This is a genomic window from Microbulbifer maximicatervae (SeqCode), assembly GCF_052467695.1.
The window spans coordinates 1,697,430-1,755,100 of record NZ_CP174320.1; the positions used below are offsets into that span (position 1 = coordinate 1,697,430).

The following is a 57,671-nucleotide window of genomic DNA, read 5'->3' on the forward strand; positions in this document are numbered from 1 at the left end:
CCAAGTAATGCAGGTGGATAAGAAGGTGCTGGACGGAAAATTGCGTTTGGTGCTGCTAAAGGCACTGGGAGAAGCAATTATTGTTGATGATACCCCCAGAAAAATGATTATAAATGCACTGAAAAACTGTGGTGCTGAGTGATAACCCTGCTCTTATTGTCTTAAAAATAGGACTGAGTACCAGAAAGGGTAGCTGCTAGAAGATAAGTTTGGTTTTGTTTGATTTGACAGACTAATACACTGCTAAAAGTTGAAAATGTAGTGTTGGGCAAGTAATATTGCGCCCCCCCGAAAGGAAAGGCGGGGCAAAAAACCGCCAATAACAACAAAAAAAGCCCCAGCAGAGGGCTTTTTTTATCTCGGGATCTTTTTCCAAGGGACCGCAGGAGAGCGTAGCGCGAAGCTTAAAGTGACATTCGCCCATAACAGGCACTTATTTTTTTAAGCGCCAGTGGTCCCCCAATCGATAGCGACGAGGAATTCTATGGGTAGCAGTCTGTATCAGTTGGATGAGTTTAAGGACAACTGCGGTTTTGGTCTGATCGCTCATTTGCACGGTGTGGCAAGTCACAAGTTAGTGCAGACGGCCATTGAATCCCTCACTTGCATGACCCACCGGGGTGGTATTGCCGCCGATGGTAAAACCGGTGATGGTTGCGGTCTTTTGCTGCAAAAGCCGGATGCTTTCCTCCGCGCAGAAGCCAAGACCCTGTTTGGTGCTGAGCTGACAGCATCCTACGCAGTGGGATCAATCATGCTCCCACTGGATCAAGCCGAAGCCGATAAAGCCCGCAAAATTCTCGAAACTGAGTTGCAAGCTCAGGGCCTAAAGACCGTCGGCTGGCGCACCGTACCGACTAACCCGGAATGCCTGGGCCCTATTGCCCGGGATTGCCTGCCACACTTTGAGCAGTTGCTGATCAACAATGCAGACGAGCCCCTCGGCGAGGCGAAATTCAATGCCCGTCTCTATGTGGCCCGTCGCAAAGCCGAGTTGCGCTTAAGTAGCGAAGTCTATATTGCCAGCCTTTCAACCAGTGTCCTCTCCTACAAAGGCCTGATGATTCCGGCTGATCTGCCCAAGTTTTTCCCAGAACTGGCCGACCCGCGCCTGGAAACCGCGATCTGTGTTTTCCACCAGCGCTTCTCTACCAACACCATGCCCCGCTGGCCCCTGGCTCAGCCATTCCGCTTGCTGGCGCACAATGGTGAGATCAACACTATTACCGGCAACCGTAACTGGTCTGTTGCTCGCACCAGTAAATTTGCCACTGACCTGATTCCAGAGCTGAATGAGCTGGTGCCCCTGGTTAACCGTGAGGGTTCCGACTCCTCCAGCCTGGACAACATGCTGGAGATGCTGTTGGCGGGCGGCATGGAGCTGCACCGGGCCGTGCGCATGCTAGTGCCGCCGGCCTGGCAAAATGTTGAAGGAATGGATGCAGACCTGCGAGCCTTTTACGAATATATCTCCATGCATATGGAGCCCTGGGATGGGCCGGCTGGATTGGTGATGACGGATGGCCGCTATGCGGTATGTACCCTGGACCGCAACGGCTTGCGCCCCTCGCGCTGGGTGATTACCAAGGATGACCTGATCACTGTGGCCTCCGAAGTGGGCGTGTATGATTACGCCCCTGAAGATGTTGTGGCTAAGGGCCGCCTCGGACCGGGGCAGATGCTGTCGGTGGACACCCAGGAGGGTAAGCTCTACCACACCGCTGACATCGATAATATGCTCAAGCGGGCACAGCCCTATAAGCGTTGGCTCAAGGATAAAGCGCGCCGTATCCGCTCTACTCTGGTCACTGCACCGGTGGATAACAACTTCTCCCACCAGCAATTCAAGGTTTACCAAAAACTGTTCAGCTCCTCCCTGGAAGAGCGCGATAAAGTCGTCCGGCCTATGGCTGAGGCGGGCCAGGAAGCGGTCGGTTCAATGGGCGATGATACGCCGATGGCGGTTTTGTCCCGCTACAATCGCTCGCTCTACGACTACTTCCGCCAGCAGTTTGCCCAGGTAACCAACCCGCCAATTGACCCCCTGCGGGAAACCGTGGTGATGTCTCTGGAGACCTGCCTGGGTCGAGAGAAATCCGTGTTTGAGGAAACCCCCGAGCACGCGGATCGGGTGATCCTGTCTTCGCCAGTACTTTCCCATATGAAGTACACGGCACTCTTATCACTTGATCGCCCGGGCTTCGAAGCGGAGATCTTCGACCTGAACTACGATCCCGCTGAACAGGATCTCAAGTCGGCGATTGAACAGCTCTGCGTCAAAGTTGAGGCCTCAGTGAGGGCGGGGGCTGTGATTGTAGTGCTGTCCGATCGCGATATTCGCGAGGGGCACCTGCCCATCGATGCTTTGCTGGCGACAGGCGCGGTGCACCACCACCTGGTACATGCGGGCTTGCGCTGTGATTCCAATGTTGTGGTGGATACCGCCAGCGCCCGCGATGCACATCAGTTGGCCTGTTTGGTCGGCGTCGGTGCCACTGCAGTACACCCGTATTTCTCCTACAGCATTATCAATCACCTGATCGATACCGGTGAATTGCTGCTGGATGCCGCTGAGGCGCAGAAAAATTACCGTAACGGCATTATCAAGGGCCTGTTAAAGATCCTGTCCAAGATGGGCATTTCCACCGTTGCCTCTTATCGCGGCGCACTGCTATTCGAGCTGGTGGGTATTTCCAAGGATGTGGTGGACCTGTGTTTCCCCGGAGCGCCCACTCGCATTGAAGGTGCCGGCTTCCCTGAGCTGCAAGCCGATATGGCGGCCCGCTCTGAAATTGCCTGGAAAGCCCGCAAACCGGTTTCCCCCGGCGGTCTGCACAAGTTTGTTTACGGCCAGGAGTATCACGCTTTTAACCCGGATGTGGTGACTACCCTGCGGCGCGCTGCCAGCACCGGTGATTATGCCGCGTGGCGGGACTATGCGGAGCTGGTTAACCAGCGCCCCGTGGCGACATTGCGGGATATGCTGGACTTCAAGGAGAACATCGAACCGGTAGCTCTGGAAGATGTGGAGCCGGCAGAGCAGATTTTGCGTCGCTTTGATACGGCGGCCATGTCACTGGGGGCCCTGTCCCCCGAAGCCCATGAGTCTTTGGCCCAAGCGATGAATCGCCTGGGTGGGCGTTCAAACAGTGGGGAGGGCGGTGAAGATCCAGCCCGTTTTGGCACTGATAAAGTCTCCAAGATTAAGCAAATTGCCTCCGGTCGTTTTGGCGTAACACCGCACTACCTGGTAAATGCCGAGGTATTGCAAATTAAGGTAGCCCAGGGCGCCAAGCCCGGTGAAGGCGGTCAGCTGCCCGGTGGCAAGGTCAACGAACTGATCGCGCGGCTGCGCTATTCGGTGCCCGGTGTGACCCTGATTTCCCCGCCGCCGCATCACGATATCTATTCCATCGAAGACTTGGCGCAGCTGATCTACGACCTCAAACAGGTCAATCCCGATGCCTTGGTCTCGGTAAAACTGGTATCGCGGCCCGGGGTTGGCACCATTGCTGCGGGTGTTGCCAAAGCCTATGCGGATTTGATCACCATCTCCGGCTACGACGGCGGCACAGCAGCCAGCCCAATTACCTCGATTCGCTATGCCGGGTCGCCCTGGGAGCTGGGATTGGCGGAAACCCACCAGACCCTGCGTGCCAATGATCTGCGCGGCAAGGTTCGGGTACAAACCGATGGGGGGCTGAAAACCGGCCTCGATGTGATCAAGGCGGCAATTCTCGGTGCAGAGAGCTTCGGCTTTGGAACTGCACCCATGGTGGCGATCGGCTGTAAGTATCTGCGCATCTGTCATCTGAATAACTGTGCCACCGGTATCGCCACCCAGAAGAAGGACCTGCGTGACGAGCACTATATCGGCACCGCAGAAATGGCGATGAACTTCTTCCGTTTTGTCGCCGAGGAGACCCGCGAGTGGATGGCCAAGCTCGGGGTGCGCAGCCTGGAAGAGTTGGTGGGGCGTGTGGACTTGCTGCGCGTACTGGATGGCGAAACTGACAAACAGAAAAAGCTGGATCTCGCGCCTCTATTACATACGGATGAGCTGTTGGACAGCAAGCCGCAAACCTGTCAGTCCGCGACGAATGATCCCTGGGATAAGGGTGAACTGGCGGAGCGGATGGTGGCGGATATCCTGCCTACCATCGAAGGCTTTAAAGGTGGTGAGTTCAGCTACGACGTGACCAACTGTGACCGATCCCTGGGCGCACGCCTGTCCGGTGAGATCGCCAAGCGCTACGGTAACCAGGGTATGGTTGAAGCTCCGGTGAAACTGCGCCTCAAAGGGGTTGCCGGCCAGTCATTCGGTGTGTGGAATGCCGGTGGTTTGGATATGTATCTGGATGGCGATGCCAACGACTATGTGGGCAAAGGTATGGCTGGCGGCAAGCTGGTTATACGACCGCCGCAAGGCAGCTCATTCGCCTCCCAGGAAACCAGTATTGTCGGCAATACCTGTCTCTACGGTGCCACTGGCGGCAAGTTATTTGCGGCGGGTTGTGCCGGTGAGCGCTTCGCCGTGCGTAACTCCGGTGCCTTTGCGGTAGTTGAAGGGGCTGGAGATCACTGCTGTGAATATATGACCGGGGGTATGGTCGCGGTTCTCGGGCGCACCGGATTTAACTTCGGCGCCGGTATGACCGGTGGTTTCGCCTATGTCCTGGATATGGAGCGGGATTTCTTCGATCGCTGCAACCATGAGTTGATCGAGCTGCGCCGAATCAGCAGCGAAATTCTCGAGCCACACCAGAGTCACCTGCGCGAAGTTATCGAAGAGTATGCGGCGGAGACCCAGAGCGCCTGGGGCGCCGAGTTATTGGATAACTTCGATGATTACTTGAGCCGTTTCTGGCTGGTTAAACCAAAGGCGGCGAGCCTTGCAGATCTTCTTTCCGACGTGCGCAAGCGCGGCGAATAAAGGCGGGGTGGAGAAACAGTATGAAAGACAGACTGAACAACGACTTCCAGTTTATCGACGTAAGTCGCATCGATCCGCCGAAGAAGGACATCATCACCCGCACCGGCGAGTTTGTTGAAATTTATGAGCCTTTCAGTGAGCGGCAGGTGGCCAGCCAGGCGCACCGCTGCTTGGATTGTGGCAACCCCTATTGCGAATGGAAGTGCCCAGTACACAACTACATCCCAAACTGGTTGAAGCTGATCAGTGAGGGCAATGTTATTGAGGCAGCTGAACTCTGCCACGAAACCAATACTCTGCCGGAAGTCTGTGGCCGGGTGTGTCCCCAGGATCGCCTCTGTGAGGGCGCATGTACCCTCAATGATGGCTTTGGTGCGGTCACCATAGGCAATGCGGAAAAGTATATTACTGATACAGCCTTCGCCCTGGGTTGGCGCCCGGACTTAAGTCATGTTGAGAAAACGGGCAAGCGAGTAGCGGTGATTGGTGCCGGCCCGGCGGGTCTGGGCTGCGCTGATATTTTGGTGCGCAACGGCGTGCAGCCGGTGGTGTTCGACAAGCACCCGGAAATTGGCGGCCTGATTACCTTTGGTATTCCCGAGTTCAAGCTGGAGAAGTCGGTAATGCAGCAGCGCCGGGAAGTGTTTACTGAGATGGGCGTTGAGTTCTGTCTCAATACTGAGGTGGGTAAGGACATCAGTTTTGAGCAGCTGCTCAATGACTACGATGCTGTCTTTATGGGGATGGGCACTTACAACTACATGAGAGGTGGCTTCCCCGGTGAAGATTTGCCCGGTGTTCACGATGCTTTGCCATTCCTGATTGCCAACGTAAATCGCAATATGGGCTGGGAGCGCGATGCTTCCGAATTTGTTTCGGTTGAGGGCAAGCGCGTGGTGGTTCTCGGTGGTGGTGATACCGCCATGGACTGTAACCGCAGCTCGATTCGATTGGGCGCTAAGAGCGTAACCTGTGCCTACCGCCGCGATGAGGAAAATATGCCCGGCTCACGTCGGGAAGTGGCCAATGCCAAGGAAGAGGGCGTACAGTTCCTGTTCAATCGCCAGCCGGTTGAGATCGTTGGAGATGGCAAGGTGGCCGGGGTTAAAGTGGTCACTACGGAGCTCGGTGAGCCCGATGAAAACGGCCGCCGTCGCCCTCAGGTGGTGCCCGGTTCTGAAGAAATTATCCCGGCGGATATTGTTCTGGTGGCCTTTGGCTTCCGTCCCAGCCCGGCAGAGTGGTTTCCGCAGCACAATATTGAAGTTGCCGACTGGGGTGGCGTCGTCGCTCCAGAAAAACAAAAATACAAATTCCAGACCTCCAATGAGAAGGTGTTTGCCGGCGGTGATATGGTGCGCGGCTCCGACCTGGTAGTGACCGCTATCTGGGAAGGGCGCCAGGCCGGTGAAGGTATCCTCGATTACCTGGATATTTAATCGTTTCTGATTTGCAGTGGGGGCACGGTCCCTCACTGCCCAATTATTCCGTGCACATTTGTGCCAGTCCCAATAGGCACCTCGCAATATCTTTGCCACCCTGTGTATAGCGGCCAAGCCCCTGTACAATGCCCGTTTTTTTAGCCCGCTCGGTGTGCCTATGTCTGATACCAAACCGTCCGAATTGAAAAACGACCGCTTTCTTCGCGCCCTTCTGCGCCAGCCAGTGGATCGAACGCCTGTATGGATGATGCGACAGGCGGGGCGCTACCTGCCGGAATATCGAGCCAGCCGCGCCGAAGCTGGCAGCTTTATGGATTTGTGCCGCAATACTGAGCTGGCCTGTGAGGTAACGCTGCAACCCCTGGAGCGCTACCCGCTGGACGCCGCCATTCTGTTTTCCGATATCCTGACTATTCCCGATGCCATGGGCCTGGGCCTCTACTTCTCTGAAGGCGAGGGCCCCAAGTTCCACAAGCCCCTGCGCACGGCGGCCGATATCGAAGCCCTGGAAGTGGTGAACAGCGAAAAGGATTTGGACTATGTGATGAATGCCGTGTCCACCATCCGCCGCGAGTTGAATGGTCGCGTGCCGCTTATCGGCTTCTCCGGCAGCCCCTGGACGCTGGCGACTTATATGGTTGAAGGTGGCTCCAGCAAGGATTTTGCCCGCTGTAAGGAAATGCTCTACAACCGCCCTGAGCTGATGCACCAGTTACTCACGGTGCTGGCCGACTCTGTTACCGATTACCTGAACGCCCAGATTCGCGCTGGTGCCCAGGCCGTACAAATCTTTGATACCTGGGGCGGGGCACTCAGCCACAGTGCTTATCGTGAATTCTCCCTGAAATATATGCAGAGAATTCTCCAGGGGCTGATTAAAGAAGTCGACGGTCGTCGAGTGCCGGCCATCCTGTTCACTAAGGGAGGCGGTCAGTGGTTGGAAGCAATGGCTGATACTGGCGCTGACGCCCTGGGCTTGGATTGGACTACAGACATTGGCAGCGCCCGCGCCCGAGTGGGAGACAAGGTGGCCCTGCAAGGCAACTTGGATCCAGCTGTTCTCTACGCGAGCCCCGAACGAATTCGCACAGAAGTGGCGGCTGTTTTGAAGTCTTTTGGTCAGGGTAGTGGCCACGTTTTCAATTTAGGTCACGGAATTACCCCGAAGGTAGATCCCAAACATGCCGGAGCCATGATTGAAGCTGTGGTAGAGCTGTCAGCCCAATATCACGCCTAAACTAGCCACTGATCTCTGAGTCTGTGAATACAGTCTCACTTTGGGCGGGTGAACCTTAATATCTCTCCATGATATAAAGGTGAGCTTGCCCAGAGGACCGAGGATCTTACGCCACGGGGTCTTTCAGGGCAGCGTTTTAGCGTTAACTACAGTTGTCGGCATCTTCCCCAGTGGCAATCGAACAAGCAAAAATTTCTGTCGGTGATTTACAGCGCGGCATGTTTGTCTCCAAGCTTGACCGGCCTTGGACGCGAACCCCATTTGCGCTGCAGGGTTTTTATATCCGCGATTTGGAAGAAATCCGCCAACTACAGAAATACTGCCGGTTTGTTTATGTCGATGTCCACAAAACTGTCGGTAGTGCCGGTGTTACCCTGCGCCGATTGCTCGGAGGCAGCGACACTTCCGCAAGAGGTCGTTCTTCTGGCCGCACAGCGGTCACTATCCCTTGTAAGCTTGTCACTGTTTCCCATAAAAAATACCCCCCTCCGCAGCCGGCGCAACGGGAAGCCAGTAATGCGCGCAAGCTTCACGGCCAGATCCTCTATGGTATGAGTGAAGTGATGGGGCTTGTCGCTAACAACAGGCCCATACCGGTACAGCAGGTCAACCAAGTCGTTGAGGATTTAGTAGAAAGTGTGCTGCGCAGTCCCGATGCGTTTGCCTGGCTGGCTCGTGTACGAGATAAGGATGAGCACACTTATAGTCACTCGGTACGTGCCAGTATTTGGGCGGTGCTATTCGGCCGCCATATCGGTCTTTCACGCAGTGATTTACTAAAGCTCGGGGTGGCTACTCTGCTGAAGGATGTAGGCAAGCTGGCTATCGACGGGGAAGTGCTGCAGATGAAGCAGCGCGATCCGCGCAGTGAATTGGAGTATCGAAAGTTTGTGCAGCACAGCGTCAAGATGCTGTCGGCAGACCCACAAATAGATCCGAAGGTTATCGAAGTCATTAGTGCCCACTGCGAGCGCCACGATGGTAGTGGTTACCCTGAGGGCTTGCGCGGTGACAGGATTTCAGTGTTGGCGCGCATGTGCGGAATAGTGACTTTCTATGATGAAGCCACTAACCCAAGAGGTTCCAGTGAGCCGGTAGCGCCATCCCGGGCAGTTGCCAAGTTATATGACCTGCGGGGTATTGCCTACCAGGAACAGTTGGTAGTGGAGTTCATTCAGGCTATTGGTCTCTACCCCACTGGTACCCAGGTAGAGCTGTCCACTGGAGAGGTTGGCGTGGTGGTGGAACAGACCTACGACCGGCGCTTGCGACCAAAGGTGATGATCGTTCTCGATGGGCAAAAACAGACGCTCAGTAGGCCTCGCCTGTGTGACTTGGCTGAAGTTGAGGATCGAGAACAGAAGCTTATCGAGCGTGGCAAGATGAGTGTCGAGGAAAAGATCAGTATCCTCAGGGATATAGAACCCGGAGCTTACCCCCAGGTGGATGCGGCGAATATTCGCGACAATTATTTATTCTGCGGTGGCCGACTGGGGCAGCTGCTGACGCGCCTGACAAAATAAGCTCCCTTTTTCAAAGGTGGCAGTTAAAACTGCCGCCTCTCCTTATTAATATCAGTCCTTGCTGGATAGTAAATTACCGAAATGCTCACCCATGCGCACGGGCGACTCAGCTTCAAGCTGGTCGAGCCAGCTCACCTGGTCTGCGCCAAATAGCATAATGACGGTAGAGCCCAGCTTAAAACGTCCCATCTCCTCACCTTTCTCCAGGTGGACAGGTGCCTTTTCCAGATAATCTGTGTTGATGACTTTGCGCTGGATAGGAGCGACTTGTCCGGCCCAAACGGTTTCGATACCGGCGACAATCATCGCACCCACCAGGATCATTGCCATAGGGCCGGCTTCTGTATCGAATACGCAGACCAGACGCTCATTGCGCGCGAACAGGCGCGGAACGTTTTCTGCCGTTACCGTATTTACAGAGAAAAGCTGCCCAGGCACATAGGTCATGCTGCGCAGGGTGCCGGCCATGGGCATATGCACCCGGTGATAATCCTTCGGTGACAGATACACAGTGGCGAAATGTCCGTCATTAAATTGCGCCGCTACCTTGGGATCACCGCCCACCAGTTCAACCAGGCTGTAGTCGTGACCTTTAGCCTGGAAAATACGGCCGTTATGGATCTGGCCCAGCTGGCTGATGGCGCCGTCGGCAGGACTGGCGAGGGTGTGTTGCCCTTCGATAATGGGTCGGGCTCCGTCTTCCAGCTCGCGGGTGAAGAATTCATTGAAGGTGCGGTAGGCAGTGCAGTCGCTCTCTTTAGCCTCCTGCATATCCACGCCGTACTTCTCAACAAACCAGCGGGTGAAAGGATCTTTGATCCACTTGAGCTCGGTATTCGCCAACCAGCCGGCAGCGCGGGAGAGTGCATGTTGCGGCGTTAGGTATTGCAGGGCGGCAAAAAGTTTAGGGTTCATAAATCTACGTCTTTTCTCAATGTATCTACTGCTGTACCGGAGTATTGGGCAAATTGCCCCACTCACTCCAGGAGCCTGGATAAGCGCGAATATCAAATCCCAGGGACTTGCCCACTAACCAGGTAAAAGCGGAGCGGTGATGGCTCTGGCAGTGGGTGACAATCTTGTGTGAGCTATCAATTCCCAGTGCAGCGAGGAATTCGCGGGCATCCGCACGAATACGTAAGTCTTTTTGCGGGTCCATCAATTGGGTCCACTCGCAATTGATTGCTCCCGGGATATGACCGCCCTTCATGGCCAGGACCCGCTCACCGCGATATTCCTGGGGGGAGCGAGCATCCCAAACTAGGAATTCATCATTGCCCAGTTGATCCTGGATTTGCTGGGCGTCCATCGCAGCTGTGCTGTTGACGGTGATTTGAATATCACTCGGCTCAATATCCGGTGCCTCGGTAGTCAGAGGAAGGCCGGCGCCTCGCCAGGCCAACATGCCACCATTCAAGTAGCTGTAATTGCGGTGGCCTATCATTTCCAAGGTCCACAAAAAGCGCCCAGCCCAACCGCCACCTTCGTCGTCACAGGCGACCACATGTTGTTCCGGCTTCAAGCCGATAGCTTGAAAAATCTGGGTCAGCTGTTCGATACCGGGAAGTTTGCCTGGTGCGGGCGCGGTGCCAGCCATCAGCGCCTGGAACGGCAGGTGAACGGCCCCTGGGATATGGCCGTTGAGGTAATTGTGGGGTGAGCTGAGGTCTACAATCAGCAGTTCTTCGCGCTCAAGCTGAGTCGCGAGCTCATCCGCTTCGATGATCAGTTTCAAAACTTGTTCTCCGATTCCAGGCTGTTGCGCAAATGCAGAAAACTATTCATGCGACGCTCGCTAATTTTTCCATCGGTCAGTGCCTTCTGGATAGCGCAACCGGGTTCGCCCTGGTGGCGGCAGTCGCGAAAGCGGCAGTGCCCTATAAACGGTCGGAATTCGACAAAACCTTCCAATAGGGCGGACTCCTCCATATGCCAGAGTCCAAACTCCCGAATCCCGGGGGAGTCTATCAGATCACCCCCACTGGGCAGGTGAAACAGTTCCGCCGCAGTGGTGGTGTGAGTCCCCTTTTGGGTGGCCTCTGACAGAGCACCGGTGCGGGCGCCCGCACTGGGAAGCAGTGCGTTGACCAGGGATGACTTGCCCACCCCGGACTGCCCTACAAAAACGCTACATCCCTGCGCAAGGGTTTCCAGCAGTTCCGGCAGGCCCTCGCCAGTTTTGGTGGATAACCGTAAAACCGGGTAGCCGAGCTCCGGGTAGGGGGCGAGTAGCTCCTCCAGTGAATCGCGATTGCGTTCATCGATCAGGTCGGTTTTATTGAGCAGCAGCATGGGTGCTATGCCGGTGGTCTCTGCGGCTACCAGGTAGCGGTCTATGGCATTGGCAAAAGGTTCGGGGTAAGGGGCGATAACGATCAATATGCGATCGATATTGGCTGCAACAGTTTTCAGGTCGCCGTAGCGATCGGGTCTTTGCAGCTCGGAATTGCGCGGCAGGCGCGCGCCGATAACACCAATGCCCCCATCGCTGTCTTCGCTGGCAGGGTGCCAGGCAACGCGATCGCCGGTCACCAGGGTTTCGATATTGGCGCGCAAATGGCAGCGCTGGCGCAGGCTCGGATCACTCTCGCTCTCCACTAAAACCTGTGTGCCATAGTTGGCGATAACCAGGCCGATCTGTTCCTGCTCCAGTTGCCCCTCTTCCAGGGCCTCTTCGGCAGATTGCTCACGCTTGCGGGCGCGGGCTTCACGTTCCTGCTGGATTTTGTTGATACGCCACTGTTGGCGGCGATTTAATTTGCGTTTACTCATGCACTAGCACCTGGAGACTAGCGGCGGATTATAGCTATTGCAGGGTAGTTGCGGTAACTTGCGCGGAAAGTTTGAGGAGACCCGTTGTGGATCAGAACAACCTGATCTGGATTGACCTGGAGATGACAGGCCTAAATCCGGACAAAGAGCGCATTATTGAAATTGCCACAATCGTGACGGATTCACGCCTGGAGATTCTCGCCGAGGGTCCCTCAATGGTCATCCACCAAAGCGATGCCTTGCTAGATGCAATGGATGAATGGAATACGGAACAGCACGGTGGTTCCGGGCTGGTAACGCGGGTTAAAGAGTCCAGTATTTCCGAACGAGACGCGGAGAGGGAGACCCTGGAGTTCTTGCGACAGTGGGTCCCTGAGGGAGCATCTCCCATGTGTGGCAACTCTATCGGCCAGGATCGCCGCTTCCTGGTGAAATATATGCCGGAGTTGGAATCCTATTTCCACTATCGCAACCTGGATGTCAGCTCGGTGAAGGAATTGGCTCGTCGCTGGCGCCCAGAGGTTTTGGATGGAGTTAAAAAACACAGCAGCCATTTGGCGCTCGACGATATCCGCGATTCTATTGAGGAATTGCGCCACTACCGCGAGACTTTTTTCCGCCTCTGACCCCCACTCCCGATTAGCCAGCGGGCTTGCGTTTGATTTTACGCTTGCGCCTGCGCCCGCTGCGCAACCGCTCCAGCGCCCAATCGATATGCTCCAGCACCAGGGGCGTGGCGTCGGCGCGCGCACTCTCCAGGGTGTTGATGACTTCGGGCGTGGCCTCCCCATTGCCCAGGGCTACAGCCAGGTTGCGCAGCCAGCGCTCGTGGCCGATTCGGCGAATCGCCGAACCCTCAGTCTTGCGCAGGAACTCCTCTTCGCTCCAGGTAAACAACTTCAGTAGCTCACCATTGTCCAGTCCGTGTCGGGGATGAAAATCTTTTTCCTTGGTGGGCTTGGCGAATTTATTCCAGGGGCACACTATCTGGCAGTCGTCACAGCCGTATATTCGGTTGCCGATGGGCTCGCGAAATTCCTCAGGGATTGGGCCTTTGTTTTCAATAGTGAGGTAGGAGATGCAGCGCCGCGCATCCAGGGTGCGGTCATCGATGAAGGCATCGGTAGGGCAAACCCTGAGGCAGGCGACACAGTCGCCACACTGATCATGCTCCTCGCTGATATCTATGGGGAGTGGCAAGTTGGTGTAGATTTCGCCGAGGAAAAAGTAAGAGCCGGCGGTCGAATTCAGTACCAGCGTATTTTTACCAATCCAGCCCAGGCCGGCCTTGGCTGCCAGGGCCTTCTCCATTACTGGGGCGCTGTCGGTAAAAGCCCGACCTTTCGATTCAATGCCCCGCTCGGCGCAATAGGTATCAATTTGCTTTGATAGATTGGCCAGGCGTTTGCGGATCAACTTATGGTAATCGCGGCCATTCGCATAGCGGGATACATAGGCCTTACTCGAATCCTTCAACACTTTAATCGGCTGGGTGTCCGGCGGCAGGTAGTCCAGACGCACGCTGATTACCCGCAGTGTTCCCGGCTCCAATAATTCGGGGCGCCAGCGTTTCTCACCGTGAGCGCCCATCCAGTCCATATCAGCGTGATAGCCCGCATCAATCCAGGCGCGCAGGCGTTCCCCTTCCTCCTCCAGCTGGCAATCGGTAATACCCACTTGTTGGAAGCCCAGTTCTCTGCCCCAAATTTTGATCTGTTGGGCTAAGTCGGCGAGCAGTGATTCGGTCATAGATAAAGCGGCTCGATATTCCCTGCAAGCACAATGCCTGGCCGGGGCGGTATACTTTGCGGTTGGCGCAAACGATGGCGATGTAATTGCCTATTTTGCCACAGATGAATTCTTGACCACATCGCGGGAGCTGCATGGACACGCCTCAACCTCTATACAGTGCCGAGTCGGTACGTGAGCTGGATCGACAGACGATTGCTGCACTGGAAATCCCCTCCATTCAACTGATGAAGCGCGCCGGTCGCGCGGCTTTTTCACATCTACGCAGGCACTGGCCGGAGATCGGCCGCCTCCAGGTTTTCTGCGGTGGTGGGAACAACGGTGGGGATGGCTATGTGATTGCCGCCCTCGCCGCGCAAAAGAAAATCCCGGTCACCGTCTATGCGTGTACCGATCCTCAGCACCTGAGCGGCGATGCCCGGGAGGCCTATGAGTACGCCTGCCGGGAAGGTGTCCAGGTGGTGAACTCGCTCGCAGAGTTGGATACGGCGGACGCCAATACACTGATTGTGGATGCATTGCTGGGAACGGGCTTTAGCGGTGAGCTGCGCTCCGGCGTGGCGCATGCGGTTGAGCGAATCCGCAAAAGCCCCGGCCCGGTGTTGGCTGTGGATATCCCCTCCGGTCTGAGTGCCGATACCGGCAGTGCCGGCGAGGCGGTCAGTGCCGATATAACGGTGACTTTTATCGGCCGCAAAATGGGGCTCTACTGCGGTCGCGGCCCGGCGCTCTGCGGAGAGGTAATTTTCGAAGGCTTGGGGGCACCTGAGGCTGCCTACCGAGCAGTTGAGCCTTTGGCTATGCGTTACGAGGCTGATGCCATCCGTCGCCTGCCAGCGCGTGCCGCCGATAGCTTTAAAAACCAGTTTGGCCATATTTTGGTTGTCGGCGGTGATACCGGATTTGGCGGTGCCGCATTGATGGCTGCGCAATCCTCAGCGCGCTGTGGAGCCGGGTTGATTTCCCTGGCGACCCGCCCTGAGCATTTGTCCGCAGCGTTAACTCGCAGTCCGGAAGTGATGGCCCATCCGGTGATTTCCGGGCAGGAGCTGGAACCGCTGCTCGAAGCCCCTAGCGTGATTGCAGTGGGCCCCGGTTTGGGACGCTCCCCTTGGAGTGAGCAGCTTCTGGCGCGAGCCGGCCGAGCTGAAGCGCCCTTGGTCGTAGATGCCGATGCATTGAATATTCTCGCCGAGGGCCGGGTTCTGGCCGGGGTTCGGCGGAATGACTGGGTGTTGACCCCACATGTGGGGGAGGCCGCCCGCCTCCTGGGTTGTGATACCGCCGAGGTGCTCGCCGATCCGCGCGCCGCTGCCATTGCAGTTCAGCAAAAATTCAGTGGCGTGGTGATATTAAAAGGCGCCGGCACCCTGATTGCACATGATGGTGGTGTTGACCTGATCAACAGCGGTAACCCGGGCATGGCTTCTGGTGGTATGGGAGACCTCCTCACCGGTATTGTTGCAGCATTGATTGGCCAGCACTTGTCGCTGGTGGAGGCTGCCCGACTGGCGGTGTGGTTACACGGAGAGGCGGGTAATCGCGCTGCAGAAGAGGGTATGCGGGGATTACTCGCTACGGATTTATTGCCCTGGATTAGACGTTTGGTAGATTGATGGCGAGTGAATTGAAATTACATTTGGCCGATGAAGCAGCCACCGTATCCGGCGGCAACTCGCTCGGGCAGGCCTGTCTCGCGGCGGGCCTGCAACAGGGGCTGACGCTGTACTTAAATGGCCAGCTGGGTGCGGGAAAGACAACTTTTTGTCGGGGGGTACTGAGGGCCTTTGGGCACGAGGGTGCGGTAAAGAGCCCCACCTACACTCTGGTGGAACCTTACGAACTTGAGGCTCACCGGGTTTACCACTTCGACCTCTATCGTCTGGGTGACCCGGAAGAGTTGGAGTTTATGGGGGTGCGGGATTATTTCTCTGCGCAGAGTTTGAGCCTAGTAGAGTGGCCCGAGCGGGGCGAGGGCATATTGCCGGCTCCAGACTTGGAAGTTGAGTTGGAAGTACCGGAAAGTGGTCGCCAGCTCAGGTTAATTGCGCACTCGCCCCAGGGTGAGCGCGTAATAGACCTGCTGCAAAAGCTGCTGTGAGCATCCTGAAAGACCTGAACACAGGGAAATACTGATACCAATAAGCAAAGGGGCTGGGAAGTAATGAGTTTTATGTGGCGGTCTCTGTTCGTTGTCGCGCTGTGGCTGGCAGCTTTCCTGCCGGCTTCTGCGACGCAAGTGGAAGGTGTGCGCGTTTGGCGAGCACCCGACCACACGCGTCTGGTTTTTGATTTAAGCGGCCCGGCAGAGCACAAGTTATTCACCCTCAAGAGTCCCCACCGGGTGGTTGTCGACCTCTCTGATACCGATTTGAAGGCTGAGCTGGACAAGTTGGACCTGGACAAGACGCCGATCGCCCGGGTGCGCCACGCCCGTCAGAATAAAAAAGATCTACGGGTTGTATTGGACCTTAAGCAGCAGGCCAATCCGCGCAGCTTTGCTTTGCGGCGCCATGAAAACCTGCCGGATCGATTGGTGATCGATCTTTACGACGAGGTTAAAGGCAGCGAGAAGACGCTGGAGCAGGTCAGTAGTGAACGCAATATCATTGTCGCTATTGATGCAGGGCACGGCGGGGAAGACCCCGGGGCTTCCGGTCCCGGTCGCTTGCGGGAAAAGGATGTGGTGCTGGCGATTGCCAAACAGCTGCACAAAAAGATAAACGGTGAGAAGGGCTTTACCGCCAAACTGGTGCGCACCGGGGATTACTATATTCCTCTGCGGGAACGGGTAAAAATTGGGCGCAATATGCGTGCGGACCTTTTTGTGTCGATCCACGCCGATGCCTTTACCCGTAAAGATGCCCGTGGCGCTGGGGTCTATGCGGTCTCTTCCCGAGGCGCAACCAGTGAAACCGCCCGCTTTTTGGCCGCGCGGGAAAACGAATCCGATCTTATCGGTGGTGCCGGCAGTTTGAGCCTGGGCGATAAGGATGACACCCTTGCCGGCGTATTGCTCGACCTCTCCATGACTGCCACCATGAATGCCAGCCTGGATATCGGCGCCAGTGTGCTGTCACAGATTGGCACCGTCACTCACCTGCATAAAAAACAGGTGGAGCAGGCCAATTTCTCGGTGCTGCGTTCGCCGGATGTGCCTTCAATTTTGGTGGAGACGGGTTTTATTACTAATCCCCAGGAAGCGAAACGCCTGCGCGATCCCAGTTTCCAGCGCAAGCTGGCGCAAAAGCTCAGTGACGGTATAGTGGCGCACTTTAAGAGTCGCCCCCCGGCGGATACCTGGCTCGCCGCCAACCAGAGCGATAAGTCTCGCAACCACGTTATCGCCCGCGGGGAGACCCTTTCGGGTATCGCGGCGCGATATAATATTTCCGTCGCCGCCCTGATGAGAGCGAATGGCATCAAGAACTCCGTGATTCGAGTGGGGCAGACCCTGAGCATTCCTTCCGGCTGAGACCTCAGTGTCGAGCGGTCCTTGCAGCATTAACAGGCCAGATTCATGCACGATAAAATCCAGCAACTCTCTCCCCGCCTTGCCAACCAGATCGCGGCTGGTGAAGTCGTTGAGCGCCCGGCATCAGTAATCAAGGAGTTGCTGGAAAACAGCCTTGATGCGGGCGCTACACGACTTGAGGTCGATGTGGACGGCGGGGGTAGCAAGCGCATGAAAGTGCGCGATAACGGCAAGGGCATAGAGCGGGAAGACCTGCCAATGGCCCTGGCCCGCCATGCGACTTCCAAGATTCACGCTTTGGAGGATCTGGAGGCGGTGGCCACCCTGGGCTTTCGCGGTGAGGCCCTCGCCAGTATTTCCTCGGTGGCGCGTCTGGCATTGACCAGCAGCCGCGATGAAAGCGGCAAGGGGTGGCAGGTAAGTGCGGAGGGCCGCGACATGCAGGCACAGCTCGCGCCCTCGGCTCACCCCCGTGGCACCACGGTGGATGTGCGCGACCTGTTCTTCAATACGCCCGCTCGGCGGAAATTCCTGCGCACAGAAAAAACAGAATTCAATCGCATTGACGAGACGATTAAGCGCTTGGCGCTGTCCCGATTTGATGTATCTATCAGCCTGCGCCACAACGGCAAGGGTGTGCATAATCTGCGCGCGGGCACCGGGCGGGTGGAAATGGAGCGCCGTGTCGCCCAGGTGTGTGGGCCGGCGTTTATGCAGAATGCGCTGCATATCGACGTGGAGCGCAGCGGCCTGCGCCTGTGGGGGTGGGTTGCGGAGCCCGCATTCTCGCGCTCCCAGGCCGACTTACAATTCTTTTATGTCAATGGCCGGGCTATTCGCGACAAAGTGGTCAGCCACGCGGTGCGCCGGGCGTTCGCCGATGTTTTGTACCACGGTCGACATCCGGCATTTGTACTTTACCTGGAGCTGGACCCGGCTTCCGTCGATGTGAATGTGCACCCGACCAAACACGAAGTGCGTTTTCGCGATAGTCGCCTGGTACACGACTTCCTGTTTGGCAGTTTGCATCGGGCCCTGGCGGATGTGCGCCCGGGGCAGAAAGAGGAAACAGAAAGCGAGCCGGAGCAGGAACGCCAGGAACAGGTCACGGGTTTGCAGGCCGGTGAATTTGCCGGGCAGCATAAAATGCCACTCAGCAATCGCCCCTCGCCCTCAAATTTGCGCGAGCAGATGAATGCTTACGGCGCTCTGCACCAACCGTATGAGGACTCATCTCCGGCGACACAACAGCTGCAGGATGCCCCTAGCAGCCGGCCAGTGTCTGTGCCCCAAGCGTCTTCCGGGGCGACCATAGGGGCCGGTGCGAGCATTGAAAGCGAATCAGAAGTGCCGCCGCTGGGCTTTGCCCTGGCGCAGTTGCACGGAATCTATATTCTCGCGCAAAACGAGCACGGGATGGTTGTTGTCGATATGCACGCTGCCCATGAGCGCATTGTCTATGAGCAGATGAAAGTGGCTTATGCGGCCGGTGGAATCCAGGCTCAGCCCCTTCTGGTTCCTGTAAGCCTGGCCGTCAGCCAGCGGGAAGCGGACTGCTTCGAGGAGCGCAGCGAGGTGTTTACCGCGCTTGGTTTCGTATTGCAGCGGGCCGGCCCGGAGACTTTGCTGGTGCGCCAGGTACCCACAATGCTACACGGCGCGGAAGTGGAACAGCTGGTGCGCGATGTACTCTCAGACCTGCTCGGCGAAGGCGACAGCGCCCGTATTGGTGAGCGTATCAACGAAGTGCTGGGGACAATGGCTTGTCACGGTTCTGTTCGCGCAAATCGACGCCTGACAATCCCGGAAATGAATGCTCTGTTGCGGGACATGGAACGCACGGAGCGCAGTGGCCAGTGTAACCACGGTCGCCCGACCTGGACCCAGGTTAAACTGGCAGATATGGATAAGTGGTTTATGCGCGGCCAATAGGTACGCGGCAGAAGTGGGTGGTAGTTTGAATAACAGCTTGCCGGGTGATAAGCCCCGTGTAATTTTCTTGATGGGTCCAACGGCCTCCGGCAAAACGGATCTGGCCATGGCGCTCGCCGATCGTTTGCCCGTGGAATTAATCAGTGTTGATTCCGCTCTCGTATATCGAGGCCTTGATATCGGCTCGGCCAAGCCCTCAGTAGAAGAGCTAGCAGCATACCCTCACCGTTTGATCGATATCTGTGACCCGTCTGAGTCCTATTCGGCAGGTCGTTTCCGCAAAGATGCGCTGGAAGCTATGGCAGAAATTAGCGCTGCTGGTAAAGTGCCATTACTGGTTGGCGGAACTATGTTGTATTTCCGTGCTCTGTTGGAAGGCATGGCAAAATTGCCTGAGGCGGACGCAGCGGTGAGAGCAGAAATAGAAGCTCGCGCAGAGCGTGAAGGGTGGCCCGCATTGCATGCAGAGCTGGCCCAGGTGGACCCGCAGTTGGCGGCAGAGCTACATCCCAACCATTCGGTGCGTATCGAAAGGGGGCTGGAAGTTTACCGCCTCACCGGTGTTCCGCTTTCGCAGTTGCGTCGCGAGCAGGAAGCTGGGGGAATACAGGAGCAGTACCAGGTGTGCCAGATGGCCATTATGCCCCGCGATCGCTCCCTGCTTCACCAGCGCATCGAACTGCGTTTTCGCAAGATGCTAGCGGCGGGCTTTATTGATGAAGTCAAGGGTCTGCTGGACCGAGGAGACCTGCACGAGGACTTACCGGCAATTCGCGCGGTGGGATATCGACAAGTTTGGCAACACTTGCAAGGCCAAACCGATTACGATGATATGGTGGCCGCTGGAATTGCGGCGACGAGGCAGCTTGCCAAGCGCCAGTTAACCTGGCTGCGGCGCTGGCCAGACCTGCTAACTTTGTACACTCAGGATGAGCAAGGTGGGGTGCGTGAGAATGACGAAATATTGGCTGAAGCCTTGAAATTTCTCGCTTAAGCATCCATAACGTGGTTGGGCTATTAAACGACAAGCCCGTTCAGTCAGTTTTCACAGAGTCCGGCCTTTTCCGGCTCGCTACTACACTACTTATACGCGTATTCAACCTCAGTCGTTTTTTGATCCGCGCTCTTCGCGGGTGCGATTGCGGCCTGCATACCGCATTCAGCTTTTTGACAAGGAGAAAAAAGATGTCAAAAGGGCACAGCTTACAAGACCCTTACCTCAACGTATTGCGCAAAGAGCGTATTCCGGTTTCTATCTATCTGGTAAACGGCATCAAGCTCCAAGGGCAAATTGAATCCTTCGACCAGTTCGTGGTGTTACTCAAAAATACTGTGAGCCAAATGGTGTATAAGCACGCCATTTCTACGGTTGTTCCGTCGCGTGCAGTGCGCGTACCGCTATTGAATCCCGCAGCCCAGCACGGCGGCGAGGGTAATGGTGAAGGCGGTGAGCGCGAATCCTTTAGCTAAAAGATCCGTATCAATTTCACCTGCACCCCGTTTTGCCGGGGCGCCAGCAGCTCGGTGAGCCCCTTGCAGGGCTTGCCGGTTGTCACCTCAGTCAGGGCTTATCGCGCCCTTTTCGCAATAGAGAATTCCCATTGTTTTTCGATCGACCGGAATCCGGTGAGCTCGCAGTACTGGTACACCTAGAACTCTCCGCCATCGACAGTCCCGACGACCCTCGTGAATTTGAGGAGTTGGCCCTATCTGCCGGAGCAGATCCTGTCAGTTTTATTTTCGGCCAGCGCGCCACTCCAGACCCAAAGACCTTTGTTGGCCGAGGTAAGTTGGAGGAGATTCGCCAGGTGGTCAAAGATCAGGAAGCCGCCTTGGTTATCTTTGATCACATCCTGTCTCCGAGTCAGGAGCGCAATATTGAGCGCGAATTAAAGTGCCGGGTGCTGGATCGCACAGGACTTATTCTGGATATTTTTGCCCAGCGTGCGCGAACTCACGAGGGTAAGCTTCAGGTGGAATTGGCCCAGCTGCGCCATATGGCAACGCGGCTGGTGCGAGGTTGGACCCACCTGGAGAGGCAAAAGGGTGGTATCGGCTTGCGTGGGCCCGGAGAAACCCAGTTGGAGACAGACCGGCGATTGCTGCGCGCGCGCATAGACTCCATCGAGAAGCGGCTGGAAAAGGTACGCCGCCAGCGGGAGCAGGGGCGCCGCGCGCGTTCCCGGGCAGAAATGGCCACAGTATCTCTGGTTGGCTACACCAACGCGGGCAAGTCGACCCTGTTTAATCGCCTGACCGATGCAGATGTCTATGTCAGGGACCAATTGTTTGCCACCCTCGACCCGACCATGCGCAGGGTTGAATTACCCAATGTTGGCGCCATGGTATTGGCTGATACGGTGGGATTTGTCTCTCACTTGCCGCATAAACTGGTAGAGGCATTCCGGGCAACCCTGGAAGAGGCCGCCAGTGCGACGTTGCTTCTACATGTGGTGGACGCTGCGGCAGATGACCGATTACACCTGATGGAAGAGGTGCAAACGGTTCTGGAGGAAATTGATGCTTCGGAACTGCCGCAACTGGTGGTTTATAACAAAATTGATCTGCTGGAAGATTTTGAACCGCGTATAGACCGGGATGATCAGGGTGTACCCCGGGCAGTTTGGCTCTCTGCGGTAACAGGTGCGGGTTGTGAACTTTTGATTGAGGCTATTGCCGAGCGCCTGGGCGAGCAAATGGTGCGCGGGCAACTGGTAGTGAAGCCCCATCAGTCCAGGCTGCGAGCGCAGCTATTTGAAATTAATGCGGTGCAGTCGGAAGTCTACCGCGACAATGGTGACTGCGAATTGCAAATATTATTGCCGCGTAGTGATTTCCAGCGTCTGCTGGCGCCACATATTGCTGGCAATGACGCGCCGGAATGGGTTTTGGAAGAGCCCATTGCCGAGTAGTTGCCGTATAAACATTGATTTTAAAATTCAGGTCATATTGCGACCTTTAGTCGAATTTGCTCGGGGTTGGTCTCCGTAGACTGCCCACTTGCCTCAGGCTAGGGCCTGTCGGCAATATTTTGTCGGCAATGGATGCTAGAATCCGCCGAAGTAAAAGATTAAGTGATCATAGTTGGAGTAAGTTAAATGGCCTGGAATGAGCCGGGTGGTAACAATAAAGACCCCTGGGGTGGTGGCGGTAACCGCAATAACGGAGGCCCGCCCGACCTCGATGAACTACTGCGAAAAATTCAGCAGAAACTAGGTGGCCTGTTTGGTGGTGGTGGCAGCGGCAGCCCAAGTGGCGACTCTGTCAAATTTCCCTGGGTACTGGTTATTGGTCTCGCCGTATTGATTTATGGCGGCCTGGGGATTTACCAGGTCAACGCCAACGAACAGGCGGTTGTTTTGCGCCTGGGCAAATACCACTCCACGGAATCTGCCGGTCTGCACTGGAATCCGCCGCTTATCGATAGCGTCACCAAGGTCAATATGACTGAGGTGCGTACCGAGCGCACTACCGGTCAGATGCTAACCGAAGACGCCAATATTGTAGAGGTGGTGCTCACTGTACAGTGGCAGGTTGGGGATGCTGAGTCTTTTGTACTGCGTGTTCGCGATCCGGTGAAGAGCTTGCAGGAAGCCACCGACAGCGCCCTTCGTCACGTAGTGGGCTCTCTCACCCTAAACGGTGTGATCTCGCAAAACCGGACTCAAGTATCCACTGATACCCAGCAGCGTTTGCAGGAATACCTGGACCTTTACCAGACCGGTATCCGCATTGATGTGGTGAACCTCACTGATGCTAAGGCACCGCGTGAAGTACAGGATGCGTTTGACGATGTAACCAAGGCCCGTGAGGACGAGGTGCGTCTGCAAAATGAAGCCCAAGCCTACGCCAATGAAAAAATTCCCGTAGCTCGCGGTCAGGCCCAGCGCATTATCGAAGAGGCTGAGGCATACAAGGCCCGCGTTGTCGAGAGTGCTCGAGGTGAAGCCGTGCGCTTTGAGAAACTGCTGGCTGAGTACGAGCGTGCCCCGGAAGTTACCCGTGAGCGTCTCTATCTGGATGCAGTACAGGATGTGATGTCCAGTACTTCCAAGGTGATGGTGGATGTCGAGGGTGGAAACAACATGATGTATCTGCCGTTAGATAAGTTGACGCAAGGGGGCGCTGGTGCAGTGCGAGCGGCCCAAAGCCAGGACACCTCGCCTGTAATGATTGAGGAAGTCTATCAGCGTATTGTTGAGCGCCTTCGTCGGGATGACGCCAGCAGCCGTCGCAGCCAGACTATTCGCTAGGAGGGGATGATATGAATAACAAAACACTGGGTATCATTGTTGTCATCCTGGTTGGAGTATTGGTTCTCTCTTCCAGCGCCTTTGTAGTAAAAGAGACTGAAAAAGCCGTGTTACTGCGCTTCGGTGAGCTGGTGCGCACCTACACCGAGCCGGGTCTCTACTTCAAAATTCCTTTCGCGGAAAGGCTGCGCAAGTTCGACGCGCGTATTCAGACGGTGGATTCCAGCCCCGTTCGTATGCTCAACAGTGAAAACAAGTTCATGATGGTTGATTCGTATGCCAAGTATCGAATCTCTGATGTGGATAAGTTTTATATAGCCACTCGCGGTGATGATCGCAATGCGGTGCGTTTACTGTCAGAGCAAATCAATGACCGCCTGCGTAACCAGTTTGGTGTGCGCGATCTGCACGAAGTGGTCAGTGGTGAGCGTGACGAGCTTATGTCTGAGATCACCAAGAACCTGAACCAGGTTGCGCAAAAGAACCTGGGTGTGGAAGTGATTGATGTGCGCGTCAAGCGCATTGACCTGCCGCCGGAAGTTTCCGAGTCTGTGTTCCAGCGTATGCGTGCTGGACGTGAACTGGAAGCACGGGATCACCGTGCGAAGGGGGAAGAGGCCAGTGAGCGTATCAAGGCCAACGCAGATCGCCAGAAGGTGGTAATTGAGTCCGAGGCCTATCGCCAGGCGGAAGAGTTACGTGGTGCGGGTGATGCTGAGGCGGCGGCTATCTACGCTGCAGCCTTCAGTAAGAACCCTGAGTTTTACCGCTTTACCCGCAGTCTGCAGGCTTATAAGGAGTCATTCCGGAGCAAGTCAGATATGCTGCTGGTCGATCCGGATAGCGAATTCTTCCGCTACCTGAAAGACCCGAAAGGAGAGTAGGGCTGAAATCCCCTGTGTAGCACTGGGCAACTGGTGCTATAGGCGCCGGGTTAGCTTCGATAACCCTACCTTCCTGTTAGCACTTGATGCTAAAATCACGCAAACCGGGCCCAGCCCGGTTTTTTTGTGGGAAGTGCTGCGGCTCATTTGTGGCAAGCGCTGCGGCACCGCAATTTCTTCGCTGACGAATTCATTTCATCATGACTCAAGCCGATCGCTGGATGTTACCGGATGGCATTGCAGAAATTCTGCCTGCGGATGCTGTGCAATTGGAGACTCTGCGCCGCCAACTACTGGACCTCTACCATTGCTGGGGGTATGAGTTGGTGATACCGCCGATGTTGGAATTCACCGAGTCCCTCCTGATCGGGATGGGCCATGATGTAGATCTGAGCACCTTTAAGGTCACCGACCAGATATCTGGACGCACTTTAGGTATACGCGCGGATATGACTCCGCAGACTGCCCGGATTGATGCCCACAGTTTTCCCCGCAGAGGCGCCAACCGCCTCTGCTACGCCGGTCAGGTGGTGTACACCAAGCCGCGAACCCCGATGGGCTCGCGAGCGCCGATACAGGTTGGTGCGGAGCTGTTTGGAGTGGACAACCTCGGTGCAGACCTCGAGGTGATCTCGCTGATGCTGCAAAGCCTTCAGGTAGCGGGTGTCAGCCAAGTGCACCTGGACCTGGGCCACGTCGCGATTTACCAGAGTCTGGTTGAAGCGGCGGGCCTCAATGACGAGCAGCGCAGCGCCCTGTTGGCAATGTTACAGAGCAAGGCGACTGCTGATCTGTGCGAGTGGGTTGAGGAGAATGTTGGCGACCAGAAGGCTGCCGAGTGGCTGAAGGCGCTCCCGGGGCTGGTTGGGGGACGGGAATGCCTGGATAAGGCCCGCGAACTCTTTTCTGGAGCCCCGCAAAATTTGCTGGCGGCAGTTTCCGATTTGAGGCAGGTAGCTGAGGCTCTGAATGAGCGCTATCCAGAGGTGACACTGTTCTTCGATTTGAGTGAAGTACGCGGCTACGACTATGAAACAGGTCTGGTATTCGCCGCCTACACACCGGGCCACGGCCAGGCATTGGCCAACGGTGGACGCTACAACGGTATCGGGGCCGTGTTTGGGCGCGATCGCCCAGCAACAGGCTTTAGTAGTGACCTGGTGGCATTGAGTAATCTGGGCAGCGCCGCCGTTGAAGAGGGTGCTGCGATATTGGCACCAGATGTCAGAGGCTCCCAGGGCGCTGAACTGTGGAAGGCGATTCACGAGCTGCGGGCTCAAGGCGAAGTGGTCATCACAGCCCTCGCTGGTGGTGCCGATAGTGAACTGGATTCCCGCTGTGACCGCGAGTTGGTTGCTGAGGGTGATTCGTGGGTAGTAAAACCACGAGACTGATTTTTCGGGCGCAGTGGATGTGCCTATTATCGCGCGGGCCTACCCGCAGACATCCATTTATGTGGGGCCCCGGCTCCCGCAGAGAAAAACCTGAGTTTAGAGATTTATACAGATGGGCAAGAACGTAGTAGTACTGGGTACCCAGTGGGGCGATGAGGGCAAGGGCAAGATTGTCGATTTGCTAACCGAGAAGGTCTCGCTGGTAGTGCGTTTCCAGGGTGGTCACAATGCGGGCCACACCCTGGTTATCGATGGTGAAAAAACCGTACTGCACTTGATTCCCTCCGGTATCCTGCGCCCCAGCGTAACCTGCCTGATCGGCAATGGTGTGGTGCTCTCCCCGGAGGCGCTGCTGAAAGAGATGGCTGAGCTGGAAGAGCGCGAAGTTCCCGTGCGCGAGCGCCTGCGTCTTTCCCCGGCGTGTCCGCTGATCTTGCCGGTGCATGTTGCCCTCGACCAGGCCCGTGAAAAAGCACGCGGCGCCAAAGCGATCGGTACTACAGGTCGCGGTATCGGTCCCGCTTACGAAGATAAAGTTGCTCGTCGCGGTCTTCGCCTGGGTGATCTGTGCAACTGGGATAACTTCTGCCACCAGCTGAAAGAGCTGATTGATTACCACAACTTCGCCCTCACCGAATACTATAAAGTTGACCCGGTCAGTTATGAGGACACCGTTGAGCAGGCCAAGATTTGGCGCGAGCAACTGGTGCCGATGATCACTGACGTTGCCGATCACCTGCACAAAGCGCGCGAGAACGGTGAGCATATCCTGTTTGAAGGTGCTCAGGGCTCCCTGCTGGATATCGACCACGGTACCTATCCGTTTGTAACTTCCTCTAATACTACTGCTGGCGGTACCGCTACTGGTTCTGGTTTTGGTCCTCTGTACCTGGACTATGTATTGGGCATTACCAAGGCCTATACCACTCGCGTTGGCGGTGGTCCTTTCCCAACCGAGCTGGACTGCGAAGTTGGTCGTCACCTGGGTGAAAAAGGTCACGAGTTTGGGGCTACCACTGGCCGCCAGCGCCGCACCGGCTGGTTTGATGCTGTTGCTGTACGTCACGCGATCCGAATCAACAGTATTTCTGGCCTGTGCCTGACCAAACTGGATGTTCTCGATGGTCTCGAGGAGGTGAAGGTTTGTGTGGGCTACCGAAACAGTGCTGGCGAAGACGTTCCAGTACCATTTGATGCGGCAGGTTGGGAAGGTGTTGAACCGGTATATGAATCTATGCCCGGCTGGACTGAGAACACTTTCGGCGTGCGTCGTGAAGCGGATCTGCCGGCCAACGCACGTGCCTATATCGCTCGAATCGAAGAGCTGGTGGGCGCTCCGGTAGACATTGTTTCTACTGGCCCCGATCGCAACGAAACTATTGTTCGCGAAAATTCCGCTTTGTGCGAAATGGGTATTCACAACGCTAGCGTTTAAGCCCTGACCGCCCGGTTGTGAATGTGCAGTCTGGTGATGGCCTTGCTATTTTAAGTGAGGCCTCTGATCATTAGACCTGTTCCAAGTTATTGGTCGTGCACTACACGCAGGCTTATGACCTGAATTTAACCGGGCTAATTTATGTCATCTTCCGTTTCCGTTGCCAGTCGTTACAGTTTTGCTGAAGAGATCGCCAACAGTGTGACTCATGGTGTTGGAGCTCTTCTGGCGATTGCCGGTCTGGGTGTATTGACCGGATTTGCTGCCCTGCGCGGGGACGCCTGGCATATTGTCAGCTCCAGCGTCTATGCCTCCACCCTGATACTCTGTTTCCTAGCCTCCACGCTGTACCACGCAGTCAGCCATATCGGCGCCAAAGCGATACTGCGGACCCTGGACCACTCGTCAATCTTTCTATTGATTGCTGGAACCTATACTCCCTTCACCCTGGTCACCCTGAGGGGCCCTTGGGGTTGGTGGCTGTTCGGCATTATTTGGGGGCTCGCGCTGATCGGATTGATTATTCAGTTCACCCCGCTGAAGAAGATCCGAGCTCTGTCTATTACTCTCAGTGCCTTGATGGGATGGGTCGTGGTTGCTGCTATCAAGCCGCTGTCGGACAGCCTGGAAACTGGCGGTTTGTGGCTGTTAGTTCTCGGTGGTCTCTGCTACACCGGCGGAATCGCTTTTTACCTTTGGCGCAGCCTGCGCTTCCACCATGCGATTTGGCATCTCTTTGTGCTGGCGGGCGGTATATTGCACTTCTTTGCGGTACTGTTTTACGTCATTCCCTAATCTTCCCGTTTTGCGGCAGAGCTCACCCTAAAGGTGAGCAGCACGAACTTCCCTCTCATGTGACTGTCCAGTTTAATAGTGGGTGGGAAGTTCAACGGTTACCAGCCAATCCACCTTTCGGATAAGAGTGGCTCGTTCTACCCTTGAGCGAGCAAAAGTTGTGTCGAAGGTAACTCCATGCCCAAATTGCAATGGTTTCAATATCTGTCTGCCATCCTCGCGATAAGCGCGGTTCTCCTGGTTTCCAATACCCATGCACAAGAGAAAGCCGATCCGGCCTTCGAACAGTGGGTAAAGGAGTTCCGTAAAACCGCGATCAAGAGTGGAATCTCTGCGGAGGTTTACGACCAAGCCTTTAAAGGAATCACTTCTCCAGACCAATGGGTTCTGGATCGTGCAGCCTATCAGCCCGAATTCAAAGCACCGGTGTGGCAGTACTTTGATAATCGGGTGCAAAAGAGAGCGATTGAACGAGGCAAGCGGGAAAAAGAAAAAATGAAGCCCTGGTTGGACAAGATCCAGAAGCGTTTCGGGGTGGACCCCAATATCCTGCTTGCGATCTGGTCTGTGGAATCCAGTTTTGGCGGCATCCTCGGTAATGACAAGGTAATGCGCAGTGTCATTCGCTCACTGGCAACACTCGCCTATGCGGATCCCCAGCGTAAAAAGTTTGGCCGTCAGCAACTGCTGGCCGCGCTAAAAATATTGCAGGCAGGAGATATCGAGGGTGAGCACTTGCTGGGCTCATGGGCTGGAGCTATGGGGCATACCCAATTTATTCCCACCAGTTATCAAGCCTATGCGGTGGATATCGATGGTGATGGTAAACGGGATATCTGGAACTCCATTCCGGATGCGCTCGCGACTGCCGCCAACCTGTTATCCAGTAACGGCTGGCAGCGTGGAAAACCCTGGGGTTATGAGGTCAAGATTCCCGCTCGTAAAATGCCTGCGGGGAAAATGTCGGTAGCCGAATGGGAGAAGCTCGGCGTCACACGAGCCAATGGCGAGCCTTTTCCCAACAAAAAAGCCATTGCCGAATTAAAGTTACCAGACGGCCGCAATGGCCCGGTGTTTTTAGTGTTCAAGAATTTCTTTGTCCTCAAGCGTTACAACAATTCAGATCGCTATGCGATAGCTATTGGCTTGTTGGCAGATCGGATTGGCGGCGGTGCGCCCTTGGTAAATGATTGGAAGCGCCCTTTTACTCCACTGGATAGTGTTCAAGTGGAAGAGTTGCAGAAGTTGCTCAAACAGAAAGGGTTTTACACCGGAGAAATTGATGGCAAGGCAGGTCCGGGTACCCGCAAAGCGGTGAGTGAATTTGAAAAGAGTGCTGGCGTTGAAGTTCAGGGCTACCCGAGCAAGGAAGTCCTGGAGTTGTTGAAAAAACAATAGGGAGTCCCTAAAAGTTCTCATCCGGTAGGAGTGTATCCTGGAGTAGCTCCAGGTTCTCGACAACACCCTCGGGTTCACGGAAGTAGGCGATGTGGTACATCGCCTCGCCTTCCTGGACCAGAGGGATATTCTGTCGCCCAATAATGATTCCATCCTCATTGCAGATCAGTTGGTCCAGTTCCTGGCCGTATGGATCTGCAATGGTCGCCAGCAGGTCGCCCCGGTAGACCTGATCCCCGAGTGCCTTAAGATGATTGGCGATGCCGCTATCCCCCGCGCGAAGCCAACCGCTGCGTCGAGCAACAAATGGCTCTATCACATTTGTCTTTCGGGTTTGCGGCAACATCTCCAAGTGCTTCATCATATTGATCACACCTTTAACACCGGCGCGGATACTGAGTTCATCAAAGCGCAGGGCTTCACCAGCTTCATAAAGTAATACTCTTACCCCGAGATCCGCGGCTGCTTGGCGCAGGGATCCATCGCGAATAGAAGCGTTGAGTAGCACGGGAACACCGAAGGCCTTGGCGAGTTTTCGGGTTTGCTCGTCGTCCAAGTTAGCGCGAATTTGGGGGAGGTTACTGCGATGTACGGCTCCTGTGTGTAAATCGATGCCATAGTCGCATTTGGTGACTATCTCTTTGAGGAAGACGTGAGCCATACGTGCGGCGAGAGACCCCTTTGCCGACCCAGGGAATGAGCGGTTTAGGTCGCGCCTGTCAGGTAGGTAGCGAGTGTGTTGCAGTACCCCGTAAACATTAACCATTGGAACTGCAACCAGGGTCCCGCGCAATGACTTCAAGCGGCCGCTTTGGATAAGCCGGCTTATTACTTCGATACCGTTGAGTTCGTCACCATGTATGGCGGCACAAACGAACATCTTGGGACCATCTTTTTTACCGCGCTGCACATAAACTGGGATTGCCATTTCTGTGCTTGTGTAAAGCCGCACAACGGGCAGATCAATATGGCAGGACTCGCCCCTGGCGACATGGACCCCACCGATCTCAAAATCCGAGCGCTCTTCCATAACACTTACGGGCAAATAGATATACCCATAGTGTATAGGCAGATAAGAGTTGACCCGGGCAGCAAATGTTGATGCAGCTGCCCGAGAACTTCGCTACAGCTGCCCGATTGATTGGGCAGAAGTCGTCAGGTTATGTGAGCGGTCCCCATTTAGCCAGATACCGAGGGCAGGGCTCCAGTAGCCTGAGGGGTGGTACCACAGCCCGGTCTCTACATCCGCGAGCAAGTTAGTTCCCCGCCAGGCACTCGGCCCTTGATTGTGGGGGTCTTTTCCTTTCTCTCCAGCCTCCCCACCTTGTGACCACTGAGCGGCACCTTGAGTATCAAAAATCGCGAGTGGCTTGCCGTCGGGGTTGGAAAGGTAATGCTCGATATTGTCGGCAGTCCATTGGCAGAGAATGGCATTGGTTTGGGGTTGGTGAATCCAATGGCTTAAACCTCGGGACTTGCCGTCAATATTGTGAATTTCCCCCCAGATACCCAGGCTGCTCCAAATAGTGACAACGCGGCGCTGCCGGGTTGATTTTCGGTGGGTGCATGTCTTGCTTAACCGCCGACCGAAAGGGTCGTAGCGGAAATAGGTTTTAAATTCCCCGCACTCCGCGTGGCTCATCAGGCCCCAGCCGTCGTACTGGTATTGATAATCCTTGCGGCCTGGTATGTTGCTTTCACTAATAATATTGCCGCGCTTGTCACTTTCTGTTTGAGGTTGAGTCGGACTTTGCTGTGCCCGCAGCGGGTTGGTCATTTGCAGGGGAGGGGATTTCTCAAAGTGCCAGGAAAGTGCTTGACCGGACTCCATACCTACCAGGCGCCCAAATAAATATTTGTGATTACTGCGAACCTCCCCTTGAACCTGGAGGATATCTTGGCCTTTGGATTCGGTGCGAACAATGGCTTCACCATTGGCATCGATTCCATACAGGGCTCCACAAGGGGCGAATGTATAAGACAAGTCGAGATTGTCGGAGCTGGCACTCTTTAACCAGCCGCGTTTGTCATATTGATACTGAAGACTGAAATCCCGGATATCGGCACTGTCGTGATGCTCTGCGGTTACCCGACCGCGGCTGTCGTATTTAAAGCGCACTGAGGAAAGGGCATTATCTGCCTGTACCAGCCTGTTATGTTGGTCGTAGTGGAACTCACTATTTTGGCCACTGTTATTGCGAATACCGGTTAATACACCGCTGTCGTTATAATTAAAGTACCAGCGAGAGTCATTATCACAATATTCATGCAGGCTGCCGTCAATATTGTAATGCCAGCGCCAAGTTCGATCCTGTGGTGCCTTGTGGCTAACTAATTGCCCGTAGTGATCATATTCCCAGTAGTAATTCCCTACGGGGCTCTCCAGGCAGGTCAGTTCATCTCTAGGGCTATAGATTAATTCCCAGTTGTTACCATCAGCGAAATTGATATGGCACGGGCGGCCCGCGTTGTCATAATCACAAAGAATACTCTGGCCACTGTCTCCGTGGATAGCATTGGGCAGGCCGCGTTCAGAGTAGTCCAGACCGTACTGGTGAATACCCAGGTGGGCTTCACGCAATTCACCCGCATTGCCATAACTCCACTCACGCCATACTTCGCCATTCATTTTAAGCGAAGTGATTCGTTGCCAGTGGTCGTACTCAAAGCTCAGGACTTTATCGTCTCTACGAGCGGACTGCAGCTGGCCTTGCCCATCCCAGCTGAAGTCCACTTTGCCTCCCTCTGGGTCCTGAATCTGTGTGATCTGTCCCCTATCTGTATAGAGAAACAGCCAAACATGTTTTGCCGGGTCGACAATACGTTCTGGGCGTCCCTTCTCGTTAAACTTGTATTGCCATAGGGTCTCTCCATTGATAACTGCCGCTTGTAAATAGCCGCGATCGTCATAGAGATATCGATTACTAATATTGTGAGAGGTGGATCGGACAAGCCGGCCGAACTCATCGTGACGGAAGAAAAGCCTATGGCCGTTGGCCTGAATTTCTTCACTGAGATTACCGTAGGAATCAAAAAGCCAGCTAAGGCTACGAGATTGCTGCTGTTCAGAAATTCTCTGGCCGAACTTGTTAAAGCGTATATAAATGGGACCGGACAGCTCTGACTCGATCGTGCAGGTATTATGACTTGCGTGCCAGTTAAGACTGGTGATTAATTCATTGGACTGTATTAGCTGGCACCGGTCGTGTGTATCGTAGGTAAATTGATGAATTCCAGATTGGCTATTATTTAACTGTACCAACTGTGTATTGTTATATTGGTATCTTTCTCTTTTAAGGCCGCTACAACTTTCGAGTAGTTGACCATCTTGATAATTGTAGTTGCAGAGGTCGCTTTGACCTTCGGCAGCGTGGCTATTTATTAAATTATGGATATGACCGTTCTGGCAGTTAAATTCAACAACACGACCCCAGGAGCTGACCATTTTCTTAGGCAGGCCCTCCTGATAGTCGATTGTTAAGGCGTTACCAAATTGATCCCTGATTTCTACAAGTGGTAGAGCGCTATTTACACCATCAGCGCGAAATATTTTGTGATGCTGATTGAATGTCGTCAATCGATAACTGTGCAGGCTTTGCCTGAATAACATCAACCGCTCAAAGCGGTTATAGCACCCGTGACCAATGGCGGGTAATTTGAATTTTACAGACCTCCCTTCGGCAGTAACCAGCTTTACAACGTTATCGTGTACAACAAGCTTTTCACTGAGAGAGTGCCGCCAGCCAACACCAATGCCAGTATCCTCATTGAGAGAGGAGCGAAAATATCGTTTCCATTCAAACGGTAGCGGTCCAGGAATAAGTACGTCTGTTCGCTCGAAAGCGACTTCCCCTGTTGCGGTAACGACGTGCCCGTTAATTCGATGGCAACGATCTAAAGCTGGTACCACCTCGTTCTCGGGGTTAATACCAGGGGTATTGGTGAATTGCGTGGGGTTGTCTTCAGCTTCATACAGGAGGGGTAATATTGGTGCTGAATCGATACTAAAGCGATTAGACGTGATACTTGGCAGCTTTGGCCAAAAGCCCTCACTCACTGGAGTGGATGATATGTTTTTTAAAGTATGTTCGACCTGAGAGAGCCAGCGCACAGCCGATGCAGGGCTCTCATGAGAAAGAGTAATTGTCGGAGGGGTAAGCGTATTGAGTAAGTTAGGTATTAGCTGGGTTAGACGTTCCGGTGTCATATTACAGTATCCGGTAAATCAAATTAGCGGTGTAACTTTCTAATTGTTACGTCAGAAGAACTGGGACGTTCGGTAACACTTTGTTCGTGGGGGAGTATTTGACGCAATGATTGTGAAGAATATTCCAATATTCCTGCAGTAATATTGTCGCGCCCACCTAGGCGATTAGCATCGTCAATAAAACGATATACACACTCTAATGCCGGACGATGAGTGGCCAGTACGCGCTCTATCGCATGATCATCAAGATATTCAGTGAGCCCGTCGCTACATAACAAAAGGAGTGCGTTTTGCGTGAGTTTCCAGCTATTTATATCCGCCTCTACACTGCTGGAAACCCCCAAGGCACGGGTAATATGGTTGCGGACATTGGACTCTTTGGCTTGCTCGGGGGTTAATTGACCTGAATCAATCATCTCCTGTACAACGCTGTGATCTCGTGTAAGGCGCTGCAATCCATAATTGTTCCACAGGTATGCGCGAGAATCGCCAATATGTGCAACGATTAAAAAGTCGCGCCACATGACCGCGGCAACCAAAGTTGTTCCCATATTGGAAAACTGGGGGTTCAGGTTTTTGGTATTGATTAGAGCTGTATTTGCGCTGTTGACTGCGTCGATAAGGGTGGCGCGCAATATAAGCTGTTGCTGTTCAGACGTGCAGGAGAAAAAAGTGTGTTTCAGCAGGTCATCGAGATGGGCTTGAACCGTCTCAGCTGCAATTTTACTGGCGGTGGCGCCGCCGGTGTAACCGCCCATCCCGTCGGCTACCACAATATAGGCAAAAGGCTGCTCCGCCGACGCGTACCAGCGAATGCTATCTTCGTTTTCCTCACGAACCTGACCAATGTCAGTGCGCCCGTTGACCGCCAGACTAATTTGATCCATGTCTGGTGCAACTCCCCTTTAATAAAAAGCAATACAATGCGGCGTAATATTATTACAACCGATCACCGAGGCTAATGTTAACTTGCTCGCATACCAAGTTTGAAATACTTTTCACTGATTTGCGATAATAAGAGCCTTACCTCTCTACAGAAAAGGCTTTAAGCCAGCTAAAAAAGGACCCATAGGCAAAATGCCCCGTTTGCCCAGGCTCAATTTGATAAATGTTCCCCAACATATTGTGCAGGTAGGCCACAACAATCTGCCCTGCTTCTTTGACGAGGAAGATTATCAATATTATTTGATTAGTTTGCGTAACGCGTCAGACCAATATGGCGTTGATGTTCACGCATATGTTTTATTGCCCAATATGATCCAGATCATAGCTACGCCCACGATACCGGATGGGATATCATCTATGATGCAATCCCTTGGGCGTCGCTATGTGCAGTTTGTCAATCACCGTTACAAGCGCTCCGGAACACTATGGCGAGGACGCTATAAGTCCAGCTTGATTGATTCTGATGCGTATTTGTTGACCTGTTACAGATACGTAGAGTTGCGCCCACTGTATTTGGGATTGTCAGACTCCCTTGAGGATTACGAGTGGTCAAGTTTTAACCATCACGCAAACATTAAGAAAGATAATTTGATCAAGGATCACCGCTTGTATCTATCCCTTGGGGATACAGTGGTGGAGAGAGCGCAATCTTACAGGAAGTTATTTCAGTATAGCTTTGATCGAAAGTTGCTCGACTATATCGCTGAAACGATTAAGTTAGGTCATGTGCTCGGCGGGGATGCGTTTAAAGAGAAAATTGAGCAGATTGTTAACCAAAGAGTACGACCGCTTAAGCGTGGTCGCCCTAAAAAAGCAAATAAAGTCGAAAAAGAACCAAAAGAAACTGCCTAGCTAAAACCTAATGTCGGGTTGAGGGCGTTAAAAGGCCATAAGAGGTAGGGTAATTAAGCCCTGTCAGCAGGTGACAAATTGTGAGTAGGCCCAGCATTTCAACGGGATTTCAGATCCTTGGCGATAACAATAAGGAAAAACCAGTTATGGATTTTGGCACTGATAGATTGAAAGTTGCGATCCTGGGTGATTTCAGCGGGAGAGCGAGTCGCCGCCAGTGTGAACCCGAAACGATTTCCAGTCGAAGGGTATACCTGTTGAACCGCGATACCTTTGAGGGCGTTTTTGCTGATCTAGGTGTGAGTTTGCAGTTGCCCGTACTGGATCGCCCTCTGGGATTACCATGCTTTGATGATTTACACCCAGATTACCTTTATAGCCGTTTGCCACTGTTTAAGAAGTTTATTGAGCTGGAGCGTAGGCTGCTCGATCCGCGTCAGTTCCAGCAGGCTGCTGAGGAAATTCAACAGTGGAAACCAGAGTTAGCCACTCAGCAGGGCTTGGGTCAGCGCGATAGCGAGCAGTCGATATTGGATGAAATCCTGGCTGCCGGTCGAGAGCGTAATGCAAAGGAAGGTCAAAATACTTTCCAGGTTGACCAGCTAATCAAAGATATTGTCGCTCCTTACGTGCAGAAAAGTGTGGACCCTCGCCAGGGTGAATATCTAAATGCCCTGGCTGAAGCTACGTCTGATGCGATGCGTAAACTGATGCATCACAGTGATTTTCGTCAGTTAGAGGCTAGTTGGCTGAGTCTGCAACTTTTGCTGAGACGTGTCGAAGAGCACGGGAACCTGGATTTTTACTTAATAGACGTTAGTAAAGAAGAGCTTCTAGCTGATTTTGCTGAAGCCGAAAGCGACTTGGAAAAGTCGCAGACATTTAAGTTACTGGTTGAGCGTGAAACAGCTTCTGGAAATATCCCCTATAACTTAGTCATAGGGGATTACTTTGTTACTGATGAGGAGCGAGACCTTCACCTGCTGATAGATTTATCCACGATTGCAGAAGCTGCGGGAAGTGCACTTTTATTGGGTGGGGATCCAAAATTAGCAGGCTGTCCAAACTTGTCAGGTTCAGTAGATCCTGATGATTGGTACTATCCGTTGAGCGATCAGTTTGCGGAAAGTTGGCAGGCGGTCCGTGAATACTCTGCTAGTGAGCATGTTGCGTTGGCAGCTCCCAGATTTATGCTGAGACTCCCCTTTGGGAAAAATACTTCTACAACAGAGGATTTTAATTTTGAAGAATTAACCCCAGAGCAGGGTCATGAATATTATCTTTGGGGGAATAGTGTTTATTTGTTGGGGTTAGCGGTTTGCCAAGGCTTTTCTCAAACTGGCAAATTACAGCCCCCTTCGCCTGCAAGTTATGAAGACTTACCCCTTCATTTACGCAAGTTACCCAATGGCGAATTATTGACGCCCTGTGCAGAAGCGCTCCTGACAGATAGGGCGGCTGCAAAATTTATGCAGGCTGGTATTAGCACTATGCGTTCGGTGCAAGGGCGGGATCAAGTCATTCTTCCGAGCTTTAGTTCTTTGAGTGGCGGTACACTCAAAGGCCCTTGGGCGTAAGTGTAGGGGTTGGATCTTTACAGGAATATGCGGGCAAAAATCTACCTGAAGACTATGAATAAACCACTATTGTGAGTCAGGAATAAATGGATCTAATTCTATCAGTATTGGCCGACCCTTCTGGCGCCAATATGCTTAAACATACAAAACTGTTCACGAAAGCTGGTGGCAGTTTGGGTCGCTCTGCCGATAATTATTGGGTTTTACCCGATCCAGATCGAGTGGTTTCCTCAAAACACGCACAGATTTCCTTTACCGATAATCAGTTTTTTCTGGTAGATACTAGTACTAATGGAACCTATTACAATGATTCAGAAAATCCGTTAGGAAAGGGAAATCAAGTCCCATTAAAAGAGGGCGACATGATCGTTCTCGGGGAATATAAATTGAAAGTTTCACTGCGACAGCCTAAGGAAGAGGGAGATCTTCCCAAAGGTCTGGGAAGTGCAGATTTTCTCGATACCTCGGATCGAACAACATTCAGCGCGGATGCCATGGCAAAAATGCAAAGCCAGGCAGAAGCGAAAGAATTGGATAGTTGGCTTGAGCCGGGTTCCAGCCCGCAGTCAGATGTGGCTCAAACTGGGGAGTGGGGCTCGATTGGGCTGGGTAATCAGGCTAATACCCCAACTAGCGATAGTCTTCTCACCTCGGAATCGGGTCCTCTGGACCCACTTGCTGCCTTTGGCCAATCTGATCCGTCTGGTCTTGTTGGTGGTGCTCCTGAGATGTCACCCGTCGGTGGCTTAGTGGGTTCTACGGGTCAGCAGCAATCCAGTAATCAATGGTCTGATGATGAGTGGTGGAAAGATGGTAGTGACGATGATCATGTGCCAGCTGACCAGCACTCAATGCAAATAAATCCCCAGCCGGTACCGGAACCTGTCGTTGAGACGGTTGCGGTGCCTGAATCTCAAGTGGTATCTCCGCAGCCGCAAGTTCCTATGGGTGGTTTCCAGGGGATTTCACAGCAACCTGTCGCAACTCCGATACCACAACCTCAGGCTATGCAGCCACAGCCACAGCCACAGCCACAGCCACAGCCACAGCCACAGCCACAGCCACAGCCACAGGCAATGCAATCTCAGCCGTTAGGGCAGCCCCAAGGGTTTAATCAGCAGCCAATTTCTCCGCCTGCTCAAGATAACCCCTTTGCAGACTCTTTCGCTGCTATGCAGGGGCAACAATTTGATGGCGCTCCAGGGTTTGGTTCCGGGCAATCGTCCTCGCAACCGCAACCGCAACCGCAACCGCAACCGCAACCGCAACTACAGCCAAAACCAAATCCACAACCGGATTTGGCTGCCCAAGCTCAGCAGTTTTCGCATTTACAGCAATCCCCAGTAACTCAGCCCACAGGTTCTTCAGGGGGGAGCGTTTTTGCATCTACTCTCGGCCTGAATATGAACCCGGTCCAGTTGCAACAGGCGGACCAGCAAGCAGCTGAAATTGTCCGGGAAACAGTAGCTCGTCTTATTGACCTCTTGCGCGCAAGAAACAGCATTAAGAATGAGCTGCGTGTGCAGCGAACCATGATTCAAACGGAAGCTAATAATCCGCTGAAATTTAGTGCTACGGAACGGGATGCATTGGAAGCCATGTTTGCGGGTACCGGTGCTTTTATGAATCCCGCTGAGGCAGTGAAGGATAGTTTTGATGATTTGTCGGATCATCAAGTTGCGGTTTTGGCTGGAATGAGAGCAGGTTACAACGCCATGCTCAAATTCTTTAGCCCGGAAAATATTGAGCGCAGACTGGGGAATACTTCCGGTGTTTTTGGAAACAAAAATGCAAAAAAATGGGAAGGATTTACTGCAATTTACAGGGAGCTAGTTGGTGATCCGGATAATTGCTATCGCAAGTTGTTTGGTGATGAATTTGCAGTTACTTATGAAAATCAATTATCAGAGTTAAAAAATGCGCGAAGCATTAAAAGTTAATAAGTTGACGGAAAAGAGGGAATTGCTTGTGTCGATAAAAAAATTATTTCAGGTCAGTTTAATCGCTGTTTTGGCAGTTGCAGTTGTTGGTTGCCAAACAACGAGGCGGACTCTAAATCTGGATACCAGTCTCGAGTTGGTTGTAGAGACACAGAATGACGTGAACCCAGATGATGATGGCCGAGCCTCTCCTGTTGTTATACGAGTGTTTATGCTCGCGGATGAGCGCCAGTTTGCCCGCGAAGATTTTCTTAACCTTTACGAGAATGCTCAATCCCGCCTCGGCAAGGATTTGATTGATACTGTAATCCTTAAAGAGTTTGCTCCAGGGGAACAGCGTATAGAAGAGCTGGCTTTAACGCCGGACGTAAAATATATCGGGCTTCTAGCTGAGTTTGTACAGTATCAGGATGCAGAGGCACTAATGGTGCTGCCAATTACAGACCACAAAAAAAATGAATATGAAGTATCGCTGGCCGATGTACGAATTGGTTCGCCAGATGATATTGCCAAGCGTCGTCGAGCAAAATTGACTACTCGTGGTAGTGAAGATGATAGTGGGGAAACAGTAACAATCTCCAAAGAAGATTATGAAAGAATGAAAAAAACGCTCCCGGATATGCAGCGGTCTCAATAGGACAGAAATTATTGCCCGGGCAATAAAAATTGCTGCCCTGGAAATATTACGAGAGCTTTTTAAGGAACATTTATGTCGGCAAACAATAAAGTGATCTGGAGCGAGGGCATGTTTTTACGCCCTCAGCATTTTCAACAGCAGGATCGCTATCTCGAACAGCTTGTCGAAGCGCGCACAGCTCCGCTCGGGCCTTATACCTGGGGAATTGTAGAGCTGGCGATCGATAGTGAGCCATTATCGATGGGAAAAATTTCTCTATCGAGAGTGAAAGCTGTTTTTCCCGATGGTACCCCGATACTTGCCCCTGAAAATGAGCATTTGCCGGATGTTCTGGATGTTCCGGTTAATACTCGTGATGAAATAGTCTACTTATGTGTGCCGATGAAGCGCCCAGGTAGTCAGGAGTCGATTCGAGATCAAGAGGACTTCCCGCAGGCACGTTATCAGGCTTCGAACTTTGATGCCCGTAATAGTGCGGCGTCTTCTGGTGAGTCCGCGCGTATCCAAGTCGGAAAGTTAAGAGCTTGTCTCAAATTAGGTAGTGATGATCTGAGTGGCTATGCTGCGGTTGGGGTTGCGCGAATTAAAGAGCGTCAACCGGAAAAGCCGGTAGAGCTTGATTCTGACTATATCCCACCGCTGTTAAATGCGGAGACTTCTGCGGTTATCAATGCATATATTGAAGAAGTAAAAGGGTTGCTTGACCATCGAGGCTCGGCTCTGGGTCATCGTTTGAGCGACAGCGGAAGAAGCGGATCTGCAGAAATTGCTGATTATTTGTTACTGCAGGTTATTAACCGCTTTGAACCCTTATTAAAGCAGATCACGGCTCAGCCCCGATTACATCCGCACAACTTATTTCTTGAATTATTGCAGTTGGCAGGCGAACTTTCGACGTTTACTGCTCAGTCTAAGCGCCCTCCAGAAATTCCAGTGTATGCACATGAAGACCTGCAAGTAAGCTTTGCCGGGCTGTTTTCAGCGCTTAGGCAGTCGCTCTCCACAGTGCTGGAGCAAACAGCGATTGCAATGGAGTTGGTGCAGCGCAAATTTGGGATATATGTTGCGCCGGTTACTGATCCTTCATTATTAAAATCAGCCAGTTTTATTATGGCCGCAAAAGCGGATATGCCTGGCGATCTATTGCGCAGCCGCTTCCCCACCCAGGCAAAAGTTGCCCCTGTCGAGGCGATTAGAGAACTTATCTCAGCGCAGTTACCTGGCTTGACTCTGCGCCCTCTTCCCGTGGCTCCTCGACAAATCCCCTATCACGCAGGGTTCACTTACTTTGAGGTGGAGCGCAGTGGAGAGTTATGGCAGGCCATGACTCGCTCGGGTGGTTTTGCAGTGCATCTGGGCGCAGAGTTCCCTGGATTAACTATGGAACTCTGGGCCATAAGGAATAATTAATATGAGTAATGACAGCTTTACTCCTCCACGGGCCCCTAATGCTGGGGATAGAACGGTTTTGATACCGACACCCGGTGCCGCAGCGGCACCGGCAGCAGCTCAGGCTCAGCCACAATTCTTTGCCAGCCAAGATGCCCCGGTCGAGGCTCAGGTCCGCAACAGTCTTAATCCATTGGTGTCTGCGGCTTCGAAATTGTTAGGCGTAATTATCAAATTGCGCACAACGATGAATCACGCCAACGTACCTGATCTGCACAAGCGACTTACTACGGAAATCCAAAGCTTCGAGCGTGAGGCAAAGCAACTGGCTTTAACACCTGAATCAGTGCTAACAGCCCGTTACTTACTATGTACCGTCGTGGACGAGGTTGTTTTGACCACGCCTTGGGGTACAGCTAGCGGTTGGAGCCAGCACTCTCTACTTAGCCTATTTCACAAAGAGACTTTTGGAGGGGAGAAGTGTTTTGTCATTTTGCAGCGCATGCTGGAAACTCCCGCAAGTCATTTGGAACTCCTTGAGCTTTTTTACCTGTGTTTGAGCTTGGGCTTTCAGGGTAAGTATCGGCTCGTACAGCGTGGACACGAACAAATAGAACAGATTCGTGATGAGCTCTACAGAACAATTGAACAGCATAAGCAGCCAATGGACCGAGATCTTTCGCCGCGTTGGCAAGGATGCGTAGAGCGAAAATCCCGGCTGATTCACTATATACCCCTCTGGGTGATTATGAGTGTTGTCCTGGGATTGTTACTTGCAACTTATAGTGGTTATCGCTGGTGGCTCTATGAAACGACGACACCGGTCGCGGACCAGATTTTAGATTTGTCCAAAAGTGATGATGAGTCTCCGCAAGGAGAAGGGTAACACTCGGGCTGATATTGATCCTGGGTATGGTCGATACCCTGGAAGACGGAGCAATTCATGAAACGCTTGCGTAACTTTTTTACCAATAAGTGGGTGTTGGGGCTCATAGGGCTCTCAGCTCTTTCCCTCCTCATTTGGTTTGCGGCTGATTACATTAAGTTTGGTAGTGATAATGCCACGCTTTCTCACTCTGTCCGACTAACTATTATTGTTTTTATTTTTGCTATTTGGCTTGTGTGGAATATTAGCCAATGGTTGGTAGAGAGACGCCAAAACCAGGCTTTAATAAAAGGCATTGAGGAATCACAAGAAGCCGATTCTACAGATCCAGACGAAGAACGCTCGCTGGAAGAGTTGAATGCTCTTTCTGGTCGCTTCCGTGAAGCGATGGGTGTATTACGTAGTGCTCGGTTTAAATCTGACAAGGGACAAGTTTCCCTTTATCAGCTTCCCTGGTACATCATTATTGGGCCTCCCGGTTGTGGTAAAACAACAGCCCTGGTGAACTCCGGGTTGGAATTTCCGCTGGCGCAGAGTCATGGAAAGGAAGCCCTGGGTGGGGTAGGGGGCACCCGTAACTGTGATTGGTGGTTTACCAATGATGCAGTTTTAATTGATACCGCAGGGCGTTATACGACTCAGGACAGTCACCGGGTTTACGATAATAGCGCTTGGAAAGCTTTTCTGAGCTTATTGAAAAGATACCGCCGCCGCCGCCCGATCAATGGTGCTCTGGTTGCAATTAGCTTGCAAGATTTAATGGTGCAAACTGAAGAGCAGCGCCAACACCAGGCAAAAATTATCCGCCAGCGTGTAAATGAACTGCAACAAGAGTTGGGTATTCGCTTCCCGATCTATCTCACTTTCACAAAATGTGACTTAGTTGCAGGTTTTACAGAGTTTTTCGACAACCTCTCTCAAGCTGAGCGTGAGCAAGTTTGGGGAATGAGTTTTCCCCGTGAAGCTAATGCCACGGTAGGGGCCCCTCTCGATAATTTCAAAGCAGAATTTGAGCAGCTGATAGAGCGTTTGAACCAGCGCGTATTGTGGCGTGTTCATCAGGAGAGGAATGTAGAGAAGCGGGCGTTGTTGCAAGGTTTTCCTGCCCGAATGGAAAGTCTTACGGATATTCTGACAGATTTTGTAAAGCAGACTTTCGGTCCAAATCGTTACGAAACCGTCCCTATGGTCAGAGGGGTCTACTTTACTAGTGGCACTCAGGAGGGCAGTCCTGTTGACCGTATGATGTCCTCCGTAACTGCTGATTTTGGACTAGAGCGTAGCGTCGGGCCAAAATTCCAGGGTGTTGGTAAGAGCTTTTTCTTGCATCGACTATTGAAGGATGTCGTTTTCCCAGAGGCTGAATTAGTGGGCGTTAATCGCCGGATTGAGTCAGCCAACCTTTGGTTGCGCCGGGGAGTTTTTGCTACTTTGGCAGGAGGCTTTGTCGGAGCTATTTTCTTATGGAGTGGCAGTCTCGCACAGAATAAATTATCCATGGGAGAGGTTAGCGATAATCTCAGCGCGTACCAAGGTGCAGAGAGTGAGCTGAAAGGTAAAAATATTACGCCCATCAGTGCCTTAAATTTGTTAGAGCCTTTAAAGCGGGCTAGTGCGGTCTACGATCGTGAGGAACATCCGTGGATTGGCAATTTGGGACTTTATGACACCAGAATTGATACCGCGGCAAATGATCTCTATCGCCATAAATTAGAAACTATTTATCTTCCCGCTTTACTTCGTGATATAGAGAGTGACTTAAGTCGTCTCGGAAGTAATGATCCCGCTTTGGTAAGTACTCTCAAAACCTATTTGATGTTTTTTAATCCAGATAAAATGGATTTGAAAACCATAGAGGCTTACTACACTGCTCGCTGGGAGCGTCAGCTACCCGGTGAAGCTGGGAGGCAGGAAGAACTGCGCTACCACCTAGATCAACTATTTATTCAGCCTCTACCCAATTCAATTGAAGAGAATGAGAGGGTGGTAGCTCGCGCGCGACAACAACTGCGTCGTATCCCTGTGCCTCAGCGGTTATTTGCTCAACTGCAAAATAGTGACTTCGGATTGACCCCTGTAGATCTCTACCAGGAAATTGGTGGAGACACTCAGCAAATTTTTGGTATGGAAGCCAATAATCCAAACTTCACGATTCCCTTCCTTTATACAAAGGCGGGTTATAAAGAACTGGACTTTGGAGCGGACTCTCAGCTGATGACAAATATGGCTGAAGAACGCTGGATTTATGGTGGAGATCTGAGTGGTGAGGACTTTACCGAAGCCGACCGTGAAAAGCTTGGTGAGGAAGTAAAACGAATCTATCTTGGGGAGTACTTACAGCGTTGGCAGGGCTTCCTTGGCGGGTTCAAAATACAGAGGTTTGGTAGCACTTCACAGGCATTGGATGTGTTGTCAAAGTTGTCTGATCCTATTTACTCACCCCTTCTTGCGATTACCGAGATAACTTCAGATAACACTCGTCTGACCCTTCGTCCTGAGGTTCCAGTCGATGCTTCTGGGGTACAGCTACCTGTATCCAGTACTACTCGAAAGTTGGGACAAGCCGCACTGGGTAGTGCAACCAGTGCCTTGCAGGATCATTACAAGCCAAACATTGTTGATGTTAGGTTTGAGGAGGTTCAGCGAATCACTCAGAGTGAGAAGGGGCGGCCAGCGCGTATCCAAGAATACCTGGATACTATTAATAAAATTCAGGAATACCTCACTGAGATCGACAGCGCTCCCGATTCGAATCAAGCGGCCTTTGGACGTGCCAAAGCGCGTTTTGCCGGCGGTAGCGATGCGATTAAACAGTTAAGGGTTAAGGCTGCCAATGCGCCAGCACCTTTTGACCAGTGGCTGACAGATATTGCTGACAGCGCTTGGGGGCTGGTAATGGCCAAGACTAAGGCGCATATCAACCGTGTCTGGCGTGAAGAGGTTTATCAAAGCTATAGCAATAGCCTGGCAAACCGGTACCCACTGCGCAGCGACCGTGACCAGGAAGTGCCGGTGATGGAGTTTAACCAGTACTTCAAACCAGGTGGTATTGAGGAGAAATTTGTCAATCAGTATCTGAAACCATTTGTGGATACCAGAAACTGGAAAATCAAATACGTTGAAGGGCAGGGTATTAGCCTTTCAAGGGAAGCCCTTTCCCAGTTGCGTCGAGCTGAACGTATTCGAAAAACTTTCTTCAGTGCCGGCGAAGGAGCTTCTTACTCCTTCCGTATTGAGCCCACGAAACTGGATTCCAGTGTTCGTTTGTTTGAACTTGAACTTGGAGAGCAACGAGTTCCTTACTCCCATGGTCCTAAAACCACTAAAAAGCTGACTTGGCGTGGTGGTGAAAGTAATCGCGTCCGCATTATCTTTGAAGATCTGAATGAGACTGTTCATCGCAAGCATTTTGAAGGGGACTGGGCATGGTACAGACTGTTAGCGAGCTCAGATTTGGAAGCCGGGCGAAGTAATGCAGAACACTTTGTCACTTTCTCTGAAGAAGGGCGAAAGGCTCAATTTAAATTGATTGCATCTAATGTAAACAATCCGTTCGACCGCAGTTTACTGCGCGGATATCGATGCCCTGAGACCCTGTAGACGGAGTAGATGATTTGCAAAATACAGTTGGTATTTTTGGTAAGTTGCCGGGTCACGGGGACTTTGTTCAGCGGCAGCTGCCGGGTAGTTTTGTCACTGTATGGGATGGCTGGTTACAACGAGCGGTATTCGGTTCTCGCGAACTCGTAGGTCAAGAGTGGTTGGACTACTACTTGACCAGTCCTGTTTGGAGGTTTGTCCACAGCAAAGGCATCATTGATACCAATGCGTGGGCCGGAATTTTAGTACCTAGTGTGGATAGTGTTGGGCGCTATTTTCCGTTGACATTTGCTGCTCCGCTATCCCCGGTAGTGGATGCATTTGCTTTTATGTCTGATGCTAAGAGCTGGTTCCAGAGCTTGTCTGAATTAGCAATTACATCGCTGCAAAATATGCTACATGCAGACCAGTTATGTGAGGCATTTAGTGCTCCCCCTGACAGGGCGGGCATTATCTCTCTGCCTCCAGCACAGGGAGACTTTGTCGTCTCCACAGGCCAATCGAATAGTCTGGAAAGAGGTTTTGCAGGTCTATTAGGGCAGATGAGCAAAAGTAGCTACTCCGCATATAGTCTGTGGTGGAGTGAGGGGTCTCAACATTTGGCCCCGACAACCTTGCTGTGCCCATCATTGCCAAGCCCTGAGCTCTATAGCTCAATGCTTGGTGTGCAGTTACAGAAGAATATAAGTTAGGATTGAGGGCACAGCGTGAGACAGCTGGTTATCTTGGATAAGAAGAAGCATCGCAATTGCAAATTAATCAAAAGTGATCTTTCCCACAGTAAGAATTCGCATATTTGCCCAATCTTATTGCCTGAATTCATACCGGTGGCGCGTGCCTGTCCTATTATATTTGCTCGATCAAAAGAGACGGGAAAGCTTGAGAGCTGTGGATTACTTGGTGTAACACCTGGAGAAAACCTTTTTTGGCAAGAGGGACAATGGCAGGGTGATTATATTCCCGCATCTATTCGCTCTTATCCCTTCTATTTAAAATATAAAGAAGGTGACTCTTCCAATGCATTTGTTTGCGTTGAATCTTCTCTATTATCTGAAGACGGAAATAGTTCTTTAGGTGTTAGGTTGTTTGAAGAGAATGGGAATCCAAGTGGTCACTTATTGGAAGCGCAGCGCCGCTTAGAGGATATCCATCTTAAAAAGACGCAGGTTTGGAAGTTTGTCGCTATTTTGCAGCGGAATAATTTGCTGGTAGAAAAAGAAATAAATATAGATTTGCCAGGTGATGTTAAGCATAAATTAACAGGTGTTTATTGTATTTCAGAGAAGAGATTGGGAGAGCTTGATTCTGCAGCTTTCCTGGAGTTGCGTGAATCAGGTTGTTTGCCTTTTATTTATGCACATCTTTTCTCCTTGCAGAAATCGACAGCTTTAAGTGCGCTGCATAAAAAATTTCATGCGAAAATTCTTCACTGATATTAAGAGTGGACTTTTACTTTTCATCTATGGATTTATTGATCAGAACGTTAATTTAAGAAAGCCTATAAAGTTTGATTGAATTGAGATAATTGTATTAGAGGTTCTGGTTGTAAAGTGAGTATCAGAGCAGGAAGCTAAGGTTACTGGTATGTCTTACAGAATAATTTTTACTGGAGAGATAAGAGGTTCTGTAGAGCGGCGCTATGCAATTGCAGCATTGGGGCGTGAATTTGGTTTGGGCTTTAGTCAAATAAAAGGACTGCTGACTGGGGCAAAATCTCAAATCAAGGCTACGGAAGATAGAAGGGAAGCCTGCCAGCTAATGAAAAAGTTCTGGGAGGCGGGATGGCATACTCAGCTCTGCTTGGGTGATCAATTAATACACTGTACTGAAAAGTCTAGTAATTGTGGTGACCCTCCGTTACCTCCCGCTCTAGAATTTTTGGAAAGTACTGATGGCACAGTTTCTATTGGTATTCCAGCCGGTTGGCAAGGGTTTGACAATCTGAATAGGGAAGCTGTGATTCAGGCCGGAAGTTCAGAGTTAAGTCGCTATTTGATCGTACTAAAGCAAGATCGATCTCTGCTTCCCCATGATTTGTCGATTGAGCATTTCGGTAAAGCACAAATACAGCAGTGTCTGACTAGAGTGGAAAATGGCGTTATTATATCCGGGCCTGAACCACTGATAAGCAACAGTCAAAATGGCCATATTTATGAGATGTCTGCTGAGGTTGTAAAAACACCAGTTCGCTATTTGGTCACTTTCTTTCAGAGCCCGGATAGTTTCTATTCTGTGTTTTTGTGGTCATCTCTTGAGAACTTTGAAAAGAGTAGGTCTGAGTTTTTGCATATTTTTGCCACATTTAAACTTGTGACTAGTATGGGGAGTTGCGATTCAACAGCAGTTCCTATGTAATGGCTTGGAATAAGAAGCCAAAATCTAACAAAAATAAATAGCGTAAAATTGTCAACTGAACATGTTTTTTAAAGTAATAGGTACCAAGCGCATTATTTGCCTTGATTAGATATCTACAACGTGTACTCTTCTCAGAATTCTGATTAAAGGATTTGATTCGGTATAAGGGCCTTTTTTGATGGCATTCCCAAACACGATAAATATCGATGAATTAGTTGCTCCAATCTCAGAGGATAATCCCGTAGGGGAAGATATCCGAGAAGATCGTTCGCCAACTTCTGATTATTACTCGATCAAAGATGCTCGCAACAGTGCAAGAGCTGCTGAACGCTCCGCAATGTTCGATGATGCAGATACAGACCTACTCGCACCTTGGAGGGATGTAGCAAAAGCTGCAGAAAATATCCTAGGGAAAAAGAGTAAGGACTTGGAGGTTGCCAGCTGGTATACCGAGGCCTTGATTCGCTTACATGGCTTTATTGGCTTGAGAGATGGCCTGCAGGTTATCGACTCGTTAGTAGAGCAATATTGGGAAGGTCTGTATCCCTTACCAGACGAAGACGGCCTTGAGACAAAAGTAGCACCCCTGACAGGTTTGAATGGTGATGGTGGTGATGGCACCTTGCTAATGCCTATTCGCAGTGCCGGTATTACTCCCGAAGGGGATTATGGGGACTATTCATTCTTCCAATTCCAACAGGCTCGGGATGCTGACAGAATTGCAGATGACGATGCTAAGGCTGCTCGAATAGAAACACTGGGTTACAACCTTGAGCAGATTGATCAATGTGTAAACAGTGCGAGTGGTGAATGGGCTCAAAACCTCGTCCAGACAATCGAGGCAGCGCTGGGGCACTTTAAGACCATAAATGATAGCCTGCGACAAAGCTGCGGCCATGATGCCCCCCCATCCACGAATATTTCATCTCTATTGGATGAGGTGTTGCGGACAAGCCGTTTTATTTATAAGACGCACTTGGAGTCTATGGAGCAGACTCAAGAAGATGTGGCGCCTGAATCGTCAGAAGAGCCTGCTGGGGAAGTTCAAGCTGGAAATGCAGCTGCAGCAGCGGTTACTTCTGTGGCTGCCTCTGCTGTAGCTGTCCCTACCGGTCCGGTAGTGTCCAGAGAAGATGCCTTAAAATTGCTTGAGCAGGCGGCAAAGTATTTTCGTACCTATGAGCCGCATACGCCGCTGGCGCCCGGCCTGGAGAGGCTGATAGGCTGGGGACGAATGACCGTTTCACAATTGATGTCTGAATTGCTACCTGATGATCAGTCGAAGGCGCTTTACTCCCAGTTGACGGGAGTTCGTCTCGATGGCACGGATACACAAAAATATATAACCCCACCAGTGACTACAAGTGGCACGTCATCAGCTCCTGCGGTTGCCGCAGATACACCTACTGAAAGTGTATCCGCGCCAGTCTCTGATGAAGGTTGGGGTGAGCAACCGCAAGAAGAAGCCAGCACTGGTTGGTAATTAACTGAGAACAGCAGTCCCTAAAGTCGGAAAGGAGACCTTAGATGTCTGAAAGCATCCACAACAAACTTAAGCGCGTGCGTAAGCCGCGTGTACATATCACTTACGATGTTGAAACTAACGGAGCCGAAGTCAAAAAGGAGCTTCCTTTTGTGGCGGGTGTTATGGGTGATTACTCTGGTGATAATGCCGAGAATCGCAAGGCACTGAAAGATCGTAAGTTTATCCAAATTGACCGCGATAACTTCAACGACGTAATGGGTAAAGTAAACCCAAAGTTGAACTTGCAGGTGGAAAACACCCTGACTGGTGACGGTAGCAAGATGGCTGTTGATCTCGACTTCAACAACATGGACGCCTTCTCGCCGGAGCAGATTGTTGAGCAGGTTGAGCCACTAAAGCAATTGCTTGAAGCCCGTAGTAAGCTGCGTGATCTGCTGAGTAAAGCTGATCGCTCTGAGGAGCTTGAAAAAGTACTTGAGGATATTCTCAAGAGCACAGAAAACGTCAGCGCTATCTCTGACCAGTTGGGCTTGAATGAGGATAAAGGAGAGGACTCAGAATGAGCACTGAAGTAGAAAATGTTGCAGGAAGTGAAGCTGAAGAGCAATCGGCGAGTCTCCTAGATCAGGCGATTGCGGCAACTAAACAAACTGAGCCTCAAGAAGCACAAGACTTGCTTGCGAATTTGACAGAGCAAGTAATGAAAGGGACGGTCACCTGGGATCGCAACCTGACCCAGACCATCAAGAAAGCTGTTAGCGCGATTGATAAGGCAATGTCCCAGCAGCTGTCTGCGATTTTGCATGACGAGAAATTCCAGAAGCTGGAAGGATCATGGCGTGGTCTGAATCACCTGGTCATGAACTCGGAAACTGGCGCTACCATGAAAATCCGCATGCTCAATCTGAGCAAGCGCGAGCTCTTCCGCGACCTGGATAAGGCAGTTGAGTTCGACCAGAGCCAGACCTTCAAAAAAATCTATGAAGAAGAGTTTGGTACTGCGGGTGGTGAGCCATACGGCGTAATGATCGGGGATTTCGAGTTCACCAGCCACCCTGAGGATATCGAGCTTCTGAGCAAGATGTCTAATGTTGCTGCGGCTGGCTTCTGTCCGTTTGTTGCAGCCGCCGGTGCCGGCATGTTTGGTTTTGATGACTACACGGAACTTTCCAAGCCGAGAGATCTGGGTGGTATTTTTGAATCCGCCGAGTACATCAAGTGGCGCAGTTTCCGTGACAGTGACGACTCCCGTTTTGTCACCTTGGTAATGCCGCGTACCCTAGCCCGTACCCCTTATGGTGCTAACACCAAGCCGATTGAAGCTTTTGACTTCGAAGAGTTTGAAGTGGATGAAGACGGCGTTTCCCGTCCAGCAGAGCACGATCAATACTGCTGGATGAATGCTTCTTATGTTATGGGCACCACCATGACTCAAGCATTCGCTGAGAACTCCTGGTGTACTGCAATTCGCGGTGCTGAGGGTGGTGGTAAAGTAGAAGGACTGCCATCTCACGTGTTCAAGAGTGACGATGGGGATCTCGATCAGAAATGCCCCACAGAGATTGGTATTACCGATCGCCGTGAAGCGGAGTTAAGCGCTCAAGGCTTCTTGCCTCTGTGTCACTACAAGAATACGGATTACTCGGTATTCTTTGGTGCTCAAAGTGCGCAAAAGGCGAAGGCATACGATGACCCTGACGCCACTGCTAACGCAGCTATTTCTGCTCGCTTGCCTTATTTGATGGCGACCTCTCGTATTGCACATTACCTCAAGGTAATGGCACGCGATAAAGTGGGTTCCTTTATGGAAGCTGGTGATTGTGAGCGCTGGTTGAACAAGTGGATCTCCCAGTACACTAACTCCAACCCCGACGCGAGCCCTGAAATGAAAGCGAAGTACCCGCTTTCTGAGGCCCGTGTGGAAGTAAAAGAGATTCCGGGTCAGCCTGGATGTTACAGTGCGATTGCCTATCTGAGACCCTGGTTACAGATGGAAGAATTGACGACGTCCTTGCGTATGGTGGCAAATATCCCGTCTGCGGGATAAGGCTCCGGGCCCGCCTCTAGGGGCGGGTTCTCTCTTCACATGGCCTTGTTCAAGGCCTGCGTTTTACCATTATTTATTCAAATAATAATTCTTGTTGGAGTATACCGGTGCCCCGTGCAGCACATGACCAAATATCGGAAGATCAATCAGATGTTCTACCGGAGAAATTGGCGAGAGGGCAGCAGAGAGAGCTACATAAATTTCTGCAGGAACCGGATGATCTTTTTGCATTTGAATATTGGCTCACAGAATTATCCCCCTGTACAAATAGGGATAATTATTCCGTTCGCCATTATCTGAGTCGAATTATCGCCGAGTTGGACGAACTAATCTGTGACCAGCTGAATTGTATAATTCATCACCAGAAGTTTCAGAGACTTGAAGCGAGCTGGCGGGGGATATCCTTATTGGTGTTTGATACACCCCACGCTGAAAATATTAAAATCAAACTCTTGGATGCCAGCTGGAAAGACCTCGCGAAGGATATAGAGCGGGCCCCGGATTTTGACCAATCTGGGCTGTTTCATCTTATATATAATGAAGAGTTTGGTACTCCAGGCGGCGAGCCATTTGGTTTGTTGCTTGGAGATTACTATGTATCCCATCGGCCGCTGCCTGACCACCCTTATGATGATGTATTTACTTTGCAGGGCATCGCGCATACTGCAGCCGCAGCCTTTGCACCGTTTGTTTGTGCATCAGCACCGCAACTTTTTGGTGTAGACAACTTTTCGGATCTAGCAAAGCCTATCAATTTTTCAGAAGTGTTCCGTCAAAAAGAATACATTCGATGGAATGGCCTTCGGGATCTGGAAGACAGCCGATTTATCGCTTTGACACTTCCTCAAGTTTTGATGAGAGAACCTTATAATCAGGAATTTTCATCCTATCGTGGTTTGAGGTTTCAGGAGCAGGTACGGGCATCCCATAACCAGAATTATTTATGGGGGAATGCCTGCTTTGCATTGGGTGCCGTACTGTTAAGAGAGTTTAGTGAAGTTGGCTGGTTTTCACATATTAGAGGGGTTGCACGTGACCATCTGGGCGGAGGGCTGGTAACCCAGCTACCAATGGTGCCTTATAGGCCAGATAGTACTCCTGGCATGATCCGAATGGCCACTTCAATTTTGGTAACTGATTTTGCTGAGCGGGATTTAAGTGACTTAGGGTATGTATGCTTGAGTCACTGTTACGATACTCCTTACAGCGCCTTTAATAGTGTTCCATCACTTCAAAGGCCCAAGCAATACACATCTAAAGCAGCCACGGCTAATGCGCGCATTAGCTCTATGTTACAACAAATACTTTGCGCATCCCGATTTGCTCATTATATCAAGGTAATGATAAGGGATAAGGTGGGTGCCTATATGAATGCTGCAGATTGCGAACGGCAGTTGCAGCATTGGTTGGATGAATACACAACGGGAAGGGATGACCTTTCCTGGGAAATGCAGGCTCGATACCCTCTACGGGAGTCTCGGGTGCAAGTAACGGATGAACCAGGCAAGGCGGGTAGCTATCAAAGTGTGATTCATCTCAAGAGTCATTACACCGTTGACCATCTTGTATCCGAGCTAAAACTTACAACCGCATTGGCAACAATCGGCGTCGGAGCTACCTAATTATTATGGTTAGAGAAAAGCGATTATTGGCCCCGGTATTGGATCGATTATTACAATCATCTAGTAAATTGGATGTACATCAATCCCATCAAGTGTTGAGGCAGTTGCGTGAAGGGGTGCGTCGTGATTTGGAATACTTGTTCAATACAAGATTTAAATGTATTTCCGCACCTTCAACTCATGAAAGTTTAGAGCAGTCAAATATTAACTACGGGTTACCAGACCTATCAACAGTCAATCTTTCCTCTGCCGCTAGCCGAAAACAGTTTTGTCGAGATATTGAAAAAACAATTTTAAATTTTGAGCCCAGAATACGTTCGGTAAAAGTAACCACCCAAGACAAAGTGGATGTCGAAGATCCTAGTATACGCTTTCGTGTTGAAGCTGTATTACATGTAAATCCAGCGTCGGAAGTTATTGTATTTGATTCGGCACTCAACCCAGTTACCCAGCTGGTGGATGTCTCTGAGATTATGTGATGAGTGAAAAATTAATAGATCTCTACGAGCGAGAGCTCGCATTCATTCAGCAAACTTCTGCTGAATTTGCAAAGATGCACCCAGCTGCCGCATCCCGACTTCAGCTGGATGCAGACACAGTTGATGATCCTTTAGTAGGGCGACTGTTGTCCGGCTTCGCTTACATGAATGCTCGGGTGCAGCAAAAGCTGAGTGATGATTTTCCGGAGTTAACCGATGCAATGCTGGAAACTCTGTATCCTCATTATCTTCGTCCAATTCCCTCTTGTGCCATTGTTCAGTTTGAACCGGAAAAGGATTTGGATGCGATAACCCGGGTAGAAACGAAGACTTTACTCGAAAGTGACAGCTTTCAAGGGCAAACCTGCCGCTTTACAACTTGTTATCCAGCAGAAATTTGCCCATTTCAGGCGGTGAGTGCCACCCTGATGCCAAGGCCATTTATCGCTCCGGGCTGTAATGACATTCAGGGCGCTAATGCAGTTTTAAAATTATCCCTTAAAACTTTTAGCCCAAGCATAAAATTTTCTGAGCTAAACCCTGAGAGTCTCCGCTTTTTCCTTCGTGGCCAACCATCTCATATCTATAGTTTATATGACTTGCTACTAAGTAAGTGTGTCAGGTTGGTTGTTGCCAATGGGGAGAGTGATCCAAAGCCAACTTTTCTCTCTCCGGATGAAATATGTCAAGTGGGGCTAAGTCCAGATGAGGGTTTATTGCCATATCCTGATACCGCATTCGTAGGATATCGACTCCTAACTGAATATTTTGCTTTTCCGGAAAAGTTCCTTTTCTTGGATATATTAAATATTGGTGAGGCGTTAAATGAGAGCTTTGACGACACGTTAAATCTGTATTTTTATTTATCCGAAACTCATGAAGAGTTGGAAAAACAGATTTCTCCAAGCATGTTTGCTTTGGGCTGTGCTCCGGTTGTTAATTTATTTAAACAAAGTGCAGATCCTATTCCGCTTAATCACTCGCAGTATAGTTACCATGTGGTCCCTGATGCTCGTAGAAGTGATGGCTTAGAAATATACTCAGTGGATGAAGTTGCGGCAACTAATGGTGATGGAGAGACAACCAGTTACCGGCCTTTCTATGGAATTCGACACAGTCAACATCATGCTGATCAATCTGCCTTTTGGTTTAGTCGTCGCAGAGATGTGATCGAAGGAGAGCATCGGAATGAACAAGCATCTGAGATTGATATAAGCTTAGTCGATCTGGACTTTAACCCGCATAGAATTAGTGATCAGACATTAGATATTAAGTTAACCTGCTGTAATCGAAATCTAGCCAAAAAATTACCTAGTGGTAGCGCCCAGCCTTATTTAGAGGTTGTTGACGGTGATTTGCCAGTTAGCCGAATTAGTTGTGTGGTTTCCCCAACAGCAACTATACGACCGCCTCGACGAGAGCGAGGGTATTGGAGGTTAATTTCTCACCTTAACTTAAATCATCTTTCTCTATCAGGTGCAGAGGGATGTAATGCGTTAAAAGAAATTTTTAGGCTTTATGACTTCCGTGACTCTGCTAGTACGCGTAATTTAATCGAGTCATTATTAAAGCTTAATGCTAAACCGGTTACTGCTCCGATTCAGATTGATCAAAGTGTAGTTTTATGTCGCGGCACAGAAGTTGAGATTGAACTTGATTCCATGATGTTAACAGGAACAAGTCCATTGTTATTTGCTAGCATCATAGAGCGTTTCCTGGGCTTATACTGTTCAATTAATTCATTTACAAAACTGATTGCCACTATGAGTGGTCGAGATGGGGAGTTGAAGCGATGGCCACCTCGCGCCGGCGAAAAAGCTTTACTGTAATTGAGCGTTTACGCCGAGAGCCTTATAACTTTGATTTTTTTCAAGCGGTAAGGCTGGTAGAGCGTGCAGTACATCTGGCAGGTACAGGTTTCAGTAAAGAACCTATAGCGAGCGCTGCCCCTCCGACTAAAGAGCTGATTCGGTTTAGTGCTCAATCTGGGTTGTCTTTTATTAGCTCGGATGTTTTACGTCTAGAGAAGAAAAGCGTTGAACATGAAGAGCCCGATGAAAATGAGACTCATCAGTGGCATATGGAGGTGGGTTTTACAGGGTTAATCGGTAGTCAGGGGGTGATGCCCTATTACCTGACAGAGTTAGTGCAGAGGGAGCTTAGGGAGAACAATACGGCGCTGCGTGATTTTCTGGATATGTTTAGTCACCGAAGTATTTCCCTTTTTTATCAAGCTTGGCATAAATACCAATTGCCTGTGAATTATGAGCGGCAACGCCTGCAGAATTCTCGAGAGCCAGACAAGTTTACCCAGGCTCTTGCGTCCCTTGCAGGGCTTGGTACAAATGAAATGCGCTATCGAATGCCGATACCGGATGAAGCACTAGTTGGAATGGGAGGACACCTTTCCAGTGGACGTTGTTCCGCTACCGCTTTATCCAGCATGATCAAGCATTATTTTGATTTAACGGTAAGTATTGAACAATTCCAGGGACAGTGGGATGAGTTACCGGATGATATCTTATGCCGACTGCCCAGTGCTCAGGTGCCGAAGGGTATTAATAATTGCTTGGGAGTAAATACCATTCTGGGTACGCACTGCTTCCAAGCCCAGAATAAATTTCAGGTAATTATTGAGTCAATGCCTTATGAGCAATTTATGACTATTGCTCCGGGTACGAAAAAGTTGGAATCGCTTAAGGAGTTTATTCGCTTTAGTGCTGGTGTTGAATTGGATTTTGAGTTGTCGGTGACACTTTCAACCAGCCAGGTGGCACCTATCCAGCTAAATAGAAAAGCTGAGAATGAACCTTTACTGGGATGGAATACTCACATGGCTAGTGAACAAGATGGTGAAAGGTTAGTACAAATAACCTTAAGTGCAGACAATATTTCACCTGATGAAGCTTTACCTGCTGCATAAGTAAAATTAACAACATTATTATTTAGGAAAGGATATTCAACGTGATCAATATCGATTTGAAGCGATTGGTTGATACCATGACTCCGCATATGCGTGACTCACTAGAGGGCGCTGCTGGGCTTTGTCTGTCACAGAACCAGTACAATGTTGAATTAGAGCATTGGTTACTGAAACTTTTGGATCAGTCTGATACTGACCTTTACCATCTGTTGGAAAAACACGACTGTAATCCAGCAAATTTTGCCAAGCAGCTGGCTACAGCGATTGCTGGATTTCGGGCCGGCAGCAGCCGTCCACCAGCCCTGTCCCCAACTATCGTAGAAGCAGCGAAGAATGCTTGGATGCTGGCTTCTATTGATTATGGACATAGAGCAATCAGTTCCGGACACTTTTTGGCTGCGCTTTTACTGGAAGAAACTTCTCGTCGCCAGATTTTAGAATCCTGCCCAGAACTGAAAGAGATAGCTCCAGAATCGATTCGCGAAACCGCTCGTGCAATGTTTGGACAAAGTGGAGAGTCTAGCCATATTAGCGCTACGGCGGATATGGATGATGGCGCAGCTGCAGTTGCTGCAGCTGCTTCTAAAGCTCCAGCTTTGGACAAATATACAATCAACCTAACTGAAAGAGCGAAGAAGGGAGAGATTGACCCTGTACTTGGTCGTGATGAGGAAATACGCCAATGTATCGATATCTTAACTCGCCGGCGTCAAAATAATCCGATCCTGACTGGTGAAGCAGGTGTTGGTAAAACTGCCGTCGTTGAAGGCTTTGCTCTTCGAATAGCTAGTGGTGATGTACCTGAGCCATTGCGCGGTGTAGCCGTACGCACGCTTGACTTGGGACTTCTTCAGGCTGGCGCCAGTGTAAAAGGTGAGTTTGAAAACCGCTTGAAGTCTGTAATTTCAGAAGTGCGAGCATCTGCAACGCCAATTATTCTATTTATTGATGAAGCGCATACCATGATTGGCGCGGGCGGTAAAGAGGGGCAGGGGGATGCGGCTAATCTCCTGAAACCTGCACTGGCTCGTGGTGAATTGCGTACTTTAGCTGCCACAACCTGGGCGGAATATAAGAAGTATTTTGAACGCGATCCTGCTTTGACCCGTAGATTCCAGGTAGTAAAAGTGGAAGAGCCTGATGAGAGCAACGCGATTGATATGATGCGTGGTATCGCAACCTCGCTGGAGGAGCACCATAAAGTACGCATTCTGGATGAAGCTATCATAGCTTCGGTCAAGTTATCTCATCGTTATATTCCCGGGCGCCAATTGCCAGATAAGTCTGTTAGCTTACTGGATACGGCCTGCGCGCGCGTCGCTCTTAGCCAGTCTGCTACTCCTGGGGCGATTGAAGATGCTCGTATCAATATTGATCGCACTAATACTACCCTGGCTAAACTTGAGCGTGAAAACGCAGCAATGGGTGAGCATGAGGAGCAACTGGCAGAGCTAAAAGAGTTTAAAGCTTCCGAAGAAAAGCGTTTGGAAGTGCTCGAACAGCA

The 57,671-nt window shown here is 51.5% G+C and carries 44 protein-coding genes (2 of these 44 cut by a window edge); 37 read left to right on the forward strand and 7 right to left on the reverse strand.

The window, feature by feature from the left end; all coding sequences use genetic code 11:
- The 5 genes from aroB to ACJJI8_RS07475 form a co-directional block, all read left to right on the forward strand.
- Positions 1-142, forward strand: partial view of a 3-dehydroquinate synthase gene (gene aroB / locus ACJJI8_RS07455; protein WP_444934680.1) — the final stretch only. 944 nt of this gene lie to the left of the window's left edge; only the last 142 of its 1,086 coding nucleotides appear in the window; its start codon lies beyond the left edge, outside the window; its stop codon occupies positions 140-142.
- Positions 143-484: 342 nt separating this feature from the next.
- Positions 485-4,933, forward strand: a complete 4,449-nt coding sequence (gene gltB, locus ACJJI8_RS07460) for a glutamate synthase large subunit (protein ID WP_444934681.1) — start codon at positions 485-487, stop codon at positions 4,931-4,933.
- A gap of 20 nt (positions 4,934-4,953) precedes the next feature.
- Positions 4,954-6,372, forward strand: a complete 1,419-nt coding sequence (locus tag ACJJI8_RS07465; protein WP_282930294.1) for a glutamate synthase small subunit GltD family protein — start codon at positions 4,954-4,956, stop codon at positions 6,370-6,372.
- A gap of 160 nt (positions 6,373-6,532) precedes the next feature.
- Positions 6,533-7,612, forward strand: a complete 1,080-nt coding sequence (gene hemE / locus ACJJI8_RS07470; RefSeq protein WP_108731435.1) for a uroporphyrinogen decarboxylase — start codon at positions 6,533-6,535, stop codon at positions 7,610-7,612.
- 170 nt (positions 7,613-7,782) lie between these two features.
- Positions 7,783-9,135 carry a cyclic di-GMP phosphodiesterase gene (locus ACJJI8_RS07475; RefSeq protein WP_444934682.1) on the forward strand — a complete coding sequence of 451 codons (1,353 nt, stop codon included), beginning with the start codon at positions 7,783-7,785 and terminating at the stop codon, positions 9,133-9,135.
- A 51-nt stretch (positions 9,136-9,186) separates the two neighbouring features.
- Here the strand turns inward: ACJJI8_RS07475 and asd are convergent, their stop codons facing one another.
- The 3 genes from asd to rsgA are packed head-to-tail and all read right to left on the reverse strand — an operon-like array spanning position 9,187 to position 11,907.
- Positions 9,187-10,050, reverse strand: coding sequence for an archaetidylserine decarboxylase (asd, locus tag ACJJI8_RS07480; protein WP_444934683.1), 864 nt, complete (start codon positions 10,048-10,050; stop codon positions 9,187-9,189).
- Positions 10,051-10,075: 25 nt separating this feature from the next.
- On the reverse strand, positions 10,076-10,870 hold the full coding sequence (locus ACJJI8_RS07485; protein ID WP_444934684.1) for a sulfurtransferase: 795 nt from the start codon (positions 10,868-10,870) through the stop codon (positions 10,076-10,078).
- Positions 10,867-11,907 carry a small ribosomal subunit biogenesis GTPase RsgA gene (gene rsgA / locus ACJJI8_RS07490; RefSeq protein ID WP_444934685.1) on the reverse strand — a complete coding sequence of 347 codons (1,041 nt, stop codon included), beginning with the start codon at positions 11,905-11,907 and terminating at the stop codon, positions 10,867-10,869. Before rsgA ends, ACJJI8_RS07485 begins: the two co-directional genes overlap by 4 nt.
- A gap of 86 nt (positions 11,908-11,993) precedes the next feature.
- Between rsgA and orn the strand changes: the two genes are divergently transcribed.
- Positions 11,994-12,533 (forward strand): oligoribonuclease, encoded by a 540-nt coding sequence (gene orn / locus ACJJI8_RS07495; protein ID WP_108731440.1) that lies wholly within the window; start codon positions 11,994-11,996, stop codon positions 12,531-12,533.
- A 13-nt stretch (positions 12,534-12,546) separates the two neighbouring features.
- Here the strand turns inward: orn and queG are convergent, their stop codons facing one another.
- Complete coding sequence (queG, locus tag ACJJI8_RS07500; protein ID WP_444906620.1) at positions 12,547-13,656, reverse strand: tRNA epoxyqueuosine(34) reductase QueG; 1,110 nt, start codon at positions 13,654-13,656, stop codon at positions 12,547-12,549.
- 134 nt (positions 13,657-13,790) lie between these two features.
- Here queG and ACJJI8_RS07505 point away from each other — a divergent pair, with 134 nt between their 5' ends.
- The 13 genes from ACJJI8_RS07505 to ACJJI8_RS07565 all read left to right on the forward strand — a co-directional run bounded on the left by ACJJI8_RS07505 (position 13,791) and on the right by ACJJI8_RS07565 (position 29,222).
- Complete coding sequence (locus ACJJI8_RS07505; RefSeq protein WP_444934686.1) at positions 13,791-15,272, forward strand: NAD(P)H-hydrate dehydratase; 1,482 nt, start codon at positions 13,791-13,793, stop codon at positions 15,270-15,272.
- Positions 15,272-15,757, forward strand: coding sequence for a tRNA (adenosine(37)-N6)-threonylcarbamoyltransferase complex ATPase subunit type 1 TsaE (gene tsaE, locus ACJJI8_RS07510; RefSeq protein WP_444934687.1), 486 nt, complete (start codon positions 15,272-15,274; stop codon positions 15,755-15,757). The genes ACJJI8_RS07505 and tsaE overlap by 1 nt, the downstream gene beginning before the upstream one ends.
- A gap of 63 nt (positions 15,758-15,820) precedes the next feature.
- Complete coding sequence (locus tag ACJJI8_RS07515) at positions 15,821-17,131, forward strand: N-acetylmuramoyl-L-alanine amidase (RefSeq protein WP_444934688.1); 1,311 nt, start codon at positions 15,821-15,823, stop codon at positions 17,129-17,131.
- Between the two features lie 45 nt (positions 17,132-17,176).
- Positions 17,177-19,063, forward strand: coding sequence for a DNA mismatch repair endonuclease MutL (mutL, locus tag ACJJI8_RS07520; protein ID WP_444934689.1), 1,887 nt, complete (start codon positions 17,177-17,179; stop codon positions 19,061-19,063).
- Between the two features lie 70 nt (positions 19,064-19,133).
- Positions 19,134-20,057, forward strand: coding sequence for a tRNA (adenosine(37)-N6)-dimethylallyltransferase MiaA (miaA, locus tag ACJJI8_RS07525; protein ID WP_444935152.1), 924 nt, complete (start codon positions 19,134-19,136; stop codon positions 20,055-20,057).
- Between the two features lie 191 nt (positions 20,058-20,248).
- A complete protein-coding gene (hfq, locus tag ACJJI8_RS07530; RefSeq protein WP_020413623.1) occupies positions 20,249-20,533 on the forward strand; it encodes an RNA chaperone Hfq in 285 nt (94 codons plus the stop codon).
- 131 nt (positions 20,534-20,664) lie between these two features.
- Positions 20,665-21,975, forward strand: a complete 1,311-nt coding sequence (gene hflX / locus ACJJI8_RS07535) for a ribosome rescue GTPase HflX (RefSeq protein ID WP_444934690.1) — start codon at positions 20,665-20,667, stop codon at positions 21,973-21,975.
- Between the two features lie 186 nt (positions 21,976-22,161).
- On the forward strand, positions 22,162-23,316 hold the full coding sequence (gene hflK / locus ACJJI8_RS07540) for an FtsH protease activity modulator HflK (RefSeq protein ID WP_444934691.1): 1,155 nt from the start codon (positions 22,162-22,164) through the stop codon (positions 23,314-23,316).
- A gap of 11 nt (positions 23,317-23,327) precedes the next feature.
- Positions 23,328-24,200 carry a protease modulator HflC gene (gene hflC / locus ACJJI8_RS07545; RefSeq protein ID WP_444934692.1) on the forward strand — a complete coding sequence of 291 codons (873 nt, stop codon included), beginning with the start codon at positions 23,328-23,330 and terminating at the stop codon, positions 24,198-24,200.
- A gap of 200 nt (positions 24,201-24,400) precedes the next feature.
- The gene (locus ACJJI8_RS07550) at positions 24,401-25,594 is read left to right on the forward strand and encodes an ATP phosphoribosyltransferase regulatory subunit (RefSeq protein ID WP_413664099.1); all 1,194 of its coding nucleotides are present in this window, start codon (positions 24,401-24,403) and stop codon (positions 25,592-25,594) included.
- Positions 25,595-25,706: 112 nt separating this feature from the next.
- Positions 25,707-27,029 carry an adenylosuccinate synthase gene (locus tag ACJJI8_RS07555; RefSeq protein WP_444934693.1) on the forward strand — a complete coding sequence of 441 codons (1,323 nt, stop codon included), beginning with the start codon at positions 25,707-25,709 and terminating at the stop codon, positions 27,027-27,029.
- A gap of 141 nt (positions 27,030-27,170) precedes the next feature.
- A complete protein-coding gene (trhA, locus tag ACJJI8_RS07560; protein ID WP_282930278.1) occupies positions 27,171-27,824 on the forward strand; it encodes a PAQR family membrane homeostasis protein TrhA in 654 nt (217 codons plus the stop codon).
- 177 nt (positions 27,825-28,001) lie between these two features.
- Entirely contained in the window at positions 28,002-29,222 is a 1,221-nt protein-coding gene (locus ACJJI8_RS07565) for a lytic murein transglycosylase (RefSeq protein ID WP_444934694.1), read from the forward strand.
- Positions 29,223-29,229: 7 nt separating this feature from the next.
- Here ACJJI8_RS07565 and ACJJI8_RS07570 read toward each other — a convergent pair whose 3' ends face one another.
- The 3 genes from ACJJI8_RS07570 to ACJJI8_RS07580 form a co-directional block, all read right to left on the reverse strand.
- A complete protein-coding gene (locus ACJJI8_RS07570; protein ID WP_444935153.1) occupies positions 29,230-30,252 on the reverse strand; it encodes a succinylglutamate desuccinylase/aspartoacylase family protein in 1,023 nt (340 codons plus the stop codon).
- 93 nt (positions 30,253-30,345) lie between these two features.
- Positions 30,346-33,429 carry a DUF6531 domain-containing protein gene (locus ACJJI8_RS07575; RefSeq protein ID WP_444934695.1) on the reverse strand — a complete coding sequence of 1,028 codons (3,084 nt, stop codon included), beginning with the start codon at positions 33,427-33,429 and terminating at the stop codon, positions 30,346-30,348.
- Positions 33,430-33,452: 23 nt separating this feature from the next.
- On the reverse strand, positions 33,453-34,316 hold the full coding sequence (locus ACJJI8_RS07580) for a Stp1/IreP family PP2C-type Ser/Thr phosphatase (protein WP_413664103.1): 864 nt from the start codon (positions 34,314-34,316) through the stop codon (positions 33,453-33,455).
- 190 nt (positions 34,317-34,506) lie between these two features.
- Here ACJJI8_RS07580 and ACJJI8_RS07585 point away from each other — a divergent pair, with 190 nt between their 5' ends.
- The 18 genes from ACJJI8_RS07585 to tssH all read left to right on the forward strand — a co-directional run.
- A complete protein-coding gene (locus ACJJI8_RS07585) occupies positions 34,507-35,226 on the forward strand; it encodes a transposase (protein ID WP_413664104.1) in 720 nt (239 codons plus the stop codon).
- 80 nt (positions 35,227-35,306) lie between these two features.
- The gene (locus ACJJI8_RS07590) at positions 35,307-36,803 is read left to right on the forward strand and encodes a type VI secretion system contractile sheath domain-containing protein (protein ID WP_444934696.1); all 1,497 of its coding nucleotides are present in this window, start codon (positions 35,307-35,309) and stop codon (positions 36,801-36,803) included.
- Between the two features lie 86 nt (positions 36,804-36,889).
- Positions 36,890-38,743 (forward strand): type VI secretion system-associated FHA domain protein TagH, encoded by a 1,854-nt coding sequence (tagH, locus tag ACJJI8_RS07595; RefSeq protein WP_444934697.1) that lies wholly within the window; start codon positions 36,890-36,892, stop codon positions 38,741-38,743.
- Positions 38,721-39,380: a type VI secretion system lipoprotein TssJ gene (gene tssJ, locus ACJJI8_RS07600; RefSeq protein ID WP_444934698.1), complete on the forward strand. Its 660-nt coding sequence runs from the start codon at positions 38,721-38,723 to the stop codon at positions 39,378-39,380. The genes tagH and tssJ overlap by 23 nt, the downstream gene beginning before the upstream one ends.
- Positions 39,381-39,452: 72 nt before the next feature.
- Positions 39,453-40,790, forward strand: a complete 1,338-nt coding sequence (tssK, locus tag ACJJI8_RS07605; RefSeq protein WP_413664108.1) for a type VI secretion system baseplate subunit TssK — start codon at positions 39,453-39,455, stop codon at positions 40,788-40,790.
- A gap of 1 nt (position 40,791) precedes the next feature.
- A complete protein-coding gene (icmH, locus tag ACJJI8_RS07610; RefSeq protein WP_413664109.1) occupies positions 40,792-41,655 on the forward strand; it encodes a type IVB secretion system protein IcmH/DotU in 864 nt (287 codons plus the stop codon).
- Positions 41,656-41,712: 57 nt separating this feature from the next.
- Complete coding sequence (tssM, locus tag ACJJI8_RS07615; protein WP_444934699.1) at positions 41,713-45,255, forward strand: type VI secretion system membrane subunit TssM; 3,543 nt, start codon at positions 41,713-41,715, stop codon at positions 45,253-45,255.
- Between the two features lie 14 nt (positions 45,256-45,269).
- Positions 45,270-45,947, forward strand: coding sequence for a type VI secretion system-associated protein TagF (gene tagF / locus ACJJI8_RS07620; RefSeq protein WP_413664111.1), 678 nt, complete (start codon positions 45,270-45,272; stop codon positions 45,945-45,947).
- 33 nt (positions 45,948-45,980) lie between these two features.
- Positions 45,981-46,688, forward strand: a complete 708-nt coding sequence (locus ACJJI8_RS07625; RefSeq protein WP_444934700.1) for a SapC family protein — start codon at positions 45,981-45,983, stop codon at positions 46,686-46,688.
- Positions 46,689-46,839: 151 nt separating this feature from the next.
- Complete coding sequence (locus ACJJI8_RS07630) at positions 46,840-47,610, forward strand: hypothetical protein (RefSeq protein ID WP_444934701.1); 771 nt, start codon at positions 46,840-46,842, stop codon at positions 47,608-47,610.
- Positions 47,611-47,788: 178 nt separating this feature from the next.
- Positions 47,789-49,093, forward strand: a complete 1,305-nt coding sequence (tssA, locus tag ACJJI8_RS07635) for a type VI secretion system protein TssA (protein WP_413664114.1) — start codon at positions 47,789-47,791, stop codon at positions 49,091-49,093.
- A gap of 44 nt (positions 49,094-49,137) precedes the next feature.
- Positions 49,138-49,659: a type VI secretion system contractile sheath small subunit gene (gene tssB, locus ACJJI8_RS07640; RefSeq protein WP_413664115.1), complete on the forward strand. Its 522-nt coding sequence runs from the start codon at positions 49,138-49,140 to the stop codon at positions 49,657-49,659.
- Positions 49,656-51,143 (forward strand): type VI secretion system contractile sheath large subunit, encoded by a 1,488-nt coding sequence (gene tssC, locus ACJJI8_RS07645; RefSeq protein WP_413664116.1) that lies wholly within the window; start codon positions 49,656-49,658, stop codon positions 51,141-51,143. Before tssB ends, tssC (ACJJI8_RS07645) begins: the two co-directional genes overlap by 4 nt.
- 107 nt (positions 51,144-51,250) lie before the next feature.
- A complete protein-coding gene (tssC, locus tag ACJJI8_RS07650; RefSeq protein ID WP_444906606.1) occupies positions 51,251-52,765 on the forward strand; it encodes a type VI secretion system contractile sheath large subunit in 1,515 nt (504 codons plus the stop codon).
- A gap of 5 nt (positions 52,766-52,770) precedes the next feature.
- Positions 52,771-53,244, forward strand: a complete 474-nt coding sequence (tssE, locus tag ACJJI8_RS07655) for a type VI secretion system baseplate subunit TssE (protein ID WP_444895421.1) — start codon at positions 52,771-52,773, stop codon at positions 53,242-53,244.
- The gene (gene tssF / locus ACJJI8_RS07660) at positions 53,244-55,073 is read left to right on the forward strand and encodes a type VI secretion system baseplate subunit TssF (protein WP_444934702.1); all 1,830 of its coding nucleotides are present in this window, start codon (positions 53,244-53,246) and stop codon (positions 55,071-55,073) included. Before tssE ends, tssF begins: the two co-directional genes overlap by 1 nt.
- Complete coding sequence (tssG, locus tag ACJJI8_RS07665) at positions 55,037-56,167, forward strand: type VI secretion system baseplate subunit TssG (protein WP_444934703.1); 1,131 nt, start codon at positions 55,037-55,039, stop codon at positions 56,165-56,167. Before tssF ends, tssG begins: the two co-directional genes overlap by 37 nt.
- Positions 56,168-56,208: 41 nt before the next feature.
- Positions 56,209-57,671, forward strand: the 5' portion of a protein-coding gene (tssH, locus tag ACJJI8_RS07670) for a type VI secretion system ATPase TssH (protein ID WP_444934704.1). Its footprint extends 1,207 nt past the window's final position; the window shows 1,463 of its 2,670 coding nt (coding positions 1-1,463); its start codon is at positions 56,209-56,211; its stop codon lies beyond the right edge, outside the window.

Excerpts from the sequence above, each read along its gene's own strand:
- hfq (WP_020413623.1), top strand. The coding sequence starts at position 20,249 with ATGTCAAAAGGGCACAGCTTACAAGACCCTTACCTCAACGTATTGCGC.
- hemE (WP_108731435.1), top strand. The coding sequence starts at position 6,533 with ATGTCTGATACCAAACCGTCCGAATTGAAAAACGACCGCTTTCTTCGC.
- hflC (WP_444934692.1), top strand. The coding sequence starts at position 23,328 with ATGAATAACAAAACACTGGGTATCATTGTTGTCATCCTGGTTGGAGTA.
- trhA (WP_282930278.1), top strand. The coding sequence starts at position 27,171 with ATGTCATCTTCCGTTTCCGTTGCCAGTCGTTACAGTTTTGCTGAAGAG.
- ACJJI8_RS07585 (WP_413664104.1), top strand. The coding sequence starts at position 34,507 with ATGCCCCGTTTGCCCAGGCTCAATTTGATAAATGTTCCCCAACATATT.
- ACJJI8_RS07580 (WP_413664103.1), bottom strand. The coding sequence starts at position 34,316 with ATGGATCAAATTAGTCTGGCGGTCAACGGGCGCACTGACATTGGTCAG.
- ACJJI8_RS07555 (WP_444934693.1), top strand. The coding sequence starts at position 25,707 with ATGGGCAAGAACGTAGTAGTACTGGGTACCCAGTGGGGCGATGAGGGC.
- ACJJI8_RS07505 (WP_444934686.1), top strand. The coding sequence starts at position 13,791 with ATGGACACGCCTCAACCTCTATACAGTGCCGAGTCGGTACGTGAGCTG.
- ACJJI8_RS07565 (WP_444934694.1), top strand. The coding sequence starts at position 28,002 with ATGCCCAAATTGCAATGGTTTCAATATCTGTCTGCCATCCTCGCGATA.
- tsaE (WP_444934687.1), top strand. The coding sequence starts at position 15,272 with ATGGCGAGTGAATTGAAATTACATTTGGCCGATGAAGCAGCCACCGTA.
- ACJJI8_RS07515 (WP_444934688.1), top strand. The coding sequence starts at position 15,821 with ATGAGTTTTATGTGGCGGTCTCTGTTCGTTGTCGCGCTGTGGCTGGCA.
- rsgA (WP_444934685.1), bottom strand. The coding sequence starts at position 11,907 with ATGAGTAAACGCAAATTAAATCGCCGCCAACAGTGGCGTATCAACAAA.
- ACJJI8_RS07630 (WP_444934701.1), top strand. The coding sequence starts at position 46,840 with ATGTCTTACAGAATAATTTTTACTGGAGAGATAAGAGGTTCTGTAGAG.
- tssC (WP_413664116.1), top strand. The coding sequence starts at position 49,656 with ATGAGCACTGAAGTAGAAAATGTTGCAGGAAGTGAAGCTGAAGAGCAA.
- ACJJI8_RS07570 (WP_444935153.1), bottom strand. The coding sequence starts at position 30,252 with ATGGAAGAGCGCTCGGATTTTGAGATCGGTGGGGTCCATGTCGCCAGG.
- tssM (WP_444934699.1), top strand. The coding sequence starts at position 41,713 with ATGAAACGCTTGCGTAACTTTTTTACCAATAAGTGGGTGTTGGGGCTC.
- tssJ (WP_444934698.1), top strand. The coding sequence starts at position 38,721 with ATGCGCGAAGCATTAAAAGTTAATAAGTTGACGGAAAAGAGGGAATTG.
- tssE (WP_444895421.1), top strand. The coding sequence starts at position 52,771 with ATGGTTAGAGAAAAGCGATTATTGGCCCCGGTATTGGATCGATTATTA.
- tssA (WP_413664114.1), top strand. The coding sequence starts at position 47,789 with ATGGCATTCCCAAACACGATAAATATCGATGAATTAGTTGCTCCAATC.
- miaA (WP_444935152.1), top strand. The coding sequence starts at position 19,134 with ATGGGTCCAACGGCCTCCGGCAAAACGGATCTGGCCATGGCGCTCGCC.
- tssB (WP_413664115.1), top strand. The coding sequence starts at position 49,138 with ATGTCTGAAAGCATCCACAACAAACTTAAGCGCGTGCGTAAGCCGCGT.
- tssF (WP_444934702.1), top strand. The coding sequence starts at position 53,244 with ATGAGTGAAAAATTAATAGATCTCTACGAGCGAGAGCTCGCATTCATT.
- asd (WP_444934683.1), bottom strand. The coding sequence starts at position 10,050 with ATGAACCCTAAACTTTTTGCCGCCCTGCAATACCTAACGCCGCAACAT.
- queG (WP_444906620.1), bottom strand. The coding sequence starts at position 13,656 with ATGACCGAATCACTGCTCGCCGACTTAGCCCAACAGATCAAAATTTGG.
- ACJJI8_RS07550 (WP_413664099.1), top strand. The coding sequence starts at position 24,401 with ATGACTCAAGCCGATCGCTGGATGTTACCGGATGGCATTGCAGAAATT.
- ACJJI8_RS07575 (WP_444934695.1), bottom strand. The coding sequence starts at position 33,429 with ATGACACCGGAACGTCTAACCCAGCTAATACCTAACTTACTCAATACG.
- mutL (WP_444934689.1), top strand. The coding sequence starts at position 17,177 with ATGCACGATAAAATCCAGCAACTCTCTCCCCGCCTTGCCAACCAGATC.
- ACJJI8_RS07465 (WP_282930294.1), top strand. The coding sequence starts at position 4,954 with ATGAAAGACAGACTGAACAACGACTTCCAGTTTATCGACGTAAGTCGC.
- tssK (WP_413664108.1), top strand. The coding sequence starts at position 39,453 with ATGTCGGCAAACAATAAAGTGATCTGGAGCGAGGGCATGTTTTTACGC.
- icmH (WP_413664109.1), top strand. The coding sequence starts at position 40,792 with ATGAGTAATGACAGCTTTACTCCTCCACGGGCCCCTAATGCTGGGGAT.
- tssG (WP_444934703.1), top strand. The coding sequence starts at position 55,037 with ATGGCCACCTCGCGCCGGCGAAAAAGCTTTACTGTAATTGAGCGTTTA.
- gltB (WP_444934681.1), top strand. The coding sequence starts at position 485 with ATGGGTAGCAGTCTGTATCAGTTGGATGAGTTTAAGGACAACTGCGGT.
- tagH (WP_444934697.1), top strand. The coding sequence starts at position 36,890 with ATGGATCTAATTCTATCAGTATTGGCCGACCCTTCTGGCGCCAATATG.
- hflK (WP_444934691.1), top strand. The coding sequence starts at position 22,162 with ATGGCCTGGAATGAGCCGGGTGGTAACAATAAAGACCCCTGGGGTGGT.